The organism is Enterobacter asburiae (assembly GCF_007035645.1).
Classification (GTDB): Bacteria; Pseudomonadota; Gammaproteobacteria; order Enterobacterales; family Enterobacteriaceae; genus Enterobacter; species Enterobacter asburiae_B.
Genome location: NZ_AP019632.1, coordinates 3,324,153 through 3,380,673, shown reverse-complemented (window position 1 = coordinate 3,380,673; position 56,521 = coordinate 3,324,153). Strand labels below are relative to the sequence as shown.

The following is a 56,521-nucleotide window of genomic DNA, read 5'->3' as shown; positions in this document are numbered from 1 at the left end:
ATGAAAACACCGTGGTCTGCGCCCTGCAAAACGGCGTGGAGCAAAAAGCCCAGCTTGAGCCGTGGGTTAACGGCGCGACGGTGCTGCCGTCGGTGGTCTGGTTCCCGGCCCAGCGCGAGCCGGATGCCTCCGTCTGGCTGCGCGCCAAACCGCGCCTGACCCTGCCGGACGTGCCGCAGGCGCAGCGGGTGGTGGAGGCGCTTCGCGGTACGCGCTGCGCGGTTGAGCTCTCGACAGATTTCGCCTCCGTCGCCTGGCGCAAGCTGCTGCAAAACGCGGTCGCCGGGCTGATGGTGCTTTCTAACCGCCGCGCCGGGATGTTCAGGCGCGAAGATATCAGCGAGCTTGCGCTGGCCTACCTGCGCGAGGGGCTTACCGTCGCCCGCGCCGAAGGGGCGAAGCTGGACGATGACGTGGCGCAGGAGATCCTGGCGAACTTCCAGCGTGCGCCAGTAGATCTGGGCACGTCGATCCTGGCCGACCGCCAGGCCGATCGCCCGATGGAGTGGGATATCCGCAACGGCGTGATCCAGCGCTACGGCCGCAAGCACGGGATTGCGGTGCCCATCAGCGACGTGGTGGTGCCGCTGCTGGCGGCGGGGAGCGAGGGGCCGGGCTAACGGCCGCTGTTTTTCCGTTCGGCAAAGTAGTGGGCGGGCGTGCTGCCCATCGCTTTTCTGAACATGGTGATAAATGCATTCACCGATTCATACCCGAGCGTTGCCGCCACGTTCTGGACGGGCACGCCGCTGGCCAGCTCCCGCAGGGCAATAATCAAATGCAGCTGCTGGCGCCAGCGCCCGAAGCTCAGCCCGGTCTCGCGCTGCATCAGGCGGGCAAACGAGCGCTCGCTGAGGGCGAGCCGTTTCGCCCAGTCCTTCAGCGTGCTTCTGTCATCAGGGCGGCTAACCAGCGCGTCCGCCATGGCGCGAATTTTCGGATCGGTTGAGACCGGCAGGCTTAGCTTCTGCTGCGGCATGCTGGCGAGCTCGTCCAGCGTGACCCGGGTCAATCTGGCGACGTGGCCGTCGGGGGGATAATCCACGCCTTCGCGCGTCAGACGATCGACCAGCTCCTTAATCAGCGGCGAGATCGCCAGCGTGCAGCATCTTTCCGGCAGCGCCGCCGCGCCGGGCTCAATAAACAGATAGTTAAGATGCGCGTTCCAGGTCGCCCTGGCGCTGTGCGGGATCCCGCCGGGGATCCAGACGGCGCAGTCCGGCGGCACGATCCAGATATCATTCTCCGCGTAACAGCTGACCGCGCCGTATCGGGCAATAATCAGCTGGCCCTTGCGGTGGGTATGCACCGGCACTTCCGCGGCGTAGTCCACGAAGTCCAGATGACGCGCCACCGCCGGGCTGGCGGTAGAGTCGGGGTCATACAGCGTAGTAGCGGGTTGAGGATTCACGTTTCTGGCAGCATTTAGGTATTTTTTGACAGAATAGAGTATTTAAGCGGGTCTGCAAGCCGGTAATAATCCCGGCATGAAAAACATTTTCTCTCATCCCGTGCACATCCCTGCCGCGCTGCGAAACGATGCGGGCGCGCTGATCTACTCTGCGAAGAGCTTTGCCGCGGCGATGCTGGCTTATTACATTGCGCTGTCGATCGGCCTCGAACGCCCCTCGTGGGCCATTATTACGGTTTACATCGTGTCGCAGACGTCGGTCGGCGCATCGCTGAGCAGAAGCCTCTACCGGCTGGCCGGTACCGTGGCGGGTGCCAGCGCGACCGTTGTGATTGTGCCTGCCTTCGCAAATACGCCAGTCCTGTGCAGCGTGGTGCTGACGGGCTGGATCGTATTCTGCCTGTGGCTCTCCCTGCGGGAACGCACGCCCCGGGCTTACGCCTTTGTGCTGGCAGGCTACACCGCGAGCCTGATTGGTTTTCCTGCGGTGTCCGATCCCGGCGGCATTTTTAACGTCGCCATCGTCCGCGTGCAGGAGATCGCGATTGGGATTTTCTGCGCGGCGCTGATCCACCGCTACGTGCTGCCCGCGCGCGTATCAGGCCAGTTCAACGCTAAATTATCCCAGACGCTACAGGCCGCGCGCGCGCGGGTGGCGGACACCCTATCAGGCAAACCTGACGCGGCTTCCGGCCCTCTGCATCTGGCCCTGGCGCTGCAGTTCCTGCAGGGCATCAGCCACCATATTCCGTACGATTTTGCCCTTTCAGCCCCGGTGCGACAGGCCAGAAAAGCGATCCACGACCGGCTGGCGCGGCTGGTTATCGTCAACTGTGAACTGCACGATCGCCTGCCAGCGAGCGGAACCCTGCCCGCCGACGTGCAGGCGTTGATGGGCGACGTTCAGGCCTGGCTTACCGCTGAAGGCGCTGATGCCGGCAGTACGGCAGAGTCGCTGCGGCTCCGCTGTGCGCTTCTCATCGATCGGTATGCCGCGCAGGCGCAGACGTTTGACGACGCGCTGCAGGTCAGTTTTATCCGCTACCTCTCGGAGGCGATCGTGCTTCTGCAGCAGTGCGAACGTCTTTCCGGGGCCATCCACCGTGCAAAACCCGTGTTTGGTGAGGTGCAAACCCGCGCGGCGAAAGGCTACGTTTTCCACCGCGATCCCCTAACAGCCGCCCGCACGGCGCTGGGGGCTTTCGCTATCATCCTGAGCGGCTGTCTGGTCTGGATCTTCTCGGCGTGGCCGGATGGCGGTACGGCGGTTTCTATACTCGGCGTCTGCTGCACGCTGTTTGGCAGCTTCGACACCCCGGCGCCGCATATCGTGAAATACATCATTGGCTCATTCTGGGGCGTGGTCATTAGCCTGTTCTACAGCTTTGCGCTGCTGCCGCTGGTGAGCGATTTTCCGGTGCTGGTGGCGGTGCTTGCCCCGGCGTATCTGCTGGCCGGGTCGCTTCAGGCGCGCCCGCCCACCACGTTTATGGCGATGGGCATCACCCTGACCCTGCCCATTCTGTGCGAGCTGGGGGCGCACTACAGCGGAGACTTCGCCATTGCGGCCAACACCGCCATTGCGCTCTTTGCCGCGACCGGCTTTGCCGTCATCAGCATGAGCCTGCTGCAAACCGTGCAGGCGGACGGCGCCATCGAGCGTCTGCTGAACCTCTGCCAGCGCGACATTCGCCGCAGCGTGAAGGGCACGCTGCGGGTTGATGAAACGCACTGGATCAACCTGATGATGGACCGGACCGCCCTGTTGCTGCCGCGCCTGCAGCGCAGCGCGCGCGCGCCGGAGCAGGCGCTCGATCGACTGTTACACGCGCTGCGTCTGGGGCTGTCGATTATGCATTTACGGTGCAGTGACGCACCGCCCGGCAGGGAGGTTGATGCGCTTTTTCATCGGATAAACGCCGCGGACCGCCACGCCTTGCGCGAACGCATTGCCGCTGTTATCGAGAGCCAACTGCCTGCGGCAGATGAACACGCGCGGCAGTTGGTCTTCAGGCTGGTGGATCTGCACTGTGCATTACGGGGGCCAGACCATGGTTAACGATCTCAATATCGGCGGCGTTTTTATTCCGGGGCTGCTGATGGTCGCCCTCGCGGCGCTGGTCTGCACGCTGGGCCTCGTCGCGCTTTTCTCGCTCAGCAGGCTCTACCGGCGCTTGCCGTTTCGCCCGCTGATGGATGTTTCAACCTGGATCGTCACCTTTTTCCTGCTGATGCAGGGTCTGACCGCGTTGGGGTTATTGTCATGAAATCACTGCTCTCTTTACTGGCTCGCTATGCGCTGACCTTAAGCGCGGCCGCGGCGGCCTCGCTTCTGGCCTTTATGATGTGGAAACACTACGCGCAAACGCCGTGGACCCGCGACGGCCGCGTGCGGGCGGACGTGGTGCAGATTGCGCCGGACGTCTCCGGGCCGGTCATCAGCGTGGCCGTGCGGGACAATCAGTGGGTGAACCGGGGCGATGTGCTTTACACCATCGATCCGCGCTGGCTTAAGCTGGCGGTGGTCAGCGCGCAGGCGGACGTCGAGTCGAAACGCCATGAGATGCTGATGCGCCAGGACGCGGCCCACCGACGCACGCTGATTAAAAACGCCATCTCGAGCGAGGATTTACAGCAAACCGGCAGCGCGGCGAACGTCGCGGCGGCCAATTATCACGGCGCGCTGGCCGCGCTGGATCTGGCAGAGCTGAATCTGGCGCACGCCACCGTGCGCGCGCCGGTTTCGGGGTACGTCACGCACCTGCGGCTTCGCCCCGGAGACTACGCGACGGCGGGGGAGACGAAGGTCGCCATCGTCGATGCCCACAGCTTCTGGGTGGTGGGGTACTTTGAGGAGACCAAGCTACGCCATATTCGCGTCGGGGATGCCGCGCAGGTGGTGCTGATGGGTTACGAGCCGGTCATCACGGGCCATGTGGAGAGCATCGGGCATGGGATCGGGGACAGCAACGATGAGGCGGGCGGGCTGGGCCTGCCCGACGTCGAGCCCACCTTTAGCTGGGTGCGCCTGGCGCAGCGCGTGCCGGTGCGCATTCATATCGACAGGTTGCCGGAGGGGGTTGAGCTGGTGGCGGGGCTGTCGGCGAGCGTGGCGGTGGGGCGGTAGATAAGGATTGAAGCGACTATTCCTTTTCTACAAACTTATCGGCTTCAGGAGAGTAATTCTGATAAACGCATGCGAGCTTATGCCCGTCAGGATCGCGCAGATAGGCAACATAAAAGTCGGGGCCGTACGCGCTTCGCGTACCAGGCTCGCCTTCATCCGTTCCTCCCGCAAGGAGGCCAGCTGCATGGAACCGTCTGACAAGATCCGCGTTATCTGCACTGAATGCAAACATTGTCCCGTTTCCCGCCGTCGCGGGCAGCTGGTCAAAAGGAGGACAAAGACAGAAGCTGAAGCCCTCGCCGGGATTATTTTCATCTCCCCACATTGCCCAGCTTTCAGTCCATGCCGGCAGACGTGAATAGCCCAGAACGTTAAAAACTGCGTCATAAAAATTCACGGAGCGCTGAAAGTTGTTTGTACCTATTGTGATATAAGCCAGCATCTTATGACTCCCGTCCTTCAATATTCGATTTAACAGCCTTCAGCGTCCTTTTACGGATCCAGCCGCTTCCCGCCCGTATTATCAGCCAGTAAGCCGACATTTTTAGTCGAGTGCGTCTGTCCGGACAATAGATGAATGTTTCCGTAGAGAGCTCATGTTTGCCGGGCGCCAGCTCCGTTACCTTGTAGCGCAGCAACAGTTTCGCGCTGCCCGGCTCGGCTGGGGTCTGAAAAGCACTGGCATCCGGCACGTTTTCAAGACCGAAATCGGTACGCCAGAATTGCCCTCTTAAGCCATAGCAGAGCTCAGATGCAGAGTTCTTCAAAAGGGTAAAACTGTGCAAACCAAAGTTGCCGATCGACTGTGGCTTCTGGTTGCGCAGAAATTTTTGCGGTATTTGACGCAATGACATTAACCGCTGAATCACGGCATCTTGCCGGACGTCAAAGCTGGCAATCATCGGCAGAATATTTTCAGGGCGGCTAGTGTGAATGACCGTCAGGTGTTTTTCATGAAACTGGAACTGGGGGAGAAAAGCGGGAACATCCTTCCACTGAGCAAGCGCTTTGCGGGTAACGAATCCTGGGTTTAGCATCTCTCTTCCTTGTCATCCCTTGCGTCCTGCCAGAGTAACAGATGGTGTGTCGCAGGCAATTACCAGGAAAAGAGAGGGCAACAGGGAAGTAAATGTAACGAGCCGGTTGGGTTAACCACGTTCGCTTCTTTGCGAATGGAGGAGCTCAGTGATTTCTTTGCGCTTTCTTGTTGCCCATTCAGGTTTGATAGAGAGCATTAAACTGTATTGCCTTCTGAAATAAACCTCTCTAAATTCTCGTTCAGATGAATGGCTTGCTGCATAGGTTGAGGCCATCCCCGCCACGGCACTCTCCACAAACCAATACAGAATTTCATCGTCACTGAGCGTTACTTTTCGCTGTAGCTCAAGGCCTCTTTCACTGACGATAAAATGATATTCTTTCCCATGAATTTCAAGATAGGGAGTTGCAACCCCATCGGGTTGGTCAGGGATAAAGAAGTAATGATTAGGCCTTGTACCTCCGCCTAATAGCTCACCTATTTTTAGAAGCTCGTTTCGTAGTTCTTCAATTGTTTTCATAAATAGCTCTTTGTTCTTGTATGTAAACGACGCATTATCGCGGATTGGGTACAAAGCGCCTGCTCTCGATCACTTCCCCACAAACGCACTCACCGGCAAACCAAAACGCTTCGCCAGTGCTCGCATATGCTCCAGCGTTAACGTTGGTACTGATCCATCAGCGTTCGCAATAACGCAACGCCTGACGGAATGCTGGCAACACGCGCGTTAAATTTTGCAAACACCGGAGACTTGTTTTCGTATTTATCGATTTTAGTGGTGAGCATCTTCACCAACGTCAGCGCATCCTCGTAATCATGCCGCGACGGGCGTGAGCCCAGGAAAGGGAGCGCGTTTGTCAGATCCTTTGCCGCTTTGATGGCTGCTGCATAATTCATTCTTTCGTTCTCCGGTAGAGGTCCGTGAGCTTGTCATATTCTGCGTGTGTGCTGATGTGCTTGATGAAAATCTTTCCTCGCTCAAAATCAGCAAAAAACATCACCGCTGCCCACATCAATGACCCACCATTTCACCCGGTATTTCATCCTTTCCAGGCTGGGGAATCGCTTTCGCATATCGTCCGGTGACGGGTAGTGTTCCTCTTTAGTACTCGGTAAAGATCGTCCAGGGCTTGTGCTTGATTAGGAAATTGTCTGGTAGTCGCGTCGAAAGGCGCTCTTGAGACTACGTGCATCCTTGCCCCGTGTTTCCATATTGGAAATATAATAGGTGATAGTTGGTGGGTTGATAATATGGAAAAAGTGATGGAGTACAGTTTTCAAATGCTCGTGCTGACGGCGGTCATTTAATGAGTGTGAACACTGTATGAGGTGACTGTGAAAAAAATGTCCGCTTTGTGCCAGAAGCGGACGTGGAGGAGAATGTTAATTTGATTCGAAATATTTGCGTAATATCTTTTCTAATAGCGAGAAAACGACCGTCACCCTTTTTGGAGTAATCAGCTGGTAAGGCCGGTATAAATAAAATTGCCATTTCTCCTGTCGCAATTCTGGCAGTGGGGGAACAAGTTGGCCGCTTGCTAAGTACTCTCTACAGATAAAGTCGCTTGACTGTACAACCGTTTTTCCGGCCAATGCGGCCTGAATTTCGGCATATGGATCTGTAGTATAAAATTCAATATGACGAGGGACAAAAGTATTTACTGCGTCACTCATAAACTCAAATGATTTTCCCGTCTCAGGATTAATTAAACCACTAAATGGATAACGCTGTCGAAGATCTTCTAAATCAGTAGGTGCCCCCAGGCGCGCAATGAGTTCAGGGGATGCGACTAAAATATGTTCAACTTGCCCAATATTTTTAATGATAAAGTTTGGATTAGGTTCTCGCCCTACGCGTATACCTATATCGATACGATGCTCGATAGTATCAAGTTTCATCATATCTAAACGCCAGTCGATAAATAACTCAGGATAGGGACGTAGTGCAGTCAATAGTTCATACAAGATTTGTTCATGATTTGGAAGTCGAAGTAATGTGATACGAACAATGCCCTTCATTTCATTATCATCTTTTGCCGTCTGAAATAGTTTTTCTGAATCCTCCAGCAGTCGCTTCGCTTGGGGTAAAAATAGTTCGCCGAAACTGGTGAGAAAGATCGAACGCGTATTGCGTTTGAATAGAGGTTCACCAAGTTGTTTCTCCAACTCAGCGACTGTTCGGCTTACTACTGATGGTGAAACCGACAGCTTGATTGCTGCTTCGCGGAAGTTCAAGGTCTCAGAGGCGATGATGAAAAATTTTAGAGCATCAAGTTTGTTCATGATTGTTGTGAAATTTGCATTAATATATTTTGATAATAGCAATTAATTTGCAACTATTCCAGTCATATAATCGAACAATAATATAAGTAACCTGTCTTACTTTTTATCAGAAATCAAAAGAGTAAATTATGTCAATTCAACCAGTAGAGTTAAACAAAGCCTATCGGCTATTACAGATCGGGCCAACGACGATGATATCGGCTAAAAATGATGGCATTGAAAATGTCATGGCAGCGGCCTGGGTGGGATTAGTAGGCAATAACAAAGTGATGGCTTTTATAGGTCCACAGGCATTTACTCGCGGGCTTGTAGAAAAAAGCGGATATTACGTTGTACAGATCCCAGTCGTAAATCAGATGGATATGGTCTTATATGCTGGAGGCAACAGTTATTCCGACACACCCGATAAAAACAGTAAAATTCCACTATTTTATCAAAAAGAGTTTGATCTGCCTTTAGTTGAAGGTTGCGCTGGCTGGTTAGTATGTAAGGTCATACCCAATGAAGAAAATGAAAAGCAGCACAACTTGTTCATGGGGGAAATTGTCGGAGCATGGAGTGATGACCGCGTTTTCAGAAATGGGCACTGGATTTTTGATGATGCGCCAGATGAATTACGTACTGTCCATTACGTAGCTGGCGGACAGTTTTACGCCATTGGTAAAGGTACAAAATTCAATTATGGCCCGGGAAAAGACTAATCCTTACTTCTGTATAAATGTAGCCATATAACATTGCTACATAGAGGTAGTAGCATAAAAAAACAACCTACTTAAGATGTCCGCTTTTCGCTCTTAACAAACATTCAACGTTAGCGTAAGGTCGAAATCCTGCTTCTAACCAGCAGGATTCCGGCCACCTATCACCCACCTCAATGTGCCGAAATATAAGGCTCCTTTACAAATTCCGCCAGCAACCAAACCATATCATGCAGCAGCCCGGTGAGTTCTTCCGCCACGTTTGCAGGCAACGTCCCGCCCATCACCGCCAGCGTTAACGCTACGGCATAATCCACCTGCAGCGTCGTCTCTTGCCAGCAGTCCGGTACACACGAGGTTATCTTTTCACCCGCAATCAACTGTTCAACCAGGTACGGCGGAAGTTCCGAGTCACAGCACTCCCGCAGTCGCTTAAGCGCAGCCAGCAATCTCTTACAGAGCGTGGCAAACGTCACCGCGTCGTCAGTTTCCACCAGCACGCTGACATACGCAGTGCAGGCATCGACCAGTTCGAAGAGATCCGCAGAATCGGAAATTGAAGTGTTGATGAGGTGATGAACTGCGCTTTCCTCAGAGAGCGCGTAAGAAAATCCAGGGGTAGTCGCCATTTAGCATCCTCTTTGTCCAAAAAAACGTCATGTTATGCTAACGGGTTCCTACGCCCGGTTACGGATGTGCCGCAACGCAGGCACTTTACGGCGGCGAAAAAGGGAAGGAAAGGGATCACCCTGAATTACATAAGGTTTCTTGAAAGTTTGCGAGGCGGCTTCCAGAAGGGCATTGCCGGGTGGTGGCTACGCCTTACCCGGCCTACAAAACCGTCAACCAACCCGCGACACGAACCGTAGGCCCGCGCAAGCGCAGCGCCGCCGGGCACAGTTTGAACCACGGTTACTCCTTCACGCAGACCTTTTCATTTTGAGCAATCCTTCTAATAACGCCTGCGTCGCGCGGGAGGATTTGCCAGCCTGCGAACAAACCAGCCCAAACTCCCGGCACAGCGAAGGCGTCACGGGCACGACGCACAGGCCGCGTAATTCACCCGGCAGGGCGGATTCAGGTATCAGCGCGACGCCCATGCCTTCGCGTACCAGCAGGCAGGCGCTGATCCAGTCGCGGACGGTCACCCGCACGTCAGACAGCTGCAAGCCCGCCTGTTCCATCAGGCTTTTTCCATTAACGGCACAACCGCCGGTTGCGAGCACGAAGGGCTGGTCTGCCAGTTCCTCAAGGGTGATGCCGCGCGTACGTGCATAACGAGCCTGACGGTGACTGGCTGGCAGCACCGCGACCCACGCATCTTGTCCCAGGAGCGCTTCAGCACGCCCGGGAACAGGGTTCATGACCACGCCAAGATCAATCGTATCTGCCGCCAGCCACTCTTCGACTTCCTGGTCCGTTCCTTCCAGTACGACCACCTCGATTTCAGGATGCAGGCGCTTAAAATCCCGCAGCAGCCCGGGCAAAAACGTGGATGTCACCGAAGGAAAACTGGCAAGACGAATGCGCCCGCCGCTCAGCCCCCGGCTCTCATCCGCCAGTGTACGGATGGCATCCAGCCGCGCCAGCATACTCCTTGCTTCTTTGACAACCCGCTCGCCCAGGGCAGTCACGCCGATGTGGCGCCGCTCTCGCGTGAATACCGCAAATCCTAATGAGGCCTCTAACTGAGCGATCGCCTGGCTGGCGCCCGACTGCGTCATACCGACCTCTTTAGCGGCACGGGAAATATTACTTGCATCGGCCACTGCAACCAGCAAGCGCCAGTGTAAAAGATTCATCATGGATATCAGTAGCTCAGCTAATAGCTATTTTATGAATCATTAATTTTACAGTGAGAATGGCTTTAAGCACAGTGTATGTAAATCACACAACCGCTTTAACGGAGAGATTATGAAACTCTATTACGCCCCGGGCACCTGTTCACTCTCACCCCATATCGTGCTTCGCGAACTGGCGATTGAGTTTGAACTGGTTAAAGTGGACAACAGGAGCAAGCTTACCGCTGACGGGCGCGACTTCCTGACCATCAACCCCAAAGGTTATGTCGCTGCGCTTGAACTGGATGACGGGAAAATCCTGACCGAGGGGCCAGCCATTTTGCAGTACCTGGCAGACCTCAAGCCAGAAAGTGGGCTGGCACCGCGAGCAGACGGCTGGGAGCGGGTGCGGCTTCAGGAATGGCTAAACTTTATCACCAGCGAAATACACGCGGGATCGGCACCTCTTTTTAATCGTGCGCTGCCCGAAGAGGCCAAATCGATTTTTCGTGAGAAGCTGTTCAGGCGGTTCGATTTTCTTCAGGAAACGCTCTCCGCAAGCGCTTATCTGACGGGAGCGTCTTTCAGCGTGGCAGATGCCTATCTTTTCACCGTGCTGGGATGGTGCACGTTCTTCTCAATTGAACTCAACGACTGGCCCGCGCTACTGGCGTACAGGGAAAAAATCAGTGCCCGGCCCGCGGTGCAGGCCGCATTACGTGCGGAGGCGAAAGTCTAGTTCTGCGTATTCCGGCGCATATATTAATGCCTGAAGCAGGAGGCAAGTGAGGATGTGGAACCAGGATGCGTTAACATACTGTCACTCTGCATCTGATTGCCTGGCGCTTTTCACGGCATCCTGCTTCCCCGGATTGCACTGCTGTTTTGTTCCTGGAAGATAAAATTTTCCCGACGCGTCCGGATTTGTTCCGCCCGGACAACCCGCACGGCCCGGAGCTGAGACGGTGCCATCCGAACCGTTTCCTCCATCAGAACCGTTTCCGCCATCCCCACCATTACCGCCATCGGCAGCATTTACAGCGAATGCGCCGAGTATAAGCAAAAATGCAATAACTCGTGTAGTCATCAAAACCTCCATTGTTCAGGGTATTTCAAGGCATCTTGCCAGCCTGGATTCAGCATCTCTCTTCCTTGTCATCCCTTGAGTGCAGCCAGAGTAACAGAGGGTTTGCGGCAGACAATTACCAGGAAAACGTAGTACCTAAGCGTGCATCAACATGACCTTTACCGTTCTAAGCACGACAGAGGCTGGCATTGCCGGGTGGCGTCTGCGCCTTACCCGGCCTACAAAAACCAAAACCCCTCTATTGCCGTCACCCCTCGCTCATCATCATCAAAAACCGCTTCACCGTCCGCGAGCGTTCAAAGCGCCGCCAGCAGAGCGCGATATCGGTATAAAGCTCCGGCGAGCTCAGCGCGTGATAGGTGACATTCGGTGGTGAAATGGCCGCCATGGATTTCGGCACCAGCGCGAACCCGCCGCCCGCGGAAACCATGCTCAGGGAGGAGGAAAGCTGCGACGACTGCAGCGCGTGCTGCACGTCAATTCCGGCCCGCTCGCAGCAGCCGTGAACCCGTTCGTACAGCCCCGGCGCGACCTCCTGCGGGAACAGCACCACCGGCGTATCCCGAAGCTGCTCTAACGCCAGCGAATCGCACGCCGCCAGCGGATGATCGCGATGCAGCGCCACCACCATCGGCTCCCGGTCGAGGATTTTTAACTCGAACGCCTTGCTGCTCTCGCACGGCAGGCGCACGAAGGCGATATCCAGTTCACCCTCCGCCAGCATTGTCGTCAGCGACGACATGTTGGCTTCCACCTGGTGAACCTGCACCGCCATGTTCTGCACCTGAAACTGGCGGATCAGCGCGAAAATTTTGGGATGAAAAGCGTCGGAGCTGGTGATGCCAATCGACAGGTTGCCGTTCAGCCCGCGCGCGATGCCGCGGGCTTTTTCCAGCGCGGCATCGCTCAGCGCCAGAATTTTGCAGGCGTCCTCGTAGAAGGCTTCTCCCGCCTCGGTCAACTCCACGCCCCGCGTCAGGCGTCTGAACAGCGGCGTGCCCACTTCCTCTTCGAGCCGTTTGATCTGCTGACTCAGAGGAGGCTGTGAAATACCCAGCGCTTCGGCCGCCCTGGTGAAGTGTCGCTCGCGTGCAACCGCGACAAAATACCGCAGATAACGAAGTTCCATATCTAAAACGTCTCAAACCAGCATGGTTTCTATATTGGAACTCTCTGCTGAATCGGGTCAACATTTATTTAACCTTTCTAAATAAAGTTGAAGAGGACGAGCACGATGATGCATTCATCTGCCTGCGACTGTGAGGCCAGCCTGTGCGAGACCCTGCGGGGGTTCTCCGCCCAGCATCCTGACAGCGTGATCTATCAGACATCGCTAATGAGCGCCCTGCTAAGCGGCGTGTACGAAGGAGAGACCACCATCGCCGATCTTCTGGCACACGGTGATTTTGGTCTGGGCACCTTCAACGAGCTGGACGGTGAAATGATTGCCTTCAGCAGCCAGGTGTACCAGCTGCGCGCCGACGGCAGCGCCCGGGCCGCGAAGCCGGAGCAGAAAACGCCGTTCGCGGTGATGACCTGGTTCCAGCCGCAGTACCGCAAAACCTTCGATGCACCGGTCAGCCGTCAGCAGATCCACGACGTTATCGACCAGCAGATCCCCTCCGACAACCTGTTCTGCGCGCTGCGCATTGACGGCAACTTCCGCCACGCCCATACCCGCACGGTACCGCGCCAGAAGCCGCCGTACCGCGCGATGACCGACGTGCTGGACGACCAGCCGGTGTTCCGCTTTAACCAGCGCGAAGGGGTGCTGGTCGGGTTCCGCACGCCGCAGCATATGCAGGGCATTAACGTGGCCGGCTATCACGAGCATTTCATCACCGACGACCGTCAGGGCGGGGGCCATCTGCTCGACTATCAGCTGGAGAGCGGCGTGCTCACCTTCGGTGAAATTCACAAGCTGATGATTGATCTGCCCGCCGACAGCGCGTTCTTACAGGCCAACCTTCACCCCAGCAATCTTGATGCAGCGATCCGTTCCGTCGAAAACTAACAGGAGAACTACCGTGAACAGTGAGAAACAGTCACGTCAGTGGGCGCACGGCGCCGATATGGTTGTCGGCCAGCTGGAAGCGCAGGGCGTGAAGCAGGTGTTCGGGATCCCGGGTGCGAAAATCGACAAGGTCTTTGACTCCCTGCTGGACTCCTCCATCGAGATCATCCCGGTACGCCACGAGGCCAACGCGGCGTTTATGGCGGCGGCGGTCGGGCGGCTGACCGGCAAGGCCGGGGTGGCGCTGGTCACCTCCGGGCCGGGCTGTTCTAACCTGATCACCGGCATCGCCACCGCCAACAGCGAAGGCGACCCGGTGGTGGCGTTGGGCGGGGCGGTGAAGCGGGCGGATAAAGCCAAGCTGGTGCACCAGAGTATGGACACCGTCGCCATGTTCAGCCCTGTCACTAAATACGCCGTGGAGGTCAGTTCGCCGGACGCGATTGCCGAGGTGGTATCGAACGCGTTTCGCGCCGCCGAGCACGGCAGGCCGGGGGGCGCGTTCGTCAGCCTGCCGCAGGATATCGTCGACCAGCCCGCCACGGGGGCAATTTTACCCGCCAGCGGCCCGGCGCTGATGGGCCCGGCACCGGAGTCAGCGATTAACGACGTGGCGAAGCTTATCGAAAACGCCAAAAACCCGGTCATTTTACTCGGCCTGATGGCCAGCCAGCCCGCGAACAGCGCCGCGCTGCGCAAGCTGCTGGAGAAAAGCCGCATTCCGGTCACCAGCACCTATCAGGCCGCCGGGGCGGTAAACCAGGAGCACTTCACCCGCTTTGCCGGACGCGTCGGCCTGTTCAATAACCAGGCGGGCGACCGGCTGCTGCATCTGGCGGACCTGATTATCTGCATCGGCTACAGCCCGGTGGAGTACGAGCCGTCCATGTGGAACAGCGGTGACGCGACGCTGGTGCACATCGACGTGCTGCCCGCCTATGAAGAGCGTAACTACGTCCCGGATCTGGAGCTGGTGGGGGACATCGCCGAAACGCTGAACCTGCTTGCTAACCGGATCGACCGTAAGCTCGAGCTGAGCCAACGGGCCTCCGAAATTCTGGTCGATCGCCAGCATCAGCGCGATCTGCTCGACCGCCGCGGCGCCTCGCTCAACCAGTTTGCCCTGCACCCGCTGCGCATCGTTCGCGCCATGCAGGACATCGTGAATAACGACGTGACGCTCACCGTGGACATGGGCAGCTTCCACATCTGGATCGCCCGCTACCTCTACAGCTTCCGGGCGCGTCAGGTGATGATCTCCAACGGTCAGCAGACCATGGGCGTTGCCCTGCCGTGGGCGATTGGCGCGTGGCTGGTGAACCCGGGCCGCAAGGTGGTTTCAGTCTCCGGCGACGGCGGCTTCCTGCAGTCGAGCATGGAGCTGGAAACCGCGGTGCGCCTCAACGCCAACGTGCTGCATATCATCTGGGTGGATAACGCCTACAACATGGTGGCGATTCAGGAAGAGAAAAAATACCAGCGCCTTTCCGGCGTCGAGTTCGGCCCGGTCGATTTCAAAGCGTATGCCGACGCCTTCGGTGCGAAAGGCTTTGCCGTGGAGAGCGCCGAGGCGCTTGAGCCGACGCTGCGTGCGGCGATGGATGTGGATGGCCCGGCCGTGGTGGCCATTCCCGTCGACTACAGCGATAACCCGCTGCTGATGGGTCAGCTCCATCTCAGCCAGATTTTGTGACTCAATATAAGGACAGAGAAATGCAAAAAGTTGCTCTCGTAACAGGCTCAGGCCAGGGGATTGGTAAAGCGATCGCGCTTCGCCTGGTGAAAGATGGCTTTGCCGTCGCCATCGCCGACTATAACGTTGAGACGGCAAGAGCCGTCGCCGATGAAATTATCCGTAACGGCGGTAACGCCGTCGCCGTGAAGGTCGATGTCTCTGACCGCGAACAGGTATTTGCGGCGGTGGAGAAAGCGCGCACCGCGCTGGGCGGCTTTAACGTGATCGTGAATAACGCCGGGATTGCGCCGTCTACCCCTATCGAATCCATCACGCCGGACATTGTCGACAAGGTTTACAACATTAACGTGAAAGGGGTGATCTGGGGGATCCAGGCCGCGATTGACGCCTTCCGCAAAGAGGGACACGGCGGCAAGATCATCAACGCCTGCTCCCAGGCGGGCCACACCGGCAACCCGGAACTGGCGGTCTACAGTTCCAGCAAGTTCGCGGTGCGGGGCTTAACCCAGACCGCCGCACGGGATCTCGCGCCGCTGGGGATCACCGTTAACGCCTACTGCCCGGGCATCGTCAAAACGCCGATGTGGGCGGAAATCGACCGTCAGGTCTCCGAGGCGGCGGGTAAACCGCTCGGCTACGGGACCGAAACCTTTGCCAAACGCATTACGCTTGGCCGCCTGTCCGAGCCGGAAGATGTCGCCGCCTGCGTCTCATACCTGGCAGGCCCGGATTCCGACTACATGACCGGTCAGTCGCTCTTAATCGATGGAGGGATGGTGTTCAACTAAATACTAATATACCCGTCATACTTCAAGTTGCCTGTGCGTTGGCTTTCCTCGCTCACCCCAGTCACGTACTGATGTACGCTCCCGGGGATTCGCTGCGTCGCCGCCTTCATGCAACTCGAATTATTTAGGGTAAAAGCTCTGACATGAGTTTTCCCCTGCACCCGTGCAGGGGCTTTTTTTTGTCTCCTCCGTCATTGTGCATTACACTGCGCGCTGCAAAACTTTAGTCATTACGATCTGACAGGCGGTAACAGCGATGAACGGTACAATCACAACGTGGTTTAAAGATAAAGGCTTTGGATTTATCAAAGATGAAAACGGCGACAACCGCTATTTTCATGTGATTAAGGTCGCGAACCCCGATCTGATTAAGAAAGATGCCGCGGTGACCTTTGAGCCAACCACCAACAACAAAGGCCTTTCCGCCTACGCGGTGAAGGTGATCCCCGAAAGCAAACATCTCTTTATTGCCGGCGAGCGCGTGAAGCTCTCCTCCATCAAATCCTTCGTGGTGTTTAACGAAGAAGAGCCGGCTGATACCAAAATCGACAAAGAGAACGCGGTGCTGTCGGTGGGGCTGCTGATGAACAGCATCAAGCCGAAATCCGAGAAAAAGCCGGGCGAAATGCGCACGGTGAAGAAGCTGGCGATCACCACCTTCCAGAACACGACGCTGATCTTCACCGAAGATGAGATCGACATCGACGCCACGGTGAAGCTGCTGAAGTGATTTTTTTTGCCGGGTGGCGGCTATGCCTTACCCGGCCTACGAAAAACCATCAACGCGGCACGAAACGTAGGCCCGGTAAGCGCAGCGCCACCGGGCACCGCCGCGCGCATTTACCCCATCCTGTGCTCGCCCCGTAACATCGCCTCACGGTCAAACACCCTCTGGATCTCCCCGTGCGCCATAAATGCCGCCCGGTCGGACATATGGGCAATCACGTCCGCATCGTGGCTCACCAGCAGGTAGGTCATACCGTGCTCGGCCTTCAGGCGGTTGAGCAGGTTCAGAATTTCCGCCTGCACCGACATATCCAGCGCCGAAGTCGGCTCGTCCAGCAGCAGAAGCTGCGGGCGCAGCAGCAGCGCGCGGGCTATGGCCACGCGCTGACGCTGCCCGCCGGAAAGCTGGTGCGGATAACGCTTGCCCGCGTCGGCGGAAAGCCCCACCTGCAGCAGCGCATCCGCCACCTTTTCGGCAATCCGCGTTTCGCCGTGGATGTTTAACGGCACCGACAGGGTGCGCGCAACGGTGTGGTTCGGGTGCAGAGACGCCCACGGATCCTGAAACACCATCTGCACGTTGCGGCGAAGCTCGCCTTCAAAACGCCGTCCTGGCCGTAGCGCGTCTCCCAGGATCGAAATGCGGCCGTTCCACTCGCGCTGCAGCCCCGCCAGCACGCGCAGAATAGTCGATTTCCCGCAGCCGGATTCGCCGATCAGGCTGAAGGTTTCACCTTTCTCGATGACAAAGCTGGCGGCGGACACCGCCGTTTTCTCTCCGAATCTCACCTGGAGATCCTTAACCTCAACGAGCGCCATTATCGGCCTCCTTCCACGACTGCGTGCGGTCCAGCGTCGGCAGCATCTGGCCGAACGTTTCCGCATTGGGTCGGCAGGTCCATAGGGTGCGGGTGTACGGATGCGTCGCCTGCGGAAGTCGGCTTGCCGCCATCTCATCGACCTTCTCGCCCTGATACATCACCAGCACGCGGTCACAGTGCTCCGCCACCAGCGGCAGATCGTGGCTGATTAACAGCATCGCCATCTGGCGTTCTTCGCTCTGCTGCACCAGCAGTTCGAGGATCTGGTTGCGCAGGCGGGCGTCCAGCGCGGAGGTGGGTTCGTCGGCAATCAGCACCTGCGGGTTGTTGAGCAGCGCAATGGCGATCATCACCCGCTGGCCCATGCCCCCGGAGAGCTCGCCGGGGTAGCGCTGGAGGACGTGTTCGTTGAGACCGACGGCGCGGATGATGTCGTGAATGCGCGCCAGGCGCTCGGCGCGGGGCAGGCGCTGGTGCAGGGTCAGCGCTTCATCGAGCTGAGCGGCGACGTTTTTCGCCGGATTCAGCGCGTAGCGCGGGTCCTGCAGGACCATCGCAATCCCGTTGCCGCGCAGCGCCTGCCAGCGGCGGGTGCTCAGGGTCAGCAGGTCGTTGCCTAGCACGTTAAGCCGGTTCGCGCTCACGATGCCGGGCTTACGCACCAGCCCCATCAGGGCGCGGGCGGACATTGATTTGCCCGAGCCGGATTCCCCCACCAGCGCCAGCCGCTCGTTGCCCAGCGTGAAGCTCAGGTTATTGACCACGCGCGCGGCGGGGTAGTCGATGTTCAGCGTATCGACGATGACGCGTTGTTCAGTCATGCTGTGGCTCCAGTACGTCGCGCAGGCCGTCGCCCAGCAGGTTAAAGGCGAGGCTGGCAAACAGAATCGCGCCGCCCGGAATGGCGGCAATCCACCACTGGTCGAAAATCACCTGCATGCCGTCGGCGATCATCGCGCCCCATTCGGCCATCGGCGGACGCGCGCCAAGGCCGAGGAAGCCCAGACCGGCGGCTGCCAGAATAATCCCCGCCAGATCCAGCGCCAGCCGCACAATCGCGGACGGCAGGCACAGGGGCAGAATATGGCCGACCAGCAGGCGCGGGCCGCGAATGCCCATCATCTCGGCGGCGGCCAGATAATCGCTGTGGCGCAGGCGCTGAATTTCACTCCGCGCCTGACGCGCGTAGGCCGGCCAGGTGGTTAAGGCCAGCGCCAGCGCGCCGTTGACCAGCCCCGGGCCAAGCATCGCCACAAACGCGAAGGCGAGGATCAGGCGCGGCATCGACATTACCACGTCGATAAAACGCATCAGGATGCGCTCCAGCCAGCCGCCGTAGTAGCCGGACAAAATCCCCACCAGCAGCCCGGCGGGCAGGGTGATTACGGTAACTAATGCCACCAGCCCGAGCGCCGGACGGGTGCCGTAAATCAGGCGCGAAAGCAGGTCCCGCCCGTAGCTGTCGGTGCCCAGCCAGTGTTGAGTATTCGGTGCCTGCAGGCGCGCGGCGGCGTCCTGCCAGTTCGGGTCAAGCGGCGCGAGCCACGGCGCGAACAGGGCGATAGCTACCAGCAGCGCGATGGCAGCCAGCCCGCAAAACGCGGCAGGGGAGCGGCGCAGGCGGCGTAAGAAAAGATAAAACGGCATCAGCGCACCCTGGGATCGGTCGCCCGCACGAGCAGGTCGGTAAGGTTATTGATCAGTACAAAGCAGACGCCAATCAGCAGCGTGCCGCCCATGACGGCGGTGGTGTCTCCGGCGAACAGAGCGGTGGTGAGGTAGCGCCCGATCCCCGGCCAGGAGAAGACGGTTTCGGTCAGTACCGCGCCTTCCAGCATGCTGGTGTAGGCGAGGGCGATCACCGTCAGCAGGGTGCCGCGAATGTTCGGCAGCACGTGGCGCAGCAGGATGGTCATCTCCCCGGCGCCCTTGGCGCGGGCAAGCAGGATGTACTCTTTGTTCATTTCGCTCAGGCAGGCGGAACGCGTCAGGCGCGTGATGCTCGCCAGCGAGTAATAGGCCAGCAGCAGCACCGGCAGCACCAGGTGGCTGAGGGCGTTGCGGAACGCCTCGCGATCGCCGGAAAGCCAGGTATCCACCAGCGCAAAGCCGGTACGCGGCTCGACGGTGAACTGCCAGATATCATCCAGCCTGCCGGGACCCGCGCTCCACTGCAGCTTCGCGTAGAACAGGGCCAGCATCAGCAGGCCGAGCCAGAAAATCGGTACCGAGTTGCCGAGCAGGGTGAGCGTTCTGATGGCGAGATCGAGCGGCGAACCGGCGTAGCGGGCGCACAGCACCCCGGCAATCACGCCGAGCACGGCGCCGATGATTAACGCCAGCGTGGCCAGCTCCAGCGTGGCGGGGAACGCGTGCAGCAGATCCTGCAGCACCGGCTGCCCGGTGGCGCTGGCGGTGCCTAAATCACCGTGGGCAAGGTTTTGCAGGTAGTGCCAGAACTGCACGGGCAGAGGCCGATCCAGCCCAAGCTGATGGCGAACCTGATCGTAGGTTGACTGGCTGGCGTGATCGCCCACGATCTGCAGCACGCGATCGACCGGTGAAAACGCCGAGAGCGCAAACGTGACGAGCAGCAGCCCGAGGAGCGTGAGCAGCAGGGTCAGCAGACCCTGAAGCACGCGGGTGGAAAGATGTGGCATGGGAAATCTCTTCATGCCGGGTGGCGGCTTCGCCTTACCCGGCCTACAAAAACTGAAAATATGCACGGACGACCCCCTCTCCCTCTGGGAGAGGGAGAAGGAGAAGGGCTACTTCGTGACGCGATCGTACCAGACCATATCCGCGTTCAGCCCCTGCTGATACCCCTTCACGTTATCGCGCACCACGATCTGGGTTTTACCCTGATCGACGAACACGTACGGCGAATTCTGCTGCAGCTGTTCCTGCATCTTTTTGTAGAGATCAAGACGCTTCGCCGGATCCGGCTCGGCTACCGCCGCCAGCGTGGCTTTATTCAGCTCCGGGATTTTCCAGCCGTTCAGCCCGGCCACGGTGCTGGATTTACCGTCGTTCCACGCGAAGGCGCTGGCGTTAGAGTGCGCGTCGAAGTAGTCCGGGATCCACAGACGAATCGCCGCCTGATGCTGCTTTGCGCGCACGCGGGCATAGACCTGGCTCCCGGCGGCAGGCAGCAGATCGACCTTCACGCCACCTTGGGCAAAGCTCGCCTGCATCGACTGGGCGATGGTGATAAACGGCGGCTTGTTCTCCACGTCCAGCGTGAAGTGCGCGTCTTTAATGCCCGCTTTGGCGAGAATGGCTTTCGCTTTTGCCGGGTCAAATTTAAACGGGTTGTCTTCCAGCGCGCCCGGCAGGCCGACCGGCAGGAAGCTCTGATGAACAAAGTACTGGCCTTTCAGCAGATTTTTGGTGATGCCTTCATAATCGACCAGCCAGCGCGAGGCTTCCCAGAACGCCGGGTTGTTCAGCAGCGGGTTGGCGCTGTTGCCGGTGTTAAACACCAGGTAATTTTGCTCGGCGGACGGAATGCTCAGTACCTTCACGCCCGGCTTGCCGTCCAGGGCGCTTATCTGATCTGCACCGAGATCGCGCGCCACGTCCGCATCACCCTGCTGGATCAGCAGGCGGCGTGAGGCCGGATCGGGGACGTTTTTAATGATGATGCTTTTGAGCTTCGGCGCGCCGCCGGGCGCCGATTCGTTAGCTTCCAGCACGATAGCCTGATGCGGCTGATAGACGCGCATTTTGAACGCGCCGCTGCCCGCCGAGTGCATTTTCAGCCAGGCGTTACCGAAGTCGTTATCCTTCACGTTCGCCGCAACCTGCTTTTCATCGACGATGGAGGCAATCGGCGTTGAGAGAATATTCAGCGCCACCGACGGGCTAACGTCCGCCGTCCAGTGAAGCTGGAGGGTATGGTCGTCCACCTTTTTCAGCTGGCTGGCGATGTTGCTCGCGTCCCAGCCCAGCACGTTGAGGATAAAGGCCGGGGATTTGTTCAGCGTCACGGCGCGGGTGTACGAGAAAATCACGTCTTCCGGGCGCAGCGGGTTGCCGGAGGCGAATTTGGCATCGGGCTTAAGCTTAATCGTCAGGGTTTTTGCTGCCGCGTCCGCTTCCCAGCTTTCTGCCAGAATCGGGGTGATTTTTTCCGGGTTATCGCGGTCCGGCTGTACCAGACGCTGATACAGGCTCGGCACGGTCTGGATGCTGGAAAGCTCGTTGGCTTCGGCCGGGTCGAGGCTCACGATGTCATCCAGCCCCTGGGCAACAACCAGCGTGGTGGGCGGTGTAGTGGCGTGGACAGCGCCTGAGAGCGCAGCCAGCACCAGTAACGGCAACAGTTTTTTCGTCATAGCGATCCCTGAGAAGAATATATTGTGATTGTTTTATGCTCCGCTACGTTAGGTCGACTCTGACATTCCGCAAAGTCGAAATTCAGCTTTGCTTATATCTTGCGGGAATATCGCATGCGCTCGGGCTATTAAAATACGCTGCTTTTCGCCCGCTTTTTAACCTGCTATAACAAACTCCTTACCTTTCAGGGAGTCACCGCCGTGCCCGAAATCAATCAACATGGTCAAACCGTTAACGATATCGTTCCCGACTGGAGAGGCGCGCGCGTATTAACACGCACGCCGCTGTTCGGCCAGTATTGCCGCCTGGAGCCGCTGGACGCCGATCGCCACGCGGCCGATCTCTATGAGGCCTACGCGCTGGGCGACGACAGCGACTGGACGTGGCTTGCCAGCACGCAGCCAGCGAGCGTGGAAGCCACCGTGCACTGGATCGTGGGTAAGGTGATGGACGATGAGCTGGTGCCGTTTGCCGTCATTGATTTACGCACCGAACGCGCGGTGGGGCTGGTGAGCTATATGGCTAACGAGCGGCTGCTGGGGTCGGTGGAGATCGGGCACGTGACCTGGTCGCGCAGGATGAAAGGAACCCGGATGGGCACCGAAACGGTGTGGCTGCTGCTGAAAAATGCGTTTGAGCATGGCTACCGGCGCGTCGAGTGGAAGTGCGATTCCATGAACATTGCGTCACGCAATGCGGCGGAGCGGCTGGGGTTTGTCTGGGAAGGACGCCTGCGCCAGAAGCTGGTGCGCAAAGGGCGCAACCGCGACAGCGATATGCTTTCTATTATTGACGGCGAGTGGCCGCAAAGAGACGCCGAGCTGCGCGCCTGGCTGGCGGCGGAGAATTTTGACGGGGAAGGGCGGCAGATTAAGCGGCTTGAGGCGTTTCGGTTATAAGTGTTTTATGTAGGGTACATCTGAAACGGTCGATCAATCTGCGGAAATGGCAATTTCGATCAAATTGGTTTTTCCGGACTGTAGCCCCTGCGTCACCGCCGTGGCGATATCCGCGGCCTGGGTCACCCGACAGCAGCGGATACCCATCGCGGCCCCCAGCGACTGGAAATCAATTCGCGGGTTAATCAGATCCATCCCGATAAAACGACCCAGCTTTGTCGAACTGTAGCCCGGCTGTCCTTTCATGAAGTTTTTCAGGATGTTGTACTCCAGGTTATTCATCACGATAAAGGTGACGGGCAGATTTTCGTGCGCCGCCGTCCAGAGCGCCTGCGGCGAGTACAGGGAGGCGCCGTCGCCAACCAGACACACAACCGGCTCGCGCCCCAGCCCCAGCGAGTGACCTACTGCTGCAGGCATTCCCCAGCCCAGACCGCCGCCGCGCATAAAGTAGTAGCGCGGGTGCTGCTGGTCGGAGATAAACCGGCGAACGTGTCTGGCCGTTGCAATCGCTTCGTCGACAATCGTTATGCCCGGCGGAACGGACTTTATCACCTCGTAGGCCGCGACCATCGGCGAAATCGCCGGGCGCAGCCGCTCGGCTGCCAGACGCTCTTCCTGCAGTTGCCACTCTTTTTCACGCTCAGCGCGTGCCGCTTTGAGCAGCCGCTGATGCGTCAATTTGCTTGCCACCCGGCGCTGCTCAAGCTTCGGCAACAGTTCCTTCAGGGAGAGTGTGATATCTCCCATCACCGAGAGGCGGGTGGCGTAGGTGCGTCCCAGCTCGTTCATATCCGCCGAGAGCTGATACACCGCGCAGGTTTCCGGAATCGCCTCGCCCTCGCTATACAAAATGGTAATCAGGCTTCTGCCGCCGATGATAAACACCGCATCGTAGGCATTAACGACGCTGGCGATTTCCTTTGCGGTGGTGGGCATATTGCCTCGCCAGAGCGCGTGCTGCGTGGGGAAGGGTAAATTCAGCGGCCAGGAGGAGCCGTAGACGTGGGCGCCCAGCGCTTCAGCAAGCTGGACAATCTCCTGCGTCGAGCCGCTGGAGTGAACTTCATCCCCCGCCACAATCATGATCCTGCCGGGGGTGACTTCGCTTAGCGCCTGCGCCAGCTCGTCCAGCGAGCCCGCCACGGTGTGGTAGTTCACTTTAGAGGCCGTTTGTATCCCGGCGTCGCTGAGCTCTTCCATCACGTTCATCGGAAGCGAAAGCAGAACCGGGCCGGCCGGAGGGTAGCTGGCGGCATGAAACGCCCGACGCACCAGCACCGGAAGCTGGTCGGCGTTGGTGACCTCCTGCGCCCATTTCACCACCGGCGACCCAATGGAGACAATGTCATCATACAGGAGCGGGTCGCGCACGTAGTGGCGGGTATCCTGTTGTCCGACGGTGACAACCAGCGGCGTTTTCATGATCCGCGAGTTAATGAGATTCCCCATGCCGTGCCCAAGACCGCTGGCGGTATGCAAATTGATAAAACCGGTCTTGCCGGAGGCTTTCGCGTAGCCGTCGGCAATGGCGACCACGCTGCTCTCCTGGAGTGCCAGAATATAGTGAATATTTTCATGGCGAAGAAGGGCATCAATAAGCGGAAGTTCGGTGGTGCCGGGGTTGCCAAAAATATATTCCACACCTTCACTCTCCAGCACTTCAAGGAGAATGTCGGCACCCGATCGCATATTTAAGTCTGACAGGGACGTTAATGATTTAATCATAATGACACCTCGTTCAGCGTTATTTAACTCATGCTAAAATTCTTCCTGCGTAGGGCGGACAATTATTTCATTTACATCAACGTCGCCAGGCTGTTCGATAGCAAATAATACGGCTCTGGCAATCGACTCTGCCGGAATAGCCTGCTTATAAAATTCATGCAGGAACTGTTTGCTCGGGGCATCAGAGCTGCCAAACTGCAGCTCGCTTTCAACGGCGCCGGGGGAAATAAGGGTCGTCCGAACGGTTTTCCCCGCTTCCTGACGTAAGCCTTCACTCAGGGCGCGGACGGCGAATTTCGTGGCGCTGTACACCACGCCGCCGGGGGCAAGGACCTTGATACCCGCCACGGAGGCCACGTTAATAAAGTGTCCGCTCCCCTGACGCTGGAATACCGGGAATGCCGCTGCGATACCGTACAGCACGCCTTTGATGTTGGTATCGATCATCCGGTCCCACTCGTCGGTTTTCAGCTCGCTGAGGGGAGCAATTGCCATAAAGCCTGCGTTGTTGATCAGCACGTCGACGCGCTGGTATGCGGCGACGGCAGCGTCAATCGCGCGCTGAACCTCCTCCTGTCGGGTCACGTCCGCCTTCACGGCAATCGCCTGGCCGCCCTGCTGAATAATGCGATCCACCAGGGCGTTAATTCTCTCCAGACGACGGGCAACCAGCACCAGAGAGAAAGGTTTATTTGCCAGATGAAGGGCAATGGCCTCACCAATACCGCTGCTGGCACCGGTGATAACAACAACTTTGTTTGCACTATTATTCATGATCTTATCTCACTGTTGTGTGATTCAAAATAAATAAAAATAAGGGAGCGGTTTAAGAATTATGAAAAATTCTTAAATGCTCGTTTTTGATATATTCTGTATCTGGAATGAAATAATGCTCGCTTAAAACTTAATGGAGTGCGGAAGAAAATGTCAATGACGTTTTTTAATAATTAAATTAATTGCAAGCTTAATATTTAATTCTTATATGTAACAATCATATGAACAGAATAAAATTTGGTGACCCCGCGGCCCTGCGAACAAGGCCGGAGGATTAAATCTTGCCGCTGTACAGCACGGGGCCGGTGGGTTGACCGGTGGGTGATCCCCCTTTAGGTTCAAGGCTTATGGCTATCATCGCGTCAGGGGTAAGGGTGTTGTTCCTGAGGGCAACATCAGTCGGTATATCACGTTGCAGCAGCCCAAGGGATATCGGGGCCTTCCCGGCAGGAATAAGCCAAAGCTGCAGGCTGTTTTGCGCCGCGACAGCGTTCGGTCTGAGAGGGGTGATGCTCAGATACTGGCGGCGGCTGTCCGCACTGACGATCCATTGCCCGTGCTGTTGGGCATCGTTGAGCACCATCAGCGGTGCGAGTTCCGGCGTGCGGGTGGAATACCAGGTCACGACGGTAACGGCGGCGAGGCCGGCCGCGACCACCCAGCCGAGATAGGGCCGGCTTTGGCGCAAAGGCTTTTTCGGTGGCAGATCGAGGGCTATCCTCTTCCACACCGTCTCGGGTGGGTGAACGGGCGCGAGATGACTGTCGAGCGTGCTGAACATTTCCTGCCAGTACGCCACGCGGGCAGCCAGACCGGGCTCAGCGGCAAGCCTCTTCTGGAACTGAAGCCGCGCCCCTCCGCGCAGGGTGCCGAGGGCATATTCTGCAGCCAGCATGTCATCGCGTTTTTCGCTGTCATTCATAGGCCCACGCACTCCCGAAGATGATCCATCGCGCGGCGGATCCAGCTTTTTACCGAGCCCACGGGCTGCTGGAGCCAGTCGGCAATGTCGCTGTGGGACATGCCCTGATAGTAGGCGAGCGTAATGCTCTGGCGCTGTTCCTGACTCAGATGATCCAGACAATGCCTGAGTCGTGCTGCCTGCGCGTTATCGTACCAGTTGTTTTGCTCATCGTTTTCGCTAAGCAGACTCTCTTCGGAATACGACTCCTCGCGGGCGGCAGCGCGGGTTTGCCCGCTGCGCAGCCAGTCAATGCAGCGGTTGCGAACAATATGCGTAAGCCAGGTCATCGGAGAGCTCAGGGCGGCGTTATAGGTTTCGGCTTTACTCCAGACGGTGACAAAACAGTCGTGAAGGATCTCTTCTGCCCAGGCGCGATGGCGTAGCATGCGCAGCGCGACGGCAAACAGATGCGGTGAAGTGAGTCGGTAAAGCTGTTCAAATGCGCGGCGATCGCCGTTTGCGACCGCCTGCATTAATTTCAAATGCTGTTCAGCCAGCGCGTTATCCATGTTTTTCCCGGAAGGCAACGTCACACTTCCGAAGTATAGACAACTACTTAGGCATCAGGACGGTATCGATCACATCGATCACGCCATTTTTCTGATGGACGTCATAGGTGCTGATATTCGCCACGTTACCTTTACCATCCTTGAGCTGAATATTGTGCGGGCCGTTACTCATGATCCACAGCGGTTGACCGTTAACGGTTTTCAGCTCCGCGTGGCCGCCGCCCTGTTTAATTTTCTGCTCCAGCGCTCTCATATCGTAATTACCCGCAACCACGTGATAGGTCAGGATACTGGTGAGCAGCGCTTTATTTTCCGGCTTCACCAGATTGTCCACCGTACCCGCAGGCAATTTCGCAAACGCCGCATCGGTGGGCGCAAAAACGGTGAAGGGCCCTTTGCTCTGCAGCGTATCCACCAGCCCGGCCGCTTTAACCGCCGCCACCAGCGTGGTGTGATCTTTAGAGTTCACGGCGTTTTCAACAATGTTTTTGCTCGGGAACATTTCCGCTCCGCCCACCATCACGGAGCCTGACGTCATGGCTGCTGATGCGCCTGCACAGAAGAGTAAAGCGCTGGATACGAATGCAACACTGAGTAGCTTTTTCATCATTTATCCTCGGATTAAGGAGCAAAGGCGTTGCTCACATACTCACATACGAGGGCAGGGGGGAAACTGGATGCAGGCAAATGAAAATAAATTTTGGGCGGGGTAGGTTAATCCCCTCTCCCCTATGGGCTGAGGGGGCACCACAAAGTAATGCCAGCACGGAACAGTCCCCTCTCCCCTTCGGGGAGAGGGTTAGGGTGAGGGGAACATAAGGCTGTAGTGGTCATTCCGTTCACTTTATGTTCCTTGCTACTCTGTAACAACATGACTGGTGAACGTGCCAGGGTGGCTCAGTCGCCACCACCCTGGCGACCCGGGCTCCCGGCGGTAAATCGCCGCTTCGCGGTGCCCTCGGCGTATTCCTTCCGGCTTATCGGGGACGGGCGGAGGTAACGTCCCTGTAAAGCCCGCCCTCTCGGCGCATCCATGCGCCTCGCCCCGGCCGGAAGGCAAACGCCTCAGCGATTTACAGCCGGACCAGGGCATCGCTGAAAGGCTTAAGTCGTTCTTAAACAACGTTATTGCTGCTGCTTAAAAATTACTGGGGATCCTTCAGCCTATGGGGAGAGGGCCAGGGTAAAGGGAAATACCCTCAGCGTCGAACCGGCGCCCCGTTCGCCACATAATACGCCGCCGTGCTCTTCGCCAGCGGCTCGCGCCCGCGAATGGCGTCGGCAATCTTCTCGCCAATCATAATAGTGGTGGCGTTCAGGTTGCCGGTGATGATCTGCGGCATGATCGACGCATCCACCACGCGCAGCCCTTCCAGCCCGTGAACGCGGCCTTCGCCGTCGACCACCGCCATCTCGTCGTAACCCATCTTGCAGGTGCCGCACGGGTGGAAGGCGGTTTCGGCGTGGTTACGCACGAACTCGTCGAGCTGCTCGTCGGTCTGGCATTCGACGCCCGGGCTGATTTCGCGACCGCGATATTTGTCCAGCGCGGGCTGGTGCATGATCTCGCGGGTGATGCGGATAGCGTCGCGGAACTCCTGCCAGTCCTGCTCGTGAGACATATAGTTGAACAGAATCGCCGGATGCTGGTGCGGATCGCGCGACTTGATGCGCACGTGCCCGCGGCTCGGGGAGCGCATGGAGCCGACGTGGCACTGGAAGCCGTGCTCTTTTACCGCGTTCGAACCGTTATAGTTAATCGCTACCGGCAGGAAATGGTACTGAATGTTCGGCCATTCGAACACCTCGCGGCTGCGGATAAAACCGCCCGCCTCGAAGTGGTTGCTCGCGCCCACGCCGGTGCCGCCAAACAGCCACTCGGCGCCAATCTTCGGCTGGTTCCACCACTGCAGGGCAGGGTAGAGGGAGACCGGCTCTTTGCATTCGTACTGGAGGTACATCTCCAGGTGATCCTGCAGGTTTTCGCCCACGCCGGGCAGGTCGTGCACCAGCGGAATATCAAACTGCTTCAGAAGCTCCGCGTTGCCCACGCCGGAGCGCTGGAGAATCTGCGGGGAGGCAATCGCGCCCGCGCACAGCAGCACCTCTTTATTCGCCGTCGCTCTGGACGGGATAGTGCTTTCGCCCTCCAGCCACTCGACGCCCGCCGCGCGCTTGCCGTCAAAAATAATATGATCGGTCATGGCGTGAGTGCGGATGGTCAGGTTCGGGCGCTTTTTGGCCTGGTCAAGATAGCCGCGCGCGGTGCTGGCGCGTCGGCCCTGCGGCGTGACCGTGCGGTCCATCGGGCCGAAGCCTTCCTGCTGATAGCCGTTGAGATCGTCTGTGCGCGGGTAGCCCGCCTGCACGCCCGCTTCCACCATCGCCTCAAACAGCGGGTTCACGCCCGGTTTCGAGGTGGTAACGCTCACCGGGCCGTCGCCGCCGTGGTAGTCGTTCGGCCCCACGTCGCGCGTCTCCGCCTTGCGGTAGTAGGGCAGGCAGTTGAGGTAGCTCCAGTGCTCAAGGCCAGATTCTTTCGCCCAGTTGTCGAGGTCCATCGCGTTACCGCGGATGTAGCACATGCCGTTGATCAGCGACGAGCCGCCCAGGCCTTTGCCGCGCCCGCACTCCATACGGCGGTTGTTCATGTACGGCTCTGGCTCGGTTTCATACGCCCAGTTGTAGCGCTTGCCCTGCAGCGGAAACGCCAGCGCGGCGGGCATTTGGGTGCGGAAGTCAAAGCGGTAGTCCGGCCCGCCCGCCTCAAGCAGCAGGACGGTGGTATTCGGATCTTCAGTCAGTCGCGTTGCCAGTACGTTGCCGGCAGAGCCGGCCCCGATAATGATGTAGTCAAATTGCAAATAAACCTCCCGGTTAAAATATGGACTGGAATTTACCCATCTCAACCTGGATGGACTTCACCTGGGTGTAGCTCTGCAGCGTCATCACGCCGTTCTCGCGACCAATGCCGGAGTGTTTGTAGCCGCCGACCGGCATCTCTGCGGCGGATTCACCCCAGGTGTTGATCCAGCAGATGCCCGCTTCGAGCTGATGAATGGCGCCGTGCGCGCGGTTCAGGTCGGCAATGACGATGCCCGCCGCCAGGCCGTAGTCGGTGTCGTTGGCGCGGCGGATCGCTTCTTCTTCACTTTCATAGGTGAGGATGGACATCACCGGGCCGAAGATCTCTTCGCGCACGATGGTCATCTCGTCGGTGCAGTCGGTGAACACGGTCGGGGCGACCCACGCGCCGTTGTCAAAACCTTCGCCCTTCAGCGCGTCGCCGCCGCATAGCACGCGCGCACCTTCCTCTTTGCCTTTGGCGATGTAGCGCAGCACGCTGTCGCGGTGCGGGAAGCTGACCATCGGGCCAAAGTTGGTGCGTTCATCGAACAGATCGCCCGCGCGGATGCGGCCCACGCGCTCAACGATTTTCTGCTCAAACGCGGCCTTGAATTTCGCGGGTATGAACACGCGGGTACCGTTGGTGCACACCTGGCCGGAGCTGAAGAAGTTCGCCATCATGGCGATGTCCGCCGCGAGATCCAGATCGGCGTCGTCGAAAATAATCAGCGGGGATTTGCCGCCCAGCTCCATCGTTACCTCTTTCAGGGACGAGGCCGCCGAGTTGGCCATTACCTTCTTGCCGCTGGCGACGCCGCCGGTGAAGGAGACTTTGGCGATGCCCGGATGCTCGGTCAGGTACTGGCCGGTCTCCGCGCCCACGCCCGGCAGGACGTTAAATACGCCGTCCGGCAGGCCCGCTTCGGTGTAGATCTCCGCAAGCTTCAGGGCGGTAAGCGGGGTGACCTCGCTCGGCTTGAAGATCATCGCGTTGCCCGCCGCCAGCGCCGGGGCGGATTTCCACAGGGCGATCTGGATCGGGTAGTTCCACGCCCCGATGCCCGCCACCACGCCCAGCGGCTCGCGGCGGGTGTAGACGAATGAGGTCTCACGCAGCGGGATCTGGCTGCCTTCCAGCGCCGGGATCAGCCCCGCGTAGTACTCCAGCACGTCCGCGCCGGTGACGATGTCGACGGTGGAGGTTTCGGAATACGCTTTACCGGTGTCGAGGGTTTCCAGCTTCGCCAGCTCGTCGTTGCGCTCGCGCAGGATATCAACGGCGCGACGCAGAACGCGCGAACGCTCCATGGCGGTCATCGCCGCCCAGATTTTTTGTCCGCGTTTTGCGCTTTCGACTGCGCGGTCCACGTCTTCGCGCCCGGCGGCCTGTACGCTCGCCAGAACTTCACCGTTGGCCGGGTTGATGGTCTCGAAGGTGCGACCGCTGGTGGCGGAGGTATAACCACCATTGATATAAAGCTGCTGTTCTGCCATTCGGGACATAAATTCTCCTCGGTTATTCGGTCGGTAAATGCTGGCTGATAAAGTGGCTGGTGAGCGACTGCGCCAGGGGCTTATCCAGCGGCTTGCCGCTCAGCGCGGCGCGCAGCCACAGCCCGTCGATCAGGGCCGCCAGGCCGTAGCCCGCCTCTTCAGCCTGTTCGCGCGGCAGCTCACGGCGGAACTCGTACACCAGGTTTGACAACAAGCGACGGCTGCTCACCTGCTGCAGGCGGTAGAGCATCGGCTGGTGCATGCTGCTCGCCCAGAAGGCCAGCCAGGCCTTCATTGCCGCGCCGCTGGTCTGGGTTTCATCAAAATTGCCGCCGACAATGGCCTGCAGGCGTTGCTCCGCGCTGCCGTCCGGCAGGGCGCGTAAGCGGCTCAAAACCGCGTCGCGCAGCTGGCCGGTAATGTCGCGCATGGTCGCTTCCAGCAGACCGTTTTTGTCTTTGAAGTAGTGACTGATGATCCCCGTGGAAACGCCCGCCCGACGGGCGATCTGCGCGATCGTCGCGTCGTGCATTCCCACTTCATTTATTGCTTCCAGCGTGGCGTCGATAAGCTGCCTGCGCCGGATCGGCTGCATCCCCACTTTGGGCATTTTTGCCACTCCATTCATCAGCGTTGGTAATACATTAAAGCGGTTTTTGATTGGACGTTCAATATAAAATGTGTCTTAATTGTTGCGGATTTGGATTTTAATAGTTACAAAAACAGTGGGGATACTGGATGACAGACCTTTCACAAGACAGAGAAAAAGACAAAATCAACCCGGTCGTTTTTTATACGTCCGCCGGGCTGATTTTGTTGTTTTCCCTGACGACCATCTTCTTTCGTGATTTTTCTGCCGAGTGGATTGGGCGCACCCTGAACTGGGTGTCGAAGACCTTCGGCTGGTACTATCTGCTGGCCGCGACGCTCTATATCGTCTTCGTGGTCTGCATCGCCTGCTCGCGCTTCGGTTCGGTGAAGCTCGGGCCTGAGCAGTCCAAGCCCGAATTCAGCCTGCTGAGCTGGGCCGCGATGCTGTTTGCCGCGGGCATCGGCATTGACCTGATGTTCTTCTCCGTGGCGGAACCGGTCACGCAGTATATGCAGCCGCCGGAAGGGGCAGGGCAGACGATGGAGGCCGCGCGCCAGGCGATGGTCTGGACGCTGTTCCACTACGGCCTGACGGGCTGGTCGATGTACGCCCTGATGGGCATGGCGCTCGGATACTTTAGCTATCGTTATAATTTGCCTCTCACCATCCGCTCCGCGCTGTACCCGATCTTCGGTAAAAAGATTAACGGCCCGATTGGCCACAGCGTTGATATCGCGGCGGTGATCGGCACCATCTTCGGTATTGCGACAACGCTCGGGATTGGCGTGGTGCAGCTCAACTACGGGCTGAGTGTGCTGTTTGATATCCCGGATTCGATGGCGGCCAAAGCGGCGCTGATAGCGCTGTCGGTGATTATCGCCACCATTTCGGTGACGTCGGGCGTGGATAAAGGCATCCGCGTGCTCTCCGAGCTGAACGTGGCGCTGGCGCTAGGCCTGATCCTGTTCGTGCTGTTTATGGGCGATACCTCGTTCCTGCTCAATGCCCTAGTGCTCAACGTGGGCGACTACGTAAACCGCTTTATGGGCATGACGCTGAACAGCTTCGCTTTCGACCGCCCGGTAGAGTGGATGAACAACTGGACGCTGTTCTTCTGGGCGTGGTGGGTGGCGTGGTCGCCGTTTGTCGGCCTGTTCCTGGCGCGTATTTCGCGTGGCCGCACCATCCGCCAGTTCGTGATGGGCACGCTGATAATCCCGTTCACCTTTACCCTGCTGTGGCTGTCGATTTTCGGCAACAGCGCGCTGCATGAGATCATCCACGGCAATGCCACCTTCGCGCAGGAAGCGATGGCGCACCCGGAGCGCGGCTTCTACAGCCTGCTGGCGCAGTACCCGGCGTTTACCTTTAGCGCCTCCGTGGCGACCATCACCGGCCTGCTGTTCTACGTCACCTCGGCGGATTCCGGCGCGCTAGTGCTGGGCAACTTCACCTCGAAGCTCAAAGATATCAACAGCGATGCGCCAAACTGGCTACGCATCTTCTGGTCCATCGCCATTGGCCTGCTGACGCTCGGCATGCTGATGACCAACGGCATTTCGGCGCTGCAGAACACCACGGTGATCATGGGCCTGCCGTTCAGCTTCGTCATCTTCTTCGTGATGGCCGGGCTGTATAAATCGCTCAAGGTGGAAGACTACCGCCGCGTCAGCGCCAGCCGCGACACCGCGCCGCGTCCGATGGGCGCGCAGGACCGGCTGAGCTGGAAGAAACGTCTCTCGCGCCTGATGAACTACCCGGGCACGCGCTACACCAAACAGATGATGGAGACGGTCTGCTTCCCGGCGATGGAAGAGGTCGCGCAGGAGCTGAAGCTGCGCGGTGCGTACGTGGAGCTGAAAAACCTGCCGCCGGAGGAGGGCGAGACCCTGGGGCACCTGGATCTGCTGGTGCACATGGGCGACGAGCAGAACTTTGTTTATCAGATCTGGCCGCAGCAGTATTCGGTACCCGGGTTTACCTACCGGGCGCGCAGCGGGAAATCGACCTACTACCGGCTGGAAACCTTCCTGCTGGAAGGGAGCCAGGGGAATGATTTGATGGACTACAGCAAGGAGCAGGTGATTACGGACATTCTGGACCAGTATGAACGGCACCTGAACTTTATCCATCTGCACAGGGAAGCGCCGGGGAATAGCGTGATGTTCCCGGATGTTTGATGTCTAGATGAGCATCATAAAGGTTAGGTAGCGGGGGCTGAGTGTTTAAACTTTGGCCCCGTTATTTTTGAAAATGTGTGAAAAGTTTGTATTGGTGTATTTATATCAATAATTTATATTGATGGCATAACTCATTTTTTATGGGAATGAATTTGTTTTTTTGGGGGGGATCTCACAATTAATTGGAGTTTTTAAATAGTTATCCGGAAGGGGCTTTTTGAATAATTAATGAACGCTTATTGCTTATAGCATTAAAAAACAGAAAGTGCGATCAACTACAATAAATATCATTAGCATAAAGCATATAACTGACTGGCAGTAAATTTCACTGCAATTAAATGAGGATAACAAATTGCCAGTTTATGCAAACAAGGGTGGCGATTCTGGAGTCGTTTTTTATGAAACAACTAACGATTCAATCACTGTTCACTTCAGAGATGGATGGAAATATGTTTACGATACCAGTAAGCCCGGGCTCGCTGTAGTGGCAAAGATGCAGCAATTAGCTCATGCTGGTCATGGACTTAATAGCTACATAAGTCGTGTTGTTAAGTCTAATTTCTCTCAAAAGTATCGTTAGTCTAACGCAAGACGGCGATTTTTGCCCTCTTAACGCATCTAACTATATCATTCATGAATGGTGTTGTATTGACTAATTTATTCACATAATATTTAAAAAGATTTTCACCTCAAGATTATTATTCCTCGAGTTACCTCGCATTTATCAAATTCCCCTTATTTTAATTCCCTGTGTATTTATACATGGAAGTATAATGGCCGAAATTAACCCAGCACTGAGATCTGGAAAGATATGTAAAAAGGCAACAAAAAGGAATCGCGGTACAAAGGTGTGCGACCACCTCCATACCGCTAACCACAAACAACTAAACAGGAGTTGATTATGGCTGCGAAGAATTCTATGCCAGAGCGGGCTATTGCCCAAACAGAAAATGCAGATCTAGAGATTCAGCAAGAAAATCGCGAGAAGCTACGCAAAAAACGCATCCGGGCGTTGCATGACGAGCCGGTTCACTCTGCGTATCTTCATGAAAGAGGAGAGGCGGGTTCCGCCTGTGTTGAACTTTATACCCGAATGGAGCGAAACTATCTGCCGTTAACCGGCGCGTGGTTAACCCGCGCAGGGTTTAAAGCAGGAATAGCCGTGAAGATCCGCGTGATGCCGGATTGTATTGTGATTACGCCGCAAAATTCCCGTGAGCTGTGGGGCTGTCTGGAAGGCGTCAGCGCAACGTATACAAATAAGCTGAAAATGATGAAGTGGCTGGAGACGTTTCCGGGAGCGTTAATTGATACGGGGGATTTGCCAGTGAACGAAAGTGGAAAAGGGGAGCGGTAAACATCACGAGGCGATCCTGGGAATGCCAGGATCGCGCTTTGAGCAACCACATATATTAATATTTTATTAGATCAATCAGGATAGTTATGCTCTAGTTTTTTCTTTCTGCGCAGGTTTCATCCATAAATCATCATAAATAATATTGCCCTTGAGATAATTCCATTGAATACCACGGAATCGTAAGCCTACCACTTCATGCATGTTAGGCGCAGAGCTGCCCGGATAGTATACATGCGTGAAATCCAGAGATGAGATTACCACGCTATCAAGTGTGATGGTGTAGATCTCTGTTTCCGCTCCCGCTTCAACAATTTCATAATATTTAATAATTGCTTTTTGCAGGCGTCTTCCTTCGCAAGCGACAACAGCAAGATAAGGACTCACTTTATCTAATTGCTTATGCAGAGTAACCGGACCATGCTGTCTTGTTCCGGTCATATTTCCGGTATGGCTATCGACGGCTTGTTTTATGCCGTAACTGCTGTTCATGATTTCTATAGCACCTTCTCGACCTGGCATCATACAGTCGCCCTGTATGAGCATTCCGTGCTCATCGTAGAGAAATAGGTAAGCGGGTAGTGACATTATCATTCTCCTAAATTTATTAGCTTGCCATTTTTATCGATATCGAACTGATGTACATATTCTTTGCCATTTAAGCCGTAGTGAATTACGTAAGTATGTTCATACTCCCATTTAATATTCATACAAGTATCAGGATAGGAAGCGTTTAAATCACCGTATCCGGATCCCGTCACTATGCTTATCTGATGGGCTTTGCTTGAATAAATTGTATAATATTTCAAAATGTCATTTTTATTTATGCTGAAACAAATATGATTGCCGTTAATAAAAGTTAGTCGTGTTTTGGGGGCTCGTTTACCACCGGGACAGCCGGTAATTGAAATACATATAGCAATAATAACCAGCAGTTTTTTCATCCGGGAAATCCTTTTAAAACTGTTTTATATTTATTCAGGAGGTAATAGAGCGTTTCTTTAAGATGCAGATCCCGGTATTGTAATAAGCTCTGATTTTTCTCCAGACCAAAATATTTCAATAACCAGTAATCGCTTACAATCGATGCTTGCTGCTCTAACCCATAATGCAATAAATCTACTTTATCTAAGCTATAAGTATAGTCAGCAATACCGGAAAATAATCCTCTGGTCCTGACAAACATCCCCTTTTGTGTTTGCCAGACGTGCATCATCTCATGCATAAATCTATGCTTCTTAACTAAGTCGTCCTCTAAAGAGAAATCAGGTGAATAAGTTTCTTCTCTAAACCACATTTCACCATTGGGACTCATCGCTATATCGACAGGCTGGAGATTAAAAGGAAGATAACTTTCCCTGTGCACCCACACCAGATGATAATGGATACTGTAACCATAAAGCGTCTTCGCGAGGGCTATCTCACCGATGGTGAGTTGTCGGATACCGCCTGGGTTAATCGGGGTTCCTGAGGTGGGAATAATGCGTTCATTTACCGGCATCATAAATCCATTTAAATCTTGTGGTTATTGGATTTTTATCTTACTCCTGCAGATATGGAAAAGAAGATTGATATATTCCTAAAAAGTGTTTTTTGCATTGCGAGAAATAAAAGAAGTGAAAGAGTGGCTGAATAAAGATTTTCGATGCCTGACGCGCGTTACAGCAAAGTGATGACTTGATTACCATCAGGTAACCAGTGAACTGTAAATAGCGTATTTTCTTTAAACTCAGCGTGTGGGCGGGTCAGGGCCAGCGTAAGTGTTCTTTCATCGAGCGTCATAATACGAGCGCAGTCAAAACCCATGTAAGTCTTCACCTGCGGAAAGAGCGCCTTAAACAGACTCTCCTTGGCGCTAAAAGCCAGCGTCAGCGCCAGCGCAAAAGGGTAGCCCGAGTGCGTCAGGCATATCGCTTCCTGCGCATCAACGATGCCGTTCTGGATTTCGCGGGCTTCCCGGTCTGGAAGAATGGCTTCGCAATCAATACCTACGAGCGCATCTTGATGACGGACGACAACCGCCATCGCCTGCGTGCCGCTATGAGTAATGCTTCCCGAAACCCCTTCCGGCCAGAGCGGTTCGCCGCTGGGGCCGATGCCGGGGATCGCGCGTTCATTTATCGCGCCGAGCGCATGCGCGGCGGCGATGCGGCCTGCAAGATGCTCGGCTTTGCGTTTGCGTCCGGCGTTTAAAAGCTCAGCGTAGTGGGGGATCCAGAGAAGGTCGGCGTCGGTGAAGGTGGTGGGGTCGAAGGTGACGTGGTGGACGGGGTGGCCGGCAAGAATGAACGTGGTGTGGGTTGTGTGCATGTTTTTCCCTTCAGAATTGTGCGGCCTGATGCCCTCACCCCGGCCCTCTCCCACGGGGAGAGGGGGGAGTTACTGCCTGTATCAGAATCGCGTATTCACGCTCATGTACCAGGTACGACCCGGCTCATTATACGTATACGCTCCCGCACCGTACATATACGCACCGGTGGTGGCGTTGCCCGTGGTCTGGGCATTACCCGCGCGCCACTGGCGTTTGTCGAAGACGTTATCCACGCCGCCGGTCAGGCTGACGTTTTTGGTCATGTCCCAGGTCGCGCTCAGGCCAACGATGCTGTACGGGCTGACTTCGTCTTTCTCAGACCCGGTCACCGGCTGACCTTTGTAGTTGTACTTCTTCGGCTGCTGCTTGCCGTACCAGGTAAAGGTCGACTGGAGCGACACGTCCTGATGGACCTGCCAGCTCAGGGTCGAGTTCAGCGTATACTCCGGAATGATCGACAGACGGTCACCGGTCTCCTTGTTCTTGCTCTGCAGCATCCAGGTGATGTTGTTGGTCCAGTTGATTGTGTCGCTGACCGGCACGTTCAGGGAGCCTTCCAGCCCTTCGACGACCGCTTTCGGAACGTTTTCCCACTGGTAGATATCCGTCTGCACTTTGCCGGAAGAGGTGTGACCGATCGGCGCATAGCCCGCTTCAATCTTGTCGCGATAGTCGTTGCGGAACCAGGTCACGCCCGCCAGCCAGCCGTCGCGTTTCCACTCCAGACCAATCTCTTTATTGATGCTGGTTTCCGCTTTCAGGTCGTCGTTGCCCATCATGTAGCAGCCCACGCCGTCGGAGCTGGCGTAGCAGCCCTGGCCTTTGCTGTAGAGCAGGTAGTTCGGGTTGGTCTGGTACAGGCTCGGCGCTTTATAGGCGCGCGCGATCCCCATCTTCAGCGTGAAGTCATCGCCCAGACCTTGCGACAGGTTCAGGGACGGGCTCCAGTTGTTGCCGACGATAGTGTGGTGATCGAAGCGCAGGGCAGGGGTCAGCATAGTGCTGTCGGTCAGCTCCATGTTGTTTTCGGCGAACAGGGAGAAAATCTCCGCCGAGGTGTACGGGCTGCGGTCGTTTGTCATGCCCGGAATGGTGCCGCCCTGCAGGGTTTGCGTGAAGGAGGTGGAGTCCTTCATGCGCTGCTGGTTCCACTCGGTGCCCAGGGTCAGGTTCTGGTTGACGAGGAAATCAATCGGCAGGTTGATCTCGCTGTGCAGCATCACGTCGGCCAGGTCGGTGTCGGTGAATTTATTGCTGTTGAACAAGCCTTCCGTACCGCCCGCCAGACCTTCGCCCAGGCGGGAGTTGCGGGTGTGTTCGTACTGTGCCCAGCTGCTGGTGGTGATGCCGTTATCCCAGCCGCCGTTCCAGGTCACCGCGAAGTTCTGGCGGTAGATACGGTTAGTCTCTTTGCCGTAGTTCTTCTTCACCAGCGCGCTGTCGTTGTTGGTGTTCTGCGTGTCGCCCGCGTAGAGGTTGTTCTGGCGGCTGTAGCCCGCTTCGAACTCCAGGGACTGCATAGGCGCGAAGTCCCACCGCACCACGCCGTTGATGTCCTTGTTCTCCACGCCCTCACGGCCAGCCGGCAGGGTGTTGGCGTAGGCACCGGTACGATCGGACTGGTGGCCCTGGTTGATGTCCCACGCGTCGGCCTGGGTTTTATCGAGGTTACCGAACATGCGGAAGCTGAAGTCGCCGCCCAGCGGGCCGCTCAGGCTGAAGTTGGTGCGCCTGGTGGAACCTTCGTCCTTATGTTCTGGCGCGTTCAGGTAGGTGTTCCAGGAGCCGTGCCACTGGTCGTCGAATTTTTTGGTGATGATGTTCACCACGCCGCCTGCCGCACCGTTGCCGTAGCGCGCGGCTGCCGGACCGCGGATCACTTCGATACGCTCGATCATCTCCGGCGGCACCCAGCCAGTATCGCCGCGGGTGTCACGCTCGCCGCGCCAGCCCAGACGAATAGAGTTGCGGCTGGTGACCGGCTTGCCGTCGATCAGGATCAGGGTGTTTTCCGGGCCCATGCCGCGAATGTCAATCTGACGGTTGTTTCCGCGCTGGCCGCTGGTGGAGTTCCCGGTGAGGTTAACGCCCGGCATGGTGCGGATGATTTCCGCCACGTCGCGCGCGGGCGGGTTTTTGCGGATCTCGTCGGCGGTGATGGTCGACACGCCCGGCGCCTGTAAATTCTGCTCGGCGGCGGTGATCACCATCGTATCTTCGTGCTGCGCAGAGGCGGTGTTGTCGTCTGCCATGGCGGGCAGCGCGACACCATAAATCCCTAAATTGACCAGCAAGGCCAGAGAGTGAATCTTCTTATTCATTGTACGTCCCGCTTTTATGGTTATTTAATGAGCGCGCTTCCCACAGCGCGGGCATTACGCTATTGCAAATGCAAATAGTTATCAATAATATTATCAATAAAATTTGCTCTGAAACAAAAAAGACTGTGAAACATGGGGTTATAAGGGTGACGACGTTAACAACCGGAAGTGAAGCGTGGTGGCAGTCGAAAAACGGACCTGAATGGGAACGTCAGAAGGAGAAGTGTCGCGTCACCTTCTGGTGGCGGGATCCGGCAGGAACGCAGAAAACCTCATTGGTCAAACGCGTCTGGCTCTACGTTACCGGCGTGACCGATCACCATCAAAATGCCCGCCCGCAGTCCCTCGAGCGCATTCCTGATACCGACGTTTGGCAGTGGCAGGGCGAATTCAGCCCCGAGTGGCGCGGGAGCTACTGTTTTATCCCTTCTGTAAATGAAAACGATTTTGCCGATACCGTGTTTGAAGGCGAACTGCCGGACCGCATGGCGCTGCGCGAAGGCTGGCGCAGGCTGCTGCCGCACGCGGTTTCCGACCCGCTGAATCGGCAGAGCTGGCGCGGCGGGCGCGGTCATGCCGTTTCGGCGCTGGAGATGCCGGACGCGCCCGTTCAGCCCGGCTGGGACCGTCCCGATACGCCGTATCAGCCGCCGGTCTGCATCGAGTGGAACAGCGAGCGTCTCAACAACCGTCGCCGCGTGTGGATTTTTACCACCGGGGATGACGGCCCCGAGCGCCCGCTGGCGGTGCTGCTCGACGGGCAGTTCTGGGCCGAAAGCATGCCCGTCTGGCCTGCGCTGACGTCGCTCACCACCGGGCGCCAACTGCCCCCTGCGGTCTACGTATTAATCGATGCGATCGACATGGAACACCGCAACCGCGAATTGCCCTGTAACCCCGATTTCTGGCTGGCGGTACAGGAAGAACTTCTCCCTCTTGTAAAACATCTCGCCCCCTTCAGCGACCGCGCCGACCGTACCGTGGTGGCGGGCCAGAGCTTTGGCGGACTCTCTTCGCTTTATGCTGGCCTCAGCTGGCCGCAGCGGTTTGGCTGCGTGCTGAGCCAATCCGGCTCGTACTGGTGGCCGCACCGCGGCGGGCAGCAGGAAGGGCGCCTCATCGAACAGCTCAGAACCGGTGAGCTGACCGCGAGCGGGCTGCGTATCGTCCTCGAAGCCGGGCGCAACGAGCCGCTGATTTTCAATGCCAATCAGGCGATTTACGCCGAACTACACGCGCAGCAGCAGGTTACCTGGCGTCAGGTTGACGGCGGACACGATGCGCTTTGCTGGCGCGGTGGGCTGACGCAGGGGCTGATGACCCTCTGGCAGCCGCTCATTCAATAACGGAGTCTGTATGGAATTCAGCAATCCTTTCGATAATCCGCAGGGACAGTTCGCCATTTTGCAAAACGACCAGGGGCAGTACAGCCTGTGGCCGCAGCAGTGCGAACTGCCGGCGGGGTGGCGCGTGGTGTGCGAAGCGCAGTCTCAGGAGGCGTGCCAGCAGTGGCTGGCCGGGCACTGGCGCACGCTTGAACCGTCCCATTTTGCGGAGGGGAGCGCATGAACCGTCTTCCTCTCGTCGCCGCCCAGCCGGGTATCTGGATGGCGGAACAGCTTTCTTCCCTGCCAAACGCCTGGAGCGTGGCGCACTACACCGAGCTGAAAGGCGATATCGACGCGCCGCTGCTGGCAAAAGCCATCGCTGAAGGCATGATGCAGGCCGATACCCTGCGGATGCGTTTTGCCGAGGAGAACGGCGAGGTGTGGCAGTGGGTGGATAACACCTACGTTCTGCCGGAGCCGTCCATCGTTCGCGTTGACGACCACGCGGCCGCCGTGGCGCTGATGGAGGCCGATCTCCACCAGAACCTGCGCGTCGACAGCGGTCAGCCGCTGGCGTTTCACCAGCTGATTCAGGTGGGTGAAAGCCACTGGTACTGGTATCAGCGCTATCACCATCTGGTGGTGGATGGCTTCAGCTTCCCGGCCATTACCCGCCAGATCGCCGCGATTTACACCGCGTGGAAAAAGGATGAACCGACTCCTGGCTCCCCGTTTACGCCATTTGCCGAAGTGGTGGAGGAGAATCAGCGCTATCGCGACAGCGAGGCGTATCAGCGCGACGGCGCCTTCTGGGCGGAGCAGCGCAGGCAGCTTCCTTCTCCGGTCTCGCTCTCTTCCGCGCCGCTGCCGGGACGCGCCGCTACTACCGATATTCTGCGCCTCAAAATCGCCGCCGACGGTCGCGCCTTTAGCCAGCTTGCACAGGCGGCAGGGCAGGCGCAGCGTACCGATCTGGCCCTTGCGCTGGTGGCGCTGTGGCTGGGCCGCCTGACCGGAAGGCTGGACTACGCCGCCGGGTTTATCTTTATGCGACGCATGGGCTCCGCCGCGCTGACCGCGACCGGGCCGGTGCTCAACGTCTTGCCGCTGGCGGTGAATATCAACCCGCAGGAGAGCCTGCCGGAGCTGGCGCTGCGCCTGGCCAACCAGCTGAAAAAAATGCGCCGCCACCAGCGCTACGACGCCGAGCAGATCGTGCGCGACAGCGGGCGTGCCGCAGGCGAAGAAGCCCTGTTTGGCCCGGTGCTGAACGTGAAGGTGTTTGATTATCAGCTGGATATCGACGGCGTGGAGGCCATCACCCACACGCTCGCAACCGGCCCGGTGAACGACCTTGAGCTGGCGCTGTTCCCGGACGAGCAGGGCGGATTGAGCATTGAGATCCTCGCCAGTAAGCAGCGTTACGATGAGGCGACGCTTTCCCGTCACGTCGCGCGCCTGAACGCGATGCTGATGCAGTTTGCGGCCAACCCGGACCTGCGCTGCGGCGACGTGGAAACTGTATCAGAGCAGGAATATCAGCAGCTGGCGCGGATCAACGATACCGGACTGGCGCTGCCGGCCACCACGCTGGCGGATCTGGTGGCGGAGCAGGCGAGCAAAACGCCGGACGCCCCCGCGCTGGCGGACGCGCATATTGAGCTCAGCTATCGCCAGATGCGCGAGCAGGTGGTGGCGCTGGCAAACCTGCTGCGCGCGCGCGGCGTGAAGCCGGGCGACAGCGTGGCGGTGGCCCTGCCGCGCTCGGTGTTCCTGACGCTGGCGCTGCACGGCATCGTCGAGGCCGGCGCCGCGTGGCTGCCGCTCGACACCGGCTACCCGGACGACCGCCTGAGGATGATGCTGGAAGACGCGAAGCCATCCCTGCTCATTACCACCGACGAGCAGCTTCCGCGCTTTAGCGATCTGCCGATTACTGCCTTTAGTTACAACACCCTTTTACCGGCTGTGGATGCAAAACCGCTGCGCCTGGCGAAGCCGGAGCAGACGGCGTACATCATCTTTACTTCCGGTTCGACGGGGCGTCCGAAAGGGGTGATGGTCGGCCATACCGCCATCGTTAACCGCCTGAAGTGGATGCAGGACCACTACCCGCTGGACGCGACTGACGTGGTGGCGCAGAAAACGCCGTGCAGCTTTGACGTGTCGGTGTGGGAGTTCTGGTGGCCGTTTATCGCCGGGGCGAAGCTGGTGATGGCCGAGCCGGACGCGCACCGCGACCCGCAGGCGATGCAGAGCTTCTTCGCGCAGTACGGCGTGACTACTACCCACTTCGTGCCGTCGATGCTGGCGGCGTTTGTCGCCTCGCTGACGCCGGAAAACGTCGACTGCTGCAGAACGCTTAAGCAGGTGTTCTGCAGCGGCGAAGCGCTGCCGACCGAACTGTGCCGCGAGTGGGAGCAGCTCACCCGTGCGCCGCTGCACAACCTCTATGGCCCAACCGAAGCGGCGGTGGACGTCAGCTGGTATCCGGCGTTTGGCCCCGAGCTGGCGGCGGTGCAAGGCAACAGCGTGCCGATCGGCTTCCCGGTGTGGAACACGGGGCTGCGCATCCTTGACGCGATGATGCGCCCGGTGCCGTTCGGCGTGGCGGGCGATCTGTATCTCACCGGCATTCAGCTGGCGCAGGGGTATCTGGGCCGTCCGGACCTCACCGCCAGCCGCTTTATTGCCGACCCGTTCGCCCCGGGCGAGCGGATGTACCGTACCGGCGACGTTGCCCGCTGGCTGGACAACGGCGCGGTGCAATATCTCGGCCGCAGCGATGACCAGTTAAAAATCCGCGGACAGCGCATCGAGCTGGGCGAAATCGACCGGGCGATGCTGTCGCTGCCGGACGTGGCCCAGGCCGTGGCGCACGCCTGCGTGTTCAACCAGGCGGCAGCCACCGGCGGCGATGCCCGCCAGCTGGTGGGGTATGTGGTTTCCGAATCCGGCTTACCGCTGGATCGCGACGCGCTGATGGAAGCACTAAAAGCACAGCTGCCGCCGCACATGGTCCCCGTGGTGCTGTTGCAAATCAGCGCGCTGCCGCTCAGCGCGAACGGCAAGCTGGATCGCAAGGCGCTGCCGCTGCCGGAGCTGACGAGTAAAACCTCCGGCCGCGTGCCGGAAAGCGAATCCGAAATCGCCGTCGCGCAGGCGTTTTCCGCCCTGCTGGGCTGCGAGGTCAACGACATCGACGCCGACTTCTTTGCCCTCGGCGGACACTCGCTGCTGGCGATGCGCCTGGCGGCACAGCTCAGCCGCGCGTTTGGCCGCAGGGTCACGCCGGGGCAGATAATGGTCGCCTCGACGGTGAGCAAGCTCAGCGCGCTGCTGGACTCGCAGATGAGCGACGAGCAGGCGCAGCGTCTGGGGTATGAAACCCTTCTTCCGCTGCGCGAAAGCGACGGCCCGACGCTGTTCTGTTTCCATCCGGCGTCCGGCTTTGCCTGGCAGTTTAGCGTCCTGGCGCGCTACCTCAGCCCGCGCTGGTCCATCGTCGGCATTCAGTCGCCGCGTCCGGACGGTCCAATGCAGCAGCGTGCGGATCTGGATGGGGTGATTGAGCATCACCTGGCTACGCTGCGTAAACAGCAGCCGCAGGGGCCGTATTATCTGTTCGGCTATTCCCTTGGCGGCACGCTGGCGCAGGGTATTGCCGCCCGTCTGCGCGAGCAGGGTGAAGCGGTGGCCTTCCTCGGCCTGCTGGACACCTGGCCGCCGGAAACCCAGAACTGGTCGGAGAAAGAGGCCAACGGCCTCGACCCCGAGGTGCTGGCGGAAATCGAGCGCGAGCGTCAGGCGTTTATTGCCGCCCAGCAGGGTCAGGGCTCCAGCGAGCTGTTTAACGCTATCGAGGGCAACTACGCCGACGCGGTGCGGCTGCTCACCACGGCGCGCAGCGCGCGCTTTGACGGCAAAGCGACGCTGTTTGTCGCCGAGCGCACGCGAACGATGGATCCGCAGGTCGCCTGGGCGCCGTGGGTGGCGGAGCTTGAGGTGTACAGCCAGGACTGCGCCCACGTGGATATCATTTCACCGCAGGCGTTTGAGAAGATAGGGCCGGTGTTGAGGGAGATATTGGGGTAACGTCAAAAGCGCCTCTCCCACAGGGCGAGGGGAGGGGGTGCTCCCTCTCCCTGTGGGAGAGGGCCGGGGTGAGGGCATCAGACCGCACGCTTGCCCAGCGGCACCACCAGCGGCGTACCCGCCACCGGATCGTCAATAATCATGCAGCGCATGCCGTAGATCCGCTCGATCAGATCCGGCGTCACAATCTCTTTCGGCGCGCCCTGCGCCACAATCTCACCGTCGCGAAGCGCAATCAGATGCGTGGCGTAGCGGCACGCCTGGTTTAAGTCGTGCAGCACCGCCGCCAGGGTATACCCCTGCGTGCGGTTCAGCTCGCTCAGCAGCTCCAGCAGGTCAATCTGATGGCTGATGTCGAGCCAGGTTGTCGGCTCGTCCAGCAGCATGATCGACGTTTCCTGTGCCAGCACCATCGCGATCCACGCCCGCTGACGCTGCCCGCCGGAGAGGGTGTCCACGCTCTGCTGGGCAAGATCGGTGATGCCCGTCGCCTGCATCGCGCGGTTCACCGCCTCGTCATCCTCTTTGCGCCAGCGGGTAAACAGCGGCTGATGCGGATAGCGTCCGCGCGAGACCAGCTCCTGCACCGTGATGTCTCCCGGCGTGGTGGCGTTTTGCGCCAGCAGCCCGATGCGCCGTGCCACCTCTTTGCTGACGAAGCGCTGGATCTGCTCCCCGTCGAGGAACACGCTGCCCTCAGCCGGCGTCATCAGGCGGCTCAGGGTGCGCAGCAGGGTCGATTTGCCGCAGCCGTTCGGGCCGATAATCGCGGTGAAATGGCCGTCCGGAATGGCGACGGATAAGTCACGGGCAATGATTTTTTTGCCGTAGCCGAGGGTTAAGTTTTCGCCGCGCAAGCGGGTGGTTGAATCAGTCATTTCCTGCGTGACTCCTGAACGAGCAAGACGATGAGGTAAATCCCGCCGAGGCTGACGGTCACCACGCCCACCGGCAGTTGATAAGGCATAAACAGCCGCTGGGCGCAGAGATCGGCGGCCAATAGCAGCAGCGCGCCGCACAGCGCCGCCTGGGTTAATCCCCAGCGCGCCGTGCCGCTAAGTCGCCGGGCGATGTGCGGTGCCACGAGGGCGATAAACGAGATTGGCCCGGCAATCGCGGTGGAGGCGGCGGTCAGCAGTACGGCGACCAGCATCAGCATCAGGCGCGAGCGCTCGACGCCCACGCCAAGCGCGCAGGCGCTGTCGTCGCCCATCTCCAGCAGACGCATGCGCCGCACCAGCAGCAGCGCGCCGATAAACATCAGCAAAATCAGCGGCGCGGCGGGCCAGGTTTTGCCCCATGTCAGGCCGTTGAGCGATCCGGCGTACCACAGCCCGGCGGAGAGCGCGGTTTCCAGCGAGGCCTGCAGTAAAAGCCAGGTGTTAAAGGCCATCAGCATGGCGCGGATGCCGATCCCGATGATGATCAGGCGAAAGGTGTCGATACCGTTGCGCCAGGCCAGCGCCCAAATCAGTAATGACGTCAGAATGCCGCCCGCCATCGCCGTAAAGGTAATGGCCGTCAGGTGCTGACCAAACAGCACCATCGCCACCAGCACGCCGCTCCAGGCCCCGGTGTTGAGGCCCATCACGTCCGGGCTGCCGAGCGGGTTGCGCATCAGCGACTGGAATATCGCACCGCTCACGCCGAGCGCCGCGCCAACCAGAATCGCCATCGCCACGCGCGGCAGTCGCCACTCCGTCACCACCATGGTGATGTTGCGCGGCGCGCTGCCGAGCAGGGCGTTAAGCACCTGCGCAAAATCGAGCGTCACCGCGCCGCTGCGCAGGCTCCAGACCGCCAGCAGCAGAATGGCAATACAAAGCAGGCATACGCTGGTGAGTAAACGACGGGACGGGGCCATCATGCGCCACCTCCGCGTTTACGGCGTACCAGGAAGATCAGCACCGGCGCGCCGATAAAGGCGCTGACCACCGAGACGCGCAGCTCGCCGGGCACCAGCAGGCGACCCAGCACGTCGGCAAACAGCAGCAGGGCAGGGGTTGCCAGCAGCGTGACCGGCAGCGACCAGCGGTGATCCGCTCCCACCAGCCAGCGCGCCATGTGCGGCATCATCAGGCCGATAAAGGCGATCGGACCGACCACGGCGGTCGCGCTGCCGCACAGCACGGTGATGGCGAACAGACCAATCAGCTGCGTGCGCGCCACCCGGTTGCCGAGGGCGGTCGCGGTGTCGCTGCCGAGGCTCAGGCTGTTGAGCGACCGGCTTAAAAACAGCGCCATGGCGGCGGCGATAATGACCGGGATCGCCACAACTTTTAAGGTTTCGAGGGTGCGGATATCCAGCGAGCCGGCCTGCCAGAAGCGCAGCTGGTCGTAGACGTCCGGGTTGAGCAGGGCGATACCGTTGGACAAACCTTCCAGCACCGCCGCGAGCGCTACGCCCGCAAGCGTCAGGCGTACCGGGCTCAGCTGCCCGCCGCCCTGGCTGCCGGTAAAGGCGACCACCAGCGAGGCGGCCAGCGCGCCGCAGAAGGCCATCACCAGCTGCTCGGAAGGAGATGTCAACCCGAACAGCGCCGCGCCGAGCACGATGGCAAAGCTGGCGCCGGAGTTAACGCCGAGAATACCGGGATCTGCCAGCGGGTTACGGGTAAGGGTTTGCATCAGGGCACCGGCAAGGCCGAGCGCGCCACCGGCCAGCAGTCCGGCAAGCGTGCGGGGCAGTCGGGCGTCGAGCACGATGACGCAGTCGGCGCTCTGGCAGGTGCCGGAGAGCGCATCAACGATAACGGACGCGGGCAGCGGCTTCGCGCCGACCAGCAGGCTGAGTGCAGTCGCAAGGATCAACAGCAGCAATAAAACGGGCACGGCAACGGCGCGCACCGCGGAAGAGGAAAACGACATAGCAACATCCATGATTTGATAATGATAGTGATTATCGTTATCTATCTTATTTGGCTATGTTAGCATGTGCGCCCATGGAATGGGTAGAAATAGACTCAAGGCTTTGTCATGAATCAAAAATCCTGGCTGCTCAACCTCAGCCTGCTGAAAACGCACCCGGCGTATCGCGCCGTTTTTATCGCTCGCTTTATCTCCATTTTGTCCCTCGGGCTGCTCGGCGTGGCCGTGCCGGTCCAGATCCAGACCATGACGCACTCCAGCTGGCTGGTGGGGTTATCCGTCACCTTAACCGGCGGGGCGATGTTCATCGGCCTGATGGTCGGCGGCGTGCTGGCGGACCGCTACGAGCGTAAAAAGCTGATCCTGCTGGCGCGCGGCACCTGCGGCGTGGGCTTTATTGGGCTGTGTCTGAACGCGATGCTGCCGGAGCCGTCGCTGCTCGCGATGTATGCCCTGGGGCTGTGGGACGGTTTCTTCGCCTCGCTGGGCGTGACGGCGCTGCTGGCGGCGACGCCCGCGCTGGTCGGGCGCGAGAACCTGATGCAGGCGGGGGCGATCACCATGCTCACCGTGCGTCTGGGCTCGGTGATTTCGCCGATGGTGGGCGGCCTGCTGCTGGCGACCGGCAACGTGGCCTGGAACTACGGGCTTGCGGCGGCGGGAACCTTTATCACCACGCTGACGCTGCTGCGCCTGCCGCTGCTGCCGCCTCCGCCGCAGCCGCGCGAGCATCCGCTGAAATCGCTGATGGCCGCGATTCGTTTCCTGTTCAGCAACCCGCTGATTGGCGGGATTGCGCTGCTCGGCGGCCTGCTGACCATGGCGAGCGCCGTGCGCGTGCTCTACCCGGCGCTGGCGGGAGAGTGGCAGATGAGCGCCTCGGAGATTGGCATTCTCTACGCCGCCATTCCGCTCGGCGCGGCGTGCGGGGCGCTGACCAGCGGCAACCTGGCGCAGGGCGCGCGTCCGGGGCTGATTATGCTGCTTGCCACGCTGGCGTCGTTTATCGCCATCGGCTTCTTCAGCCTGATGCCGGTGTGGGCGCTCGGGGTGCTGTGTCTGGTGATTTTCGGCTGGCTGAGCGCCATCAGCTCGCTTTTGCAGTACACCCTGATCCAGACCCAGACGCCGGAAGGGATGCTCGGGCGCATTAACGGTCTGTGGACGGCGCAGAACGTCACGGGGGATGCGATTGGTGCGGCGATCCTCGGCGGGCTGGGGGCGATGATGACTCCGGTGGCCTCGGCGAGCTGCGGCGGGTTTGTACTGGCAATTATTGGCGTGATTTTGTTAGTGGCGCTGGTGGAATTGCGGCGGTTCAGGCAGGAGAGTGCTCCGGTGTGATTTGCCGGGTGGCGGCTGCGCCTTACCCGGCCTACATTTTGCACTCGTAGGCCCGGTAAGCGAAGCGCCACCGGGCGCAGCTGTTACCCAAAGATTGCTTCTAAACGCTGCAACACCAACATCGCGCTGTAGTAATCCAGGCGGAACGTCTCCGTTCCCAATGCCCAGACCCGTTTGTTTTTCACCGACGGCAAATGCGCCAGCAGCGGGTTGGCGTAAATCGCATCCACGTCTTTCCGATCGCCGGCAAACACAAACAGCCCTTCGCCGTTCAGCCCCGTCGCCAGGTTTTCCCCACCCAGCTGGATGATGTCGTGGCGTTTGCCCTGGCTTTTTGAGGTGTGCAGCCCGTCGGGTAGATCCGCCAGCGTAAAGCCCAGCTGGTGCAGCAGCTTGCCTTGCGCCGATTCCGCAGTCCACAGGTTGGCGCTGTGCGCGGCGGCGGTGTAGACGATGGCGTTCACCGGCTGCGGCGGCAATTTCATCTGCTGTTTCACCTGCGCGAGCTGTTTATCAAACGCGGCAATGCGCTCTGCGGCCTGTTTTTCCTGCCCGGTGAGGCTGCCCAGCTGCGTCAGCAGTTCCTGCCAGCTTTTGTCGTCGTAGTTGATGATAAGCGTTGGGGCGATGGCGGAGAGCTGATCGTACAGCGCCAGCGCGGAATCCCCGCCGGTGGCGCTGATCAAAATCAGATCCGGCATTTGCGCGGCGACCGCTTCGGCGCTCGGCTCGCCAATGTACAGTCGCGCAACCTTGCGCTGTTTCGCAATATCGCCCCACTGACGCAAAAAGCCCTGTGCATCCGCCACGCGGTTGTTCGGCGTGGTCGCGCCGCTGGCAACGACCGGCGCGTCAATCGCCAGCAGGGAGCCGGTTAAGGTCACGCTGGTGGAGACAATGCGCGTCGGTTTGCTCTCAAGCGTGTGAACGCCACGGCTGTCGGTCACCTGACGCGGCCAGTCGGCGGCAACGGCTGAGGCAAGTCCTAAAACAAAAAGTCCAGATAAAAGCAGGGTATTACGGAATAGGGCAGGGAATTTCACAGCGCGACATCCTGTTTTTGTTGAAGATAATGCTTCTCATTTTCATGGTTGATGCGAAGGGATGCAAGCTTTTGTCGCATAAGTTATTTGTCCGACGGTTGACAGCGAAGCGATGTGGGATTAGGTTAGCCGACGAAAATATAAATGATAATCATTATTGCTTCTTTTATCATTTTGAGGAGGATGATATGGACACGTCCCTGGCTGAGGAAGTTCAGCACACCGCGACCACGCTGCAATCAGACAGCTTTTTCTTTATGTCGCCTTACCGCAGTTTTACTACCTCAGGCTGTTTTACCCGCTTCAGTGAACCCGCCGTCGGCGGTGACGATCCGGCCGGGCAATTCCAGCAAAAATTAGCCCAGGCCTTCCGGAATGCGAAAGCTAACGGTATCGCTCATCCGGTGATGGTAGGGGCTATTCCGTTCGATACCCGCAAGCCATCTTCTCTGTTTATTCCGCAGCGCTGGCAGACCTTTTCCCGTCCGGCACGTCAGCAGTCCGCACGCTATTTTTCCGGCTCGCAGGCGCTGAAGGTGGAACAACGCACCGAGATCCCGCCGCAGCCCGTGTTTGAAGAGATGGTCGCTCGCGCCGCGTCGCTTACCGCCACGCCGCAGGTGAACAAGGTGGTGCTGTCGCGTCTGATTGATATCGCGACCGACAAACACATGGACAGCGGTGCGCTGATGGAGCGGCTGATCGCCCAGAACCCGGCGAGCTTTAACTTCCACGTGCCGCTGGAAGACGGCGGCGTGCTGCTCGGCGCCAGCCCCGAACTGCTGCTGCGTAAAGAGGGCGCGCACTTTAGCTCGCTGCCGCTGGCAGGCTCCGCGCGCCGTCAGCCGGACGATGTGCTGGATCGCGAAGCGGGCAATAAGCTGCTGGCCTCCGAAAAAGACCGCCACGAGCACGACTTGGTGACTCAGGCGATGAAGGCCATTCTGGCACCGCGCAGCCACCACCTGAGCATGCCGTCTTCCCCGCAGCTCATCACCACGCCGACGCTGTGGCATCTGGCGACGCCGGTTGAAGGTGACGCGCGTGAAAACGAAAACGCCCTGACTCTGGCCTGCCTGCTGCACCCGACCCCGGCGCTGAGCGGCTTCCCGCATGAGGCGGCAAAAGAGCTGATCGCCGAGCTGGAGCCGTTCGACCGCGAGCTGTTCGGCGGCATCGTCGGCTGGTGCGACAGCGAAGGCAACGGCGAGTGGGTGGTGACCATCCGCTGCGCGCGTCTTCGCGAAAATAGCGTTCGCCTGTTTGCCGGCGCGGGCATTGTGCCTGCCTCTTCGCCGGTGGGCGAATGGCGCGAAACGGGCGTGAAGCTCTCCACCATGCTCAACGTGTTTGGCTTGCACTAAGGATCGCTCATGACCATTCCCTTTACCCGCTGGCCTGAGGAATTCGCCCGCCGCTACCGCGAAAAAGGCTACTGGCAGGATCTGCCGCTGACCCACATCCTGACGGATCGCGCTGAAAGCGATGCCGTGGCGATTGTCGACGGCGAGCGGCACATCACCTACCGCGCGTTTAATCAGGCGGTGAACAACCTGGCGTCCGCTCTTCAGGCGCGCGGGCTGCAGCGCGGCGAGACCGCGCTGGTGCAGCTTGGCAACGTGGCCGAGTTCTACGTCACTTTCTTTGCGCTGCTGCAAATTGGCGTCGCGCCGGTTAACGCGCTCTTTAGCCATCAGCGCAGCGAGCTGAACGCCTACGCAGAGCAGATCAAACCCGCCGTGCTGATTGGCGATCGCGACCACGCGCTGTTTGCGGGCGATGATTTCCTCAACGCCTTTGTGGATGCGCATCGCTCGGTACGCCTTGTACTGCTGCGCGGCGATAAGGGCGAACACGCCCTGGAAGCGGCGATTGCGCGTCCGGCGGATAACTTCATTCCGAACCCGACGCCCGCTGACGAAGTGGCATTTTTCCAGCTTTCCGGCGGCAGCACCGGCACGCCGAAGCTGATCCCGCGCACGCATAACGACTACGACTACAGCATTCGCCGCAGCAACGAGATCTGCGGAATCAATGCATACACCCGTTACCTGAACGCGCTGCCCGCGGCGCATAACTACGCCATGAGCTCGCCGGGATCGTTAGGCATCTTCACCGCCGGCGGCTGCGTGGTGCTGGCGAACGATCCGAGCGCCACGCTCTGCTTCCCGCTGATTGAACGGCATCAGATTAACGTCACCTCGCTGGTTCCTCCGGCGGTGAGCCTCTGGCTGCAGGCGATTGCCGACGGCGCGGGCAACGCGCAGCTTAAATCCCTCAGGCTGCTGCAGGTGGGTGGCGCACGCCTCTCCGCCACGCTCGCGGCGCGCATTCCGGCGGAAATCGGCTGCCAGCTTCAGCAGGTGTTCGGCATGGCGGAAGGGCTGGTGAACTACACCGCGCTCGACGACTTGCCGGAGCGCATCATCAACACCCAGGGTCGCCCGATGTGCCCGGACGACGAAGTGTGGGTGGCGGACGAACACGGCAACCCGCTGCCGCGCGGTGAGGTCGGGCGTCTGATGACGCGCGGGCCGTATACCTTCCGCGGCTATTTCAACAGCCCGGAACACAACGCCAGCGCCTTTGACGCCAACGGCTTTTACTGCTCTGGCGATCTGATCGCCATCGACGAGCAGGGCTACATCACCGTGCAGGGGCGCGAGAAGGATCAGATCAACCGCGGCGGCGAGAAGATCGCCGCCGAAGAGATTGAAAACCTGCTGCTGCGCCACGAGGCGGTGATCCACGCCGCGCTGGTGAGCATGGAGGACAGCCTGCTGGGCGAAAAAAGCTGCGCGTATCTGGTGGTGAAACAGCCCCTGCGCGCGGTCGAGGTGCGCCGCTTCCTGCGCGAGCAGGGCGTTGCCGAATTCAAGCTGCCGGACCGCGTGGAGAGCGTGGATGCGCTACCGCTGACGCCGGTCGGCAAAGTCGATAAGAAACAGTTGCGCCTGTGGCTTGCTGAACGCGCCCGGGGCTGAGGAACAGAGTATGGCCATTCCAAAATTAACCGCTTACGCGCTGCCGACCGCCGCAGAGCTGCCGACCAGTAAAGTGAACTGGGCGTTTGAGCCTGAACGTGCCGCGCTGTTGATCCACGATATGCAGGAGTATTTCCTGAACTTCTGGGGCGAAAACAGCGCGATGATGCAGCAGGTGGTGGCGAATATCGCCCGACTGCGCGCTTACTGCAAAGCGCACAATATTCCCGTGTACTACACCGCTCAGCCGAAAGAGCAGAGCGACGAAGACCGCGCCCTGCTGAACGACATGTGGGGGCCGGGCCTGACCCGCTCGCCGGAGCAGCAGCGCATTGTCCGCGAACTGACCCCGGACGAAGCCGACACGGTGCTGGTGAAGTGGCGCTACAGCGCGTTTCACCGCTCGCCGCTGGAGCAGATGCTGAAAGAAACCGGCCGCAACCAGCTGCTGATTACCGGCGTTTACGCCCACATCGGCTGTATGACCACCGCCACCGATGCCTTTATGCGCGACATCAAACCGTTCTTTATCGCCGACGCGCTGGCGGATTTCACCCGTGACGAGCACCTGATGTCGCTGAACTATGTGGCCGGACGCTCGGGCCGCGTGGTGATGACCGACGAGCTGCTGCCGTCCGTTCCGGCGACCAAAGCCGCGCTGCGTGAGCTGATCCTGCCGCTGCTGGACGAGTCCGACGAGCCGATGGATGACGAAAACCTGATCGACTACGGTCTGGACTCGGTGCGCATGATGGCGCTGGCCGCCCGCTGGCGCAAAGTGCACGGCGACATTGACTTCGTGATGCTGGCAAAAAATCCAACCATCGACGCATGGTGGGCGCTGCTGTCCCGCGAGGTGAAGTGATGGGTCTGGATTTCACCGGTAAAACCGTCTGGGTGACGGGCGCGGGTAAGGGGATTGGCTACGCGACGGCGCTGGCGTTTGTGGAGGCGGGCGCACGGGTGACCGGCTTCGATCTGGCGTTTCCGCTGGGGGATTATCCGTTCGCCACTGAAACCCTGGACGTGGCGGATGCCGCGCAGGTGCATGAAGTGTGCGGGCGCGCGCTGGCGTCGCTTGAACGGCTGGACGTGCTGGTCAACGCGGCGGGCATTCTGCGCATGGGGGCGACGGACCAGCTCTCGCAGGAGGACTGGCAGCAGACCTTTGCGGTCAACGTCGGCGGCGCGTTCAACCTGTTCCAGCAGACGATGGGCCAGTTCCGCCGTCAGCAGGGCGGGGCGATAGTCACCGTGGCGTCCGACGCGGCACACACGCCGCGCATCGGCATGAGCGCCTACGGCGCGTCGAAGGCGGCGCTGAAAAGCCTGGCCCTGACCGTCGGGCTGGAGCTGGCGGGCAGCGGCGTGCGCTGTAACCTGGTGTCGCCGGGCTCAACGGATACCGATATGCAGCGCACCCTGTGGAAAAGCGACGACGCGGAGCAGCAGCGTATTCGCGGTTTTGGCGAGCAGTTCAAGCTCGGCATTCCGCTGGGCAAAATCGCTCGCCCGCAGGAGATTGCCAGCACGGTGCTGTTCCTTGCTTCCGATGCCGCCAGCCATATCACCCTGCAGGATATCGTGGTGGACGGCGGCTCCACGCTGGGGGCGTAAGATGATCTGGAAACGTCATTTACCGCTCGAGGAGCTGAACGCGACCAGCCTGAATACGCTGGTGGCGCATCTCGGTATCGTCTATACCCGCCTCGGCGACGACACGCTGGAAGCGGAGATGCCGGTGGATGCGCGTACCCATCAGCCGTTTGGCCTGCTGCACGGCGGCGCGTCGGCGGCGCTGGCGGAAACCCTGGGGTCGATGGCCGGCTTTCTGATGACCCGCGACGGTCAGAGCGTGGTGGGGACGGAGCTTAACGCCACGCACCATCGTGCGGTCTCTCACGGCAAAGTGCGCGGCGTTTGCCAGCCGCTGCATCTGGGGCGGTCGAGCCAGAGCTGGGAGATTGTGGTATTCGACGAGCAGGGGCGGCGGTGCTGTACCTGTCGGTTGAGCACGATGGTGTTGGGCTAAGCCAGGCAGATCAAAGTGATCGGCTTAACACTGTGGTGTAAATCTCTGGTTTGACCACGCATTATTGCGTTTCAAAGTTGTTAAATTTTTCCGGTTGTTCTAGAAACAAAATGTAACATCTCACTGTTTCACAACAACGGACAACAACTATGAACAACTCAGGGAAATACCTTATATGGGCAGGGCTCTCCGTTGTGGGAGCCTTTGCCCTGGGCTATATCGCCCTCAACCGGGGGGAACAGATCAATGCGCTCTGGATCGTCGTCGCCTCCGTCTGCATTTATCTGATCGCGTACCGTTTTTATGGCCGCTATATTGCGAAGAACGTTCTGGGCGTTGATGCGACGCGCATGACGCCTGCCGTCCGCCATAACGACGGGCTGGACTACGTGCCGACCGACAAAAAAGTGCTGTTCGGTCACCATTTTGCGGCGATTGCCGGGGCGGGTCCGCTGGTGGGGCCGGTGCTGGCGGCGCAGATGGGCTACCTGCCGGGGATGATCTGGATCCTCGCGGGCGTGGTGCTGGCGGGCGCGGTGCAGGACTTTATGGTGCTGTTCGTCTCGACCCGCCGCGACGGGCGTTCGCTGGGTGAGCTGGTGAAAGAGGAGATGGGGGCAACCGCCGGGGTGATTGCGCTGGTGGCGACCTTTATGATCATGGTGATCATCCTCGCGGTGCTGGCGATGATCGTGGTGAAAGCGCTGACCCACAGCCCGTGGGGAACCTATACCGTTGCCTTCACCATTCCGCTGGCGCTGTTTATGGGGATTTATATTCGCTACCTGCGCCCGGGCCGCATTGGTGAGGTGTCGGTAATTGGCCTGGTGTTCCTGGTGTTCGCCATTATCTCCGGCGGCTGGGTGGCGGAAAGCCCGACCTGGGCGCCGTTCTTCGACTTTACCGGCGTCCAGCTGACCTGGATGCTGGTGGGCTACGGCTTTGTGGCGGCGGTGCTGCCGGTATGGCTGCTGCTGGCTCCGCGTGACTATCTCTCTACGTTCCTGAAAATCGGCACCATCGTCGGGCTGGCCATCGGCATTCT

The 56,521-nt window shown here is 58.8% G+C and carries 55 protein-coding genes and 1 pseudogene (2 of these 56 only partly in view); 23 read left to right on the top strand and 33 right to left on the bottom strand.

Features of this window, described 5'->3' with window-relative positions; translation table 11 throughout:
- Positions 1–620: the 3' portion of an oxidoreductase gene (locus FOY96_RS16210; RefSeq protein ID WP_143347428.1), read on the top strand. Its footprint begins 271 nt before the window's first position; 620 of the gene's 891 nt are visible here — the last part of the coding sequence; its start codon lies beyond the left edge, outside the window; it ends in the stop codon at positions 618–620.
- Here the strand turns inward: FOY96_RS16210 and FOY96_RS16205 are convergent.
- Positions 617–1,411 carry an AraC family transcriptional regulator gene (locus tag FOY96_RS16205; protein WP_143347427.1) on the bottom strand — a complete coding sequence of 265 codons (795 nt, stop codon included), beginning with the start codon at positions 1,409–1,411 and terminating at the stop codon, positions 617–619. The two genes, FOY96_RS16210 and FOY96_RS16205, sit on opposite strands and share 4 nt — an antisense overlap.
- A gap of 76 nt (positions 1,412–1,487) precedes the next feature.
- Between FOY96_RS16205 and FOY96_RS16200 the strand changes: the two genes are divergently transcribed.
- Genes FOY96_RS16200 through FOY96_RS16190 form a run of 3 tightly spaced genes read left to right on the top strand, consistent with a single transcriptional unit; the run spans position 1,488 to position 4,538 of the window.
- Entirely contained in the window at positions 1,488–3,470 is a 1,983-nt protein-coding gene (locus tag FOY96_RS16200) for an FUSC family protein (RefSeq protein WP_143347426.1), read from the top strand.
- Positions 3,463–3,678, top strand: a complete 216-nt coding sequence (locus FOY96_RS16195; RefSeq protein WP_033144858.1) for a DUF1656 domain-containing protein — start codon at positions 3,463–3,465, stop codon at positions 3,676–3,678. Before FOY96_RS16200 ends, FOY96_RS16195 begins: the two co-directional genes overlap by 8 nt.
- The gene (locus tag FOY96_RS16190) at positions 3,675–4,538 is read left to right on the top strand and encodes an efflux RND transporter periplasmic adaptor subunit (RefSeq protein WP_045889079.1); all 864 of its coding nucleotides are present in this window, start codon (positions 3,675–3,677) and stop codon (positions 4,536–4,538) included. Before FOY96_RS16195 ends, FOY96_RS16190 begins: the two co-directional genes overlap by 4 nt.
- 16 nt (positions 4,539–4,554) lie before the next feature.
- On the opposite strand, the gene FOY96_RS16185 is transcribed toward FOY96_RS16190, so the two are convergent.
- The 6 genes and pseudogenes from FOY96_RS16185 to FOY96_RS16160 form a co-directional block, all read right to left on the bottom strand.
- A complete protein-coding gene (locus FOY96_RS16185) occupies positions 4,555–4,980 on the bottom strand; it encodes a VOC family protein (protein WP_143347425.1) in 426 nt (141 codons plus the stop codon).
- A gap of 1 nt (position 4,981) precedes the next feature.
- The gene (locus tag FOY96_RS16180) at positions 4,982–5,575 is read right to left on the bottom strand and encodes a hypothetical protein (RefSeq protein ID WP_039264038.1); all 594 of its coding nucleotides are present in this window, start codon (positions 5,573–5,575) and stop codon (positions 4,982–4,984) included.
- 111 nt (positions 5,576–5,686) lie between these two features.
- Positions 5,687–6,097 (bottom strand): Imm63 family immunity protein, encoded by a 411-nt coding sequence (locus FOY96_RS16175; RefSeq protein WP_143347424.1) that lies wholly within the window; start codon positions 6,095–6,097, stop codon positions 5,687–5,689.
- 137 nt (positions 6,098–6,234) lie between these two features.
- On the bottom strand, positions 6,235–6,474 hold the full coding sequence (locus FOY96_RS16170) for a hypothetical protein (protein WP_048976664.1): 240 nt from the start codon (positions 6,472–6,474) through the stop codon (positions 6,235–6,237).
- Positions 6,471–6,770, bottom strand: a pseudogene (locus FOY96_RS22985) (type II toxin-antitoxin system HigB family toxin). The gene FOY96_RS16170 and the pseudogene FOY96_RS22985 overlap by 4 nt, the downstream one beginning before the upstream one ends.
- 190 nt (positions 6,771–6,960) lie before the next feature.
- Positions 6,961–7,860, bottom strand: a complete 900-nt coding sequence (locus tag FOY96_RS16160) for a LysR family transcriptional regulator (protein WP_064673606.1) — start codon at positions 7,858–7,860, stop codon at positions 6,961–6,963.
- Between the two features lie 128 nt (positions 7,861–7,988).
- Here FOY96_RS16160 and FOY96_RS16155 point away from each other — a divergent pair, with 128 nt between their 5' ends.
- Positions 7,989–8,561, top strand: a complete 573-nt coding sequence (locus FOY96_RS16155) for a flavin reductase family protein (protein WP_033144864.1) — start codon at positions 7,989–7,991, stop codon at positions 8,559–8,561.
- A 170-nt stretch (positions 8,562–8,731) separates the two neighbouring features.
- On the opposite strand, the gene FOY96_RS16150 is transcribed toward FOY96_RS16155, so the two are convergent.
- Both FOY96_RS16150 and FOY96_RS16145 read right to left on the bottom strand, forming a co-directional pair.
- Positions 8,732–9,187 carry a hypothetical protein gene (locus FOY96_RS16150; RefSeq protein ID WP_143347423.1) on the bottom strand — a complete coding sequence of 152 codons (456 nt, stop codon included), beginning with the start codon at positions 9,185–9,187 and terminating at the stop codon, positions 8,732–8,734.
- A gap of 291 nt (positions 9,188–9,478) precedes the next feature.
- Entirely contained in the window at positions 9,479–10,363 is an 885-nt protein-coding gene (locus FOY96_RS16145) for a LysR family transcriptional regulator (RefSeq protein ID WP_143347422.1), read from the bottom strand.
- 109 nt (positions 10,364–10,472) lie between these two features.
- Between FOY96_RS16145 and gstA the strand changes: the two genes are divergently transcribed.
- The gene (gstA, locus tag FOY96_RS16140) at positions 10,473–11,078 is read left to right on the top strand and encodes a glutathione transferase GstA (protein WP_143347421.1); all 606 of its coding nucleotides are present in this window, start codon (positions 10,473–10,475) and stop codon (positions 11,076–11,078) included.
- Between the two features lie 81 nt (positions 11,079–11,159).
- Here the strand turns inward: gstA and FOY96_RS16135 are convergent, their stop codons facing one another.
- Positions 11,160–11,426 carry a hypothetical protein gene (locus tag FOY96_RS16135; protein ID WP_072210807.1) on the bottom strand — a complete coding sequence of 89 codons (267 nt, stop codon included), beginning with the start codon at positions 11,424–11,426 and terminating at the stop codon, positions 11,160–11,162.
- Between the two features lie 247 nt (positions 11,427–11,673).
- On the bottom strand, positions 11,674–12,555 hold the full coding sequence (locus tag FOY96_RS16130) for a LysR family transcriptional regulator (RefSeq protein ID WP_038417608.1): 882 nt from the start codon (positions 12,553–12,555) through the stop codon (positions 11,674–11,676).
- Positions 12,556–12,660: 105 nt separating this feature from the next.
- Between FOY96_RS16130 and budA the strand changes: the two genes are divergently transcribed.
- From budA to FOY96_RS16110, 4 genes are all read left to right on the top strand, one after another.
- Positions 12,661–13,440 carry an acetolactate decarboxylase gene (gene budA / locus FOY96_RS16125; RefSeq protein ID WP_023310680.1) on the top strand — a complete coding sequence of 260 codons (780 nt, stop codon included), beginning with the start codon at positions 12,661–12,663 and terminating at the stop codon, positions 13,438–13,440.
- A 13-nt stretch (positions 13,441–13,453) separates the two neighbouring features.
- Entirely contained in the window at positions 13,454–15,133 is a 1,680-nt protein-coding gene (gene alsS, locus FOY96_RS16120) for an acetolactate synthase AlsS (RefSeq protein ID WP_033144871.1), read from the top strand.
- Between the two features lie 20 nt (positions 15,134–15,153).
- Positions 15,154–15,924 carry a (S)-acetoin forming diacetyl reductase gene (locus tag FOY96_RS16115; protein ID WP_024906954.1) on the top strand — a complete coding sequence of 257 codons (771 nt, stop codon included), beginning with the start codon at positions 15,154–15,156 and terminating at the stop codon, positions 15,922–15,924.
- 256 nt (positions 15,925–16,180) lie between these two features.
- Positions 16,181–16,654 (top strand): cold-shock protein, encoded by a 474-nt coding sequence (locus tag FOY96_RS16110; RefSeq protein ID WP_023310683.1) that lies wholly within the window; start codon positions 16,181–16,183, stop codon positions 16,652–16,654.
- A gap of 110 nt (positions 16,655–16,764) precedes the next feature.
- Here FOY96_RS16110 and FOY96_RS16105 read toward each other — a convergent pair whose 3' ends face one another.
- The 5 genes from FOY96_RS16105 to FOY96_RS16085 all read right to left on the bottom strand — a co-directional run bounded on the left by FOY96_RS16105 (position 16,765) and on the right by FOY96_RS16085 (position 21,808).
- On the bottom strand, positions 16,765–17,469 hold the full coding sequence (locus FOY96_RS16105) for an ABC transporter ATP-binding protein (RefSeq protein WP_143347420.1): 705 nt from the start codon (positions 17,467–17,469) through the stop codon (positions 16,765–16,767).
- Positions 17,456–18,292: an ABC transporter ATP-binding protein gene (locus FOY96_RS16100; protein WP_143347419.1), complete on the bottom strand. Its 837-nt coding sequence runs from the start codon at positions 18,290–18,292 to the stop codon at positions 17,456–17,458. Before FOY96_RS16100 ends, FOY96_RS16105 begins: the two co-directional genes overlap by 14 nt.
- The gene (locus FOY96_RS16095; protein WP_143347418.1) at positions 18,285–19,118 is read right to left on the bottom strand and encodes an ABC transporter permease; all 834 of its coding nucleotides are present in this window, start codon (positions 19,116–19,118) and stop codon (positions 18,285–18,287) included. Before FOY96_RS16095 ends, FOY96_RS16100 begins: the two co-directional genes overlap by 8 nt.
- Positions 19,118–20,131, bottom strand: a complete 1,014-nt coding sequence (locus tag FOY96_RS16090; RefSeq protein WP_033144875.1) for an ABC transporter permease — start codon at positions 20,129–20,131, stop codon at positions 19,118–19,120. The genes FOY96_RS16095 and FOY96_RS16090 overlap by 1 nt, the downstream gene beginning before the upstream one ends.
- 108 nt (positions 20,132–20,239) lie before the next feature.
- Positions 20,240–21,808, bottom strand: a complete 1,569-nt coding sequence (locus FOY96_RS16085) for an ABC transporter substrate-binding protein (protein ID WP_143347417.1) — start codon at positions 21,806–21,808, stop codon at positions 20,240–20,242.
- Between the two features lie 201 nt (positions 21,809–22,009).
- Here FOY96_RS16085 and FOY96_RS16080 point away from each other — a divergent pair, with 201 nt between their 5' ends.
- Positions 22,010–22,708, top strand: coding sequence for a GNAT family N-acetyltransferase (locus tag FOY96_RS16080; protein WP_143347416.1), 699 nt, complete (start codon positions 22,010–22,012; stop codon positions 22,706–22,708).
- A 33-nt stretch (positions 22,709–22,741) separates the two neighbouring features.
- On the opposite strand, the gene FOY96_RS16075 is transcribed toward FOY96_RS16080, so the two are convergent.
- The 8 genes from FOY96_RS16075 to betI form a co-directional block, all read right to left on the bottom strand.
- A complete protein-coding gene (locus FOY96_RS16075) occupies positions 22,742–24,436 on the bottom strand; it encodes a thiamine pyrophosphate-binding protein (protein ID WP_143347415.1) in 1,695 nt (564 codons plus the stop codon).
- A 33-nt stretch (positions 24,437–24,469) separates the two neighbouring features.
- Positions 24,470–25,210, bottom strand: coding sequence for an SDR family oxidoreductase (locus FOY96_RS16070; RefSeq protein ID WP_033144879.1), 741 nt, complete (start codon positions 25,208–25,210; stop codon positions 24,470–24,472).
- A gap of 274 nt (positions 25,211–25,484) precedes the next feature.
- Positions 25,485–26,132 carry an anti-sigma factor gene (locus FOY96_RS16065; protein WP_143347414.1) on the bottom strand — a complete coding sequence of 216 codons (648 nt, stop codon included), beginning with the start codon at positions 26,130–26,132 and terminating at the stop codon, positions 25,485–25,487.
- Complete coding sequence (locus FOY96_RS16060) at positions 26,129–26,683, bottom strand: RNA polymerase sigma factor (RefSeq protein ID WP_143347413.1); 555 nt, start codon at positions 26,681–26,683, stop codon at positions 26,129–26,131. The genes FOY96_RS16065 and FOY96_RS16060 overlap by 4 nt, the downstream gene beginning before the upstream one ends.
- A 43-nt stretch (positions 26,684–26,726) precedes the next feature.
- Entirely contained in the window at positions 26,727–27,290 is a 564-nt protein-coding gene (locus tag FOY96_RS16055; protein ID WP_064673615.1) for a fasciclin domain-containing protein, read from the bottom strand.
- A gap of 592 nt (positions 27,291–27,882) precedes the next feature.
- A complete protein-coding gene (betA, locus tag FOY96_RS16050; RefSeq protein WP_143347412.1) occupies positions 27,883–29,547 on the bottom strand; it encodes a choline dehydrogenase in 1,665 nt (554 codons plus the stop codon).
- 13 nt (positions 29,548–29,560) lie between these two features.
- Positions 29,561–31,033: a betaine-aldehyde dehydrogenase gene (betB, locus tag FOY96_RS16045; protein WP_143347411.1), complete on the bottom strand. Its 1,473-nt coding sequence runs from the start codon at positions 31,031–31,033 to the stop codon at positions 29,561–29,563.
- 13 nt (positions 31,034–31,046) lie between these two features.
- Positions 31,047–31,634: a transcriptional regulator BetI gene (gene betI / locus FOY96_RS16040; RefSeq protein ID WP_087822155.1), complete on the bottom strand. Its 588-nt coding sequence runs from the start codon at positions 31,632–31,634 to the stop codon at positions 31,047–31,049.
- A gap of 128 nt (positions 31,635–31,762) precedes the next feature.
- Here betI and betT point away from each other — a divergent pair, with 128 nt between their 5' ends.
- Both betT and FOY96_RS16025 read left to right on the top strand, forming a co-directional pair.
- The gene (betT, locus tag FOY96_RS16035; protein ID WP_023310695.1) at positions 31,763–33,796 is read left to right on the top strand and encodes a choline BCCT transporter BetT; all 2,034 of its coding nucleotides are present in this window, start codon (positions 31,763–31,765) and stop codon (positions 33,794–33,796) included.
- Positions 33,797–34,697: 901 nt separating this feature from the next.
- Positions 34,698–35,153 carry a SymE family type I addiction module toxin gene (locus tag FOY96_RS16025; protein ID WP_075203913.1) on the top strand — a complete coding sequence of 152 codons (456 nt, stop codon included), beginning with the start codon at positions 34,698–34,700 and terminating at the stop codon, positions 35,151–35,153.
- Between the two features lie 84 nt (positions 35,154–35,237).
- Here the strand turns inward: FOY96_RS16025 and FOY96_RS16020 are convergent, their stop codons facing one another.
- The 5 genes from FOY96_RS16020 to FOY96_RS16000 all read right to left on the bottom strand — a co-directional run bounded on the left by FOY96_RS16020 (position 35,238) and on the right by FOY96_RS16000 (position 39,782).
- Positions 35,238–35,738: an Hcp family type VI secretion system effector gene (locus tag FOY96_RS16020; RefSeq protein WP_094934417.1), complete on the bottom strand. Its 501-nt coding sequence runs from the start codon at positions 35,736–35,738 to the stop codon at positions 35,238–35,240.
- 2 nt (positions 35,739–35,740) lie between these two features.
- Positions 35,741–36,094 (bottom strand): putative T6SS immunity periplasmic lipoprotein, encoded by a 354-nt coding sequence (locus FOY96_RS16015; protein WP_143347409.1) that lies wholly within the window; start codon positions 36,092–36,094, stop codon positions 35,741–35,743.
- Positions 36,091–36,651, bottom strand: a complete 561-nt coding sequence (locus tag FOY96_RS16010) for a hypothetical protein (protein WP_023334841.1) — start codon at positions 36,649–36,651, stop codon at positions 36,091–36,093. The genes FOY96_RS16015 and FOY96_RS16010 overlap by 4 nt, the downstream gene beginning before the upstream one ends.
- A gap of 158 nt (positions 36,652–36,809) precedes the next feature.
- Complete coding sequence (gene entD / locus FOY96_RS16005; protein ID WP_143347408.1) at positions 36,810–37,460, bottom strand: enterobactin synthase subunit EntD; 651 nt, start codon at positions 37,458–37,460, stop codon at positions 36,810–36,812.
- Between the two features lie 81 nt (positions 37,461–37,541).
- Positions 37,542–39,782, bottom strand: coding sequence for a TonB-dependent siderophore receptor (locus FOY96_RS16000; RefSeq protein ID WP_143347407.1), 2,241 nt, complete (start codon positions 39,780–39,782; stop codon positions 37,542–37,544).
- Between the two features lie 146 nt (positions 39,783–39,928).
- Here FOY96_RS16000 and fes point away from each other — a divergent pair, with 146 nt between their 5' ends.
- The 3 genes from fes to entF are packed head-to-tail and all read left to right on the top strand — an operon-like array spanning position 39,929 to position 45,205.
- A complete protein-coding gene (gene fes, locus FOY96_RS15995) occupies positions 39,929–41,128 on the top strand; it encodes an enterochelin esterase (protein ID WP_143347406.1) in 1,200 nt (399 codons plus the stop codon).
- A gap of 10 nt (positions 41,129–41,138) precedes the next feature.
- Positions 41,139–41,351, top strand: a complete 213-nt coding sequence (locus FOY96_RS15990) for an MbtH family protein (protein ID WP_032662857.1) — start codon at positions 41,139–41,141, stop codon at positions 41,349–41,351.
- Positions 41,348–45,205: an enterobactin non-ribosomal peptide synthetase EntF gene (entF, locus tag FOY96_RS15985; protein ID WP_143347405.1), complete on the top strand. Its 3,858-nt coding sequence runs from the start codon at positions 41,348–41,350 to the stop codon at positions 45,203–45,205. Before FOY96_RS15990 ends, entF begins: the two co-directional genes overlap by 4 nt.
- 77 nt (positions 45,206–45,282) lie before the next feature.
- On the opposite strand, the gene fepC is transcribed toward entF, so the two are convergent.
- From fepC to fepD, 3 genes are read right to left on the bottom strand one after another with little or no spacing between them, the layout of a single operon-like run.
- Positions 45,283–46,083, bottom strand: a complete 801-nt coding sequence (gene fepC / locus FOY96_RS15980) for an iron-enterobactin ABC transporter ATP-binding protein (RefSeq protein ID WP_039264066.1) — start codon at positions 46,081–46,083, stop codon at positions 45,283–45,285.
- Positions 46,080–47,069, bottom strand: coding sequence for an iron-enterobactin ABC transporter permease (fepG, locus tag FOY96_RS15975; protein ID WP_127353338.1), 990 nt, complete (start codon positions 47,067–47,069; stop codon positions 46,080–46,082). Before fepG ends, fepC begins: the two co-directional genes overlap by 4 nt.
- Positions 47,069–48,073, bottom strand: a complete 1,005-nt coding sequence (fepD, locus tag FOY96_RS15970; protein ID WP_143347404.1) for a Fe(3+)-siderophore ABC transporter permease — start codon at positions 48,071–48,073, stop codon at positions 47,069–47,071. The genes fepG and fepD overlap by 1 nt, the downstream gene beginning before the upstream one ends.
- A gap of 108 nt (positions 48,074–48,181) precedes the next feature.
- Here fepD and entS point away from each other — a divergent pair, with 108 nt between their 5' ends.
- Positions 48,182–49,417, top strand: a complete 1,236-nt coding sequence (gene entS, locus FOY96_RS15965; RefSeq protein ID WP_143347403.1) for an enterobactin transporter EntS — start codon at positions 48,182–48,184, stop codon at positions 49,415–49,417.
- 83 nt (positions 49,418–49,500) lie between these two features.
- Here the strand turns inward: entS and fepB are convergent, their stop codons facing one another.
- Positions 49,501–50,460 carry a Fe2+-enterobactin ABC transporter substrate-binding protein gene (gene fepB, locus FOY96_RS15960; protein WP_143347402.1) on the bottom strand — a complete coding sequence of 320 codons (960 nt, stop codon included), beginning with the start codon at positions 50,458–50,460 and terminating at the stop codon, positions 49,501–49,503.
- A 188-nt stretch (positions 50,461–50,648) separates the two neighbouring features.
- On the opposite strand from fepB, the gene entC reads away from it, so the two are divergent.
- The 6 genes from entC to cstA all read left to right on the top strand — a co-directional run.
- Positions 50,649–51,824 carry an isochorismate synthase EntC gene (gene entC, locus FOY96_RS15955; RefSeq protein WP_047061320.1) on the top strand — a complete coding sequence of 392 codons (1,176 nt, stop codon included), beginning with the start codon at positions 50,649–50,651 and terminating at the stop codon, positions 51,822–51,824.
- A 9-nt stretch (positions 51,825–51,833) separates the two neighbouring features.
- Positions 51,834–53,444, top strand: a complete 1,611-nt coding sequence (gene entE, locus FOY96_RS15950; RefSeq protein ID WP_143347401.1) for a (2,3-dihydroxybenzoyl)adenylate synthase EntE — start codon at positions 51,834–51,836, stop codon at positions 53,442–53,444.
- Between the two features lie 10 nt (positions 53,445–53,454).
- Positions 53,455–54,309, top strand: a complete 855-nt coding sequence (locus FOY96_RS15945; protein WP_033144898.1) for an isochorismatase — start codon at positions 53,455–53,457, stop codon at positions 54,307–54,309.
- Positions 54,306–55,061 (top strand): 2,3-dihydro-2,3-dihydroxybenzoate dehydrogenase EntA, encoded by a 756-nt coding sequence (gene entA, locus FOY96_RS15940; protein WP_039264077.1) that lies wholly within the window; start codon positions 54,306–54,308, stop codon positions 55,059–55,061. Before FOY96_RS15945 ends, entA begins: the two co-directional genes overlap by 4 nt.
- 1 nt (position 55,062) lies before the next feature.
- Positions 55,063–55,476 (top strand): proofreading thioesterase EntH, encoded by a 414-nt coding sequence (gene entH / locus FOY96_RS15935; protein WP_023310710.1) that lies wholly within the window; start codon positions 55,063–55,065, stop codon positions 55,474–55,476.
- A gap of 149 nt (positions 55,477–55,625) precedes the next feature.
- Positions 55,626–56,521 carry the beginning of a pyruvate/proton symporter CstA gene (gene cstA / locus FOY96_RS15930; protein WP_033144900.1) on the top strand. 1,210 nt of this gene lie beyond the right edge of the window, so 896 of the gene's 2,106 nt are visible here — the first part of the coding sequence; it begins with the start codon at positions 55,626–55,628; the stop codon falls past the right edge of the window.

Bases quoted from the DNA above. Each gene is read 5' to 3' on its own strand.
- FOY96_RS16010 (WP_023334841.1), bottom strand. From the start codon at position 36,651: ATGCCGGTAAATGAACGCATTATTCCCACCTCAGGAACCCCGATTAAC.
- FOY96_RS16160 (WP_064673606.1), bottom strand. From the start codon at position 7,860: ATGAACAAACTTGATGCTCTAAAATTTTTCATCATCGCCTCTGAGACC.
- FOY96_RS16180 (WP_039264038.1), bottom strand. From the start codon at position 5,575: ATGCTAAACCCAGGATTCGTTACCCGCAAAGCGCTTGCTCAGTGGAAG.
- FOY96_RS16110 (WP_023310683.1), top strand. From the start codon at position 16,181: ATGAACGGTACAATCACAACGTGGTTTAAAGATAAAGGCTTTGGATTT.
- FOY96_RS16135 (WP_072210807.1), bottom strand. From the start codon at position 11,426: ATGACTACACGAGTTATTGCATTTTTGCTTATACTCGGCGCATTCGCT.
- FOY96_RS15990 (WP_032662857.1), top strand. From the start codon at position 41,139: ATGGAATTCAGCAATCCTTTCGATAATCCGCAGGGACAGTTCGCCATT.
- FOY96_RS16020 (WP_094934417.1), bottom strand. From the start codon at position 35,738: ATGTCACTACCCGCTTACCTATTTCTCTACGATGAGCACGGAATGCTC.
- FOY96_RS16065 (WP_143347414.1), bottom strand. From the start codon at position 26,132: ATGAATGACAGCGAAAAACGCGATGACATGCTGGCTGCAGAATATGCC.
- FOY96_RS16105 (WP_143347420.1), bottom strand. From the start codon at position 17,469: ATGGCGCTCGTTGAGGTTAAGGATCTCCAGGTGAGATTCGGAGAGAAA.
- FOY96_RS16085 (WP_143347417.1), bottom strand. From the start codon at position 21,808: ATGACGAAAAAACTGTTGCCGTTACTGGTGCTGGCTGCGCTCTCAGGC.
- betI (WP_087822155.1), bottom strand. From the start codon at position 31,634: ATGCCCAAAGTGGGGATGCAGCCGATCCGGCGCAGGCAGCTTATCGAC.
- FOY96_RS16150 (WP_143347423.1), bottom strand. From the start codon at position 9,187: ATGGCGACTACCCCTGGATTTTCTTACGCGCTCTCTGAGGAAAGCGCA.
- FOY96_RS16025 (WP_075203913.1), top strand. From the start codon at position 34,698: ATGGCTGCGAAGAATTCTATGCCAGAGCGGGCTATTGCCCAAACAGAA.
- entS (WP_143347403.1), top strand. From the start codon at position 48,182: ATGAATCAAAAATCCTGGCTGCTCAACCTCAGCCTGCTGAAAACGCAC.
- entE (WP_143347401.1), top strand. From the start codon at position 51,834: ATGACCATTCCCTTTACCCGCTGGCCTGAGGAATTCGCCCGCCGCTAC.
- entH (WP_023310710.1), top strand. From the start codon at position 55,063: ATGATCTGGAAACGTCATTTACCGCTCGAGGAGCTGAACGCGACCAGC.
- FOY96_RS16190 (WP_045889079.1), top strand. From the start codon at position 3,675: ATGAAATCACTGCTCTCTTTACTGGCTCGCTATGCGCTGACCTTAAGC.
- betB (WP_143347411.1), bottom strand. From the start codon at position 31,033: ATGTCCCGAATGGCAGAACAGCAGCTTTATATCAATGGTGGTTATACC.
- FOY96_RS16115 (WP_024906954.1), top strand. From the start codon at position 15,154: ATGCAAAAAGTTGCTCTCGTAACAGGCTCAGGCCAGGGGATTGGTAAA.
- FOY96_RS16070 (WP_033144879.1), bottom strand. From the start codon at position 25,210: ATGAATAATAGTGCAAACAAAGTTGTTGTTATCACCGGTGCCAGCAGC.
- entD (WP_143347408.1), bottom strand. From the start codon at position 37,460: ATGCACACAACCCACACCACGTTCATTCTTGCCGGCCACCCCGTCCAC.
- budA (WP_023310680.1), top strand. From the start codon at position 12,661: ATGATGCATTCATCTGCCTGCGACTGTGAGGCCAGCCTGTGCGAGACC.
- FOY96_RS16170 (WP_048976664.1), bottom strand. From the start codon at position 6,474: ATGAATTATGCAGCAGCCATCAAAGCGGCAAAGGATCTGACAAACGCG.
- gstA (WP_143347421.1), top strand. From the start codon at position 10,473: ATGAAACTCTATTACGCCCCGGGCACCTGTTCACTCTCACCCCATATC.
- FOY96_RS16100 (WP_143347419.1), bottom strand. From the start codon at position 18,292: ATGACTGAACAACGCGTCATCGTCGATACGCTGAACATCGACTACCCC.
- betT (WP_023310695.1), top strand. From the start codon at position 31,763: ATGACAGACCTTTCACAAGACAGAGAAAAAGACAAAATCAACCCGGTC.
- FOY96_RS16200 (WP_143347426.1), top strand. From the start codon at position 1,488: ATGAAAAACATTTTCTCTCATCCCGTGCACATCCCTGCCGCGCTGCGA.
- fepC (WP_039264066.1), bottom strand. From the start codon at position 46,083: ATGACTGATTCAACCACCCGCTTGCGCGGCGAAAACTTAACCCTCGGC.
- FOY96_RS16145 (WP_143347422.1), bottom strand. From the start codon at position 10,363: ATGATGAATCTTTTACACTGGCGCTTGCTGGTTGCAGTGGCCGATGCA.
- FOY96_RS16000 (WP_143347407.1), bottom strand. From the start codon at position 39,782: ATGAATAAGAAGATTCACTCTCTGGCCTTGCTGGTCAATTTAGGGATT.
- entC (WP_047061320.1), top strand. From the start codon at position 50,649: ATGGACACGTCCCTGGCTGAGGAAGTTCAGCACACCGCGACCACGCTG.
- FOY96_RS16095 (WP_143347418.1), bottom strand. From the start codon at position 19,118: ATGCCGTTTTATCTTTTCTTACGCCGCCTGCGCCGCTCCCCTGCCGCG.
- FOY96_RS16090 (WP_033144875.1), bottom strand. From the start codon at position 20,131: ATGCCACATCTTTCCACCCGCGTGCTTCAGGGTCTGCTGACCCTGCTG.
- FOY96_RS16130 (WP_038417608.1), bottom strand. From the start codon at position 12,555: ATGGAACTTCGTTATCTGCGGTATTTTGTCGCGGTTGCACGCGAGCGA.
- fepD (WP_143347404.1), bottom strand. From the start codon at position 48,073: ATGTCGTTTTCCTCTTCCGCGGTGCGCGCCGTTGCCGTGCCCGTTTTA.
- FOY96_RS16155 (WP_033144864.1), top strand. From the start codon at position 7,989: ATGTCAATTCAACCAGTAGAGTTAAACAAAGCCTATCGGCTATTACAG.
- fepG (WP_127353338.1), bottom strand. From the start codon at position 47,069: ATGGCCCCGTCCCGTCGTTTACTCACCAGCGTATGCCTGCTTTGTATT.
- FOY96_RS16175 (WP_143347424.1), bottom strand. From the start codon at position 6,097: ATGAAAACAATTGAAGAACTACGAAACGAGCTTCTAAAAATAGGTGAG.
- FOY96_RS16015 (WP_143347409.1), bottom strand. From the start codon at position 36,094: ATGAAAAAACTGCTGGTTATTATTGCTATATGTATTTCAATTACCGGC.
- FOY96_RS16055 (WP_064673615.1), bottom strand. From the start codon at position 27,290: ATGAAAAAGCTACTCAGTGTTGCATTCGTATCCAGCGCTTTACTCTTC.
- entF (WP_143347405.1), top strand. From the start codon at position 41,348: ATGAACCGTCTTCCTCTCGTCGCCGCCCAGCCGGGTATCTGGATGGCG.
- FOY96_RS16185 (WP_143347425.1), bottom strand. From the start codon at position 4,980: ATGCTGGCTTATATCACAATAGGTACAAACAACTTTCAGCGCTCCGTG.
- FOY96_RS15945 (WP_033144898.1), top strand. From the start codon at position 53,455: ATGGCCATTCCAAAATTAACCGCTTACGCGCTGCCGACCGCCGCAGAG.
- FOY96_RS16060 (WP_143347413.1), bottom strand. From the start codon at position 26,683: ATGGATAACGCGCTGGCTGAACAGCATTTGAAATTAATGCAGGCGGTC.
- FOY96_RS16195 (WP_033144858.1), top strand. From the start codon at position 3,463: ATGGTTAACGATCTCAATATCGGCGGCGTTTTTATTCCGGGGCTGCTG.
- FOY96_RS16075 (WP_143347415.1), bottom strand. From the start codon at position 24,436: ATGATTAAATCATTAACGTCCCTGTCAGACTTAAATATGCGATCGGGT.